The 57386-nt window shown below is 43.6% G+C and carries 49 protein-coding genes and 1 pseudogene; 23 read left to right on the top strand and 27 right to left on the bottom strand.

What is annotated here, in order from left to right:
* Positions 1 to 75 precede the first annotated feature (75 nt).
* The 7 genes from V7R55_RS17800 to V7R55_RS17770 all read right to left on the bottom strand — a co-directional run bounded on the left by V7R55_RS17800 (position 76) and on the right by V7R55_RS17770 (position 9735).
* On the bottom strand, positions 76 to 1755 hold the full coding sequence (locus tag V7R55_RS17800; RefSeq protein WP_334060583.1) for an AMP-binding protein: 1680 nt from the start codon (positions 1753 to 1755) through the stop codon (positions 76 to 78).
* A gap of 217 nt (positions 1756 to 1972) precedes the next feature.
* Entirely contained in the window at positions 1973 to 6145 is a 4173-nt protein-coding gene (locus V7R55_RS17795) for an EAL domain-containing protein (RefSeq protein ID WP_334060582.1), read from the bottom strand.
* A 196-nt stretch (positions 6146 to 6341) separates the two neighbouring features.
* Positions 6342 to 7736, bottom strand: a complete 1395-nt coding sequence (locus V7R55_RS17790) for a ribonuclease J (RefSeq protein WP_334060581.1) — start codon at positions 7734 to 7736, stop codon at positions 6342 to 6344.
* A gap of 65 nt (positions 7737 to 7801) precedes the next feature.
* Positions 7802 to 8035: a DUF2789 domain-containing protein gene (locus tag V7R55_RS17785; RefSeq protein WP_014949810.1), complete on the bottom strand. Its 234-nt coding sequence runs from the start codon at positions 8033 to 8035 to the stop codon at positions 7802 to 7804.
* Positions 8036 to 8200: 165 nt separating this feature from the next.
* The gene (locus V7R55_RS17780) at positions 8201 to 8551 is read right to left on the bottom strand and encodes a DUF2750 domain-containing protein (RefSeq protein WP_334060580.1); all 351 of its coding nucleotides are present in this window, start codon (positions 8549 to 8551) and stop codon (positions 8201 to 8203) included.
* Between the two features lie 72 nt (positions 8552 to 8623).
* A complete protein-coding gene (locus tag V7R55_RS17775) occupies positions 8624 to 9454 on the bottom strand; it encodes a LysR family transcriptional regulator (RefSeq protein ID WP_334060579.1) in 831 nt (276 codons plus the stop codon).
* A 113-nt stretch (positions 9455 to 9567) separates the two neighbouring features.
* A complete protein-coding gene (locus tag V7R55_RS17770; protein WP_334060578.1) occupies positions 9568 to 9735 on the bottom strand; it encodes a hypothetical protein in 168 nt (55 codons plus the stop codon).
* Positions 9736 to 10131: 396 nt separating this feature from the next.
* On the opposite strand from V7R55_RS17770, the gene maoP reads away from it, so the two are divergent.
* Complete coding sequence (gene maoP / locus V7R55_RS17765) at positions 10132 to 10488, top strand: DUF413 domain-containing protein (RefSeq protein WP_334060577.1); 357 nt, start codon at positions 10132 to 10134, stop codon at positions 10486 to 10488.
* A 191-nt stretch (positions 10489 to 10679) separates the two neighbouring features.
* Positions 10680 to 11420 (top strand): PRC-barrel domain-containing protein, encoded by a 741-nt coding sequence (locus V7R55_RS17760; protein ID WP_334060576.1) that lies wholly within the window; start codon positions 10680 to 10682, stop codon positions 11418 to 11420.
* Between the two features lie 87 nt (positions 11421 to 11507).
* Here the strand turns inward: V7R55_RS17760 and V7R55_RS17755 are convergent, their stop codons facing one another.
* On the bottom strand, positions 11508 to 11819 hold the full coding sequence (locus V7R55_RS17755) for an ArsR/SmtB family transcription factor (RefSeq protein ID WP_334060575.1): 312 nt from the start codon (positions 11817 to 11819) through the stop codon (positions 11508 to 11510).
* Between the two features lie 192 nt (positions 11820 to 12011).
* Here V7R55_RS17755 and V7R55_RS17750 point away from each other — a divergent pair, with 192 nt between their 5' ends.
* Entirely contained in the window at positions 12012 to 12362 is a 351-nt protein-coding gene (locus tag V7R55_RS17750; protein WP_334060574.1) for a rhodanese-like domain-containing protein, read from the top strand.
* A gap of 54 nt (positions 12363 to 12416) precedes the next feature.
* Positions 12417 to 13340 (top strand): LysR family transcriptional regulator, encoded by a 924-nt coding sequence (locus V7R55_RS17745; protein WP_334060573.1) that lies wholly within the window; start codon positions 12417 to 12419, stop codon positions 13338 to 13340.
* Between the two features lie 6 nt (positions 13341 to 13346).
* Here V7R55_RS17745 and V7R55_RS17740 read toward each other — a convergent pair whose 3' ends face one another.
* On the bottom strand, positions 13347 to 13952 hold the full coding sequence (locus tag V7R55_RS17740; RefSeq protein WP_334060572.1) for an exopolysaccharide biosynthesis protein: 606 nt from the start codon (positions 13950 to 13952) through the stop codon (positions 13347 to 13349).
* A gap of 476 nt (positions 13953 to 14428) precedes the next feature.
* Here V7R55_RS17740 and V7R55_RS17735 point away from each other — a divergent pair, with 476 nt between their 5' ends.
* The 13 genes from V7R55_RS17735 to V7R55_RS17675 all read left to right on the top strand — a co-directional run bounded on the left by V7R55_RS17735 (position 14429) and on the right by V7R55_RS17675 (position 24711).
* Positions 14429 to 15760: a sigma-54-dependent transcriptional regulator gene (locus V7R55_RS17735; RefSeq protein ID WP_334060571.1), complete on the top strand. Its 1332-nt coding sequence runs from the start codon at positions 14429 to 14431 to the stop codon at positions 15758 to 15760.
* A 15-nt stretch (positions 15761 to 15775) separates the two neighbouring features.
* The gene (locus V7R55_RS17730) at positions 15776 to 16015 is read left to right on the top strand and encodes a hypothetical protein (protein WP_334060570.1); all 240 of its coding nucleotides are present in this window, start codon (positions 15776 to 15778) and stop codon (positions 16013 to 16015) included.
* Entirely contained in the window at positions 16005 to 17522 is a 1518-nt protein-coding gene (locus tag V7R55_RS17725) for a sensor histidine kinase (RefSeq protein ID WP_334060569.1), read from the top strand. Before V7R55_RS17730 ends, V7R55_RS17725 begins: the two co-directional genes overlap by 11 nt.
* Positions 17512 to 17964, top strand: a complete 453-nt coding sequence (locus V7R55_RS17720) for a response regulator (RefSeq protein ID WP_025255558.1) — start codon at positions 17512 to 17514, stop codon at positions 17962 to 17964. The genes V7R55_RS17725 and V7R55_RS17720 overlap by 11 nt, the downstream gene beginning before the upstream one ends.
* Positions 17965 to 17976: 12 nt before the next feature.
* The gene (locus V7R55_RS17715; protein WP_334060568.1) at positions 17977 to 20070 is read left to right on the top strand and encodes a response regulator; all 2094 of its coding nucleotides are present in this window, start codon (positions 17977 to 17979) and stop codon (positions 20068 to 20070) included.
* A 180-nt stretch (positions 20071 to 20250) separates the two neighbouring features.
* On the top strand, positions 20251 to 20580 hold the full coding sequence (locus V7R55_RS17710; protein WP_334060567.1) for a DUF883 domain-containing protein: 330 nt from the start codon (positions 20251 to 20253) through the stop codon (positions 20578 to 20580).
* Positions 20581 to 20584: 4 nt separating this feature from the next.
* Positions 20585 to 21109, top strand: coding sequence for a hypothetical protein (locus V7R55_RS17705; RefSeq protein ID WP_334060566.1), 525 nt, complete (start codon positions 20585 to 20587; stop codon positions 21107 to 21109).
* A gap of 69 nt (positions 21110 to 21178) precedes the next feature.
* On the top strand, positions 21179 to 21436 hold the full coding sequence (locus tag V7R55_RS17700) for a hypothetical protein (RefSeq protein ID WP_334060565.1): 258 nt from the start codon (positions 21179 to 21181) through the stop codon (positions 21434 to 21436).
* A gap of 24 nt (positions 21437 to 21460) precedes the next feature.
* Positions 21461 to 22036 (top strand): CC0125/CC1285 family lipoprotein, encoded by a 576-nt coding sequence (locus V7R55_RS17695; protein WP_334060564.1) that lies wholly within the window; start codon positions 21461 to 21463, stop codon positions 22034 to 22036.
* Positions 22037 to 22602: 566 nt separating this feature from the next.
* The gene (locus V7R55_RS17690; protein WP_334060563.1) at positions 22603 to 23247 is read left to right on the top strand and encodes a phosphoribosyl-AMP cyclohydrolase; all 645 of its coding nucleotides are present in this window, start codon (positions 22603 to 22605) and stop codon (positions 23245 to 23247) included.
* Between the two features lie 120 nt (positions 23248 to 23367).
* Positions 23368 to 24063: a DUF2490 domain-containing protein gene (locus V7R55_RS17685; protein WP_334060562.1), complete on the top strand. Its 696-nt coding sequence runs from the start codon at positions 23368 to 23370 to the stop codon at positions 24061 to 24063.
* A 245-nt stretch (positions 24064 to 24308) separates the two neighbouring features.
* The gene (locus V7R55_RS17680; RefSeq protein ID WP_025255564.1) at positions 24309 to 24485 is read left to right on the top strand and encodes a DUF1328 domain-containing protein; all 177 of its coding nucleotides are present in this window, start codon (positions 24309 to 24311) and stop codon (positions 24483 to 24485) included.
* Between the two features lie 31 nt (positions 24486 to 24516).
* Positions 24517 to 24711, top strand: a complete 195-nt coding sequence (locus tag V7R55_RS17675) for a hypothetical protein (protein ID WP_012518775.1) — start codon at positions 24517 to 24519, stop codon at positions 24709 to 24711.
* A 73-nt stretch (positions 24712 to 24784) separates the two neighbouring features.
* Here V7R55_RS17675 and V7R55_RS17670 read toward each other — a convergent pair whose 3' ends face one another.
* The 7 genes from V7R55_RS17670 to V7R55_RS17640 form a co-directional block, all read right to left on the bottom strand.
* Positions 24785 to 25003: a hypothetical protein gene (locus V7R55_RS17670; protein WP_334060561.1), complete on the bottom strand. Its 219-nt coding sequence runs from the start codon at positions 25001 to 25003 to the stop codon at positions 24785 to 24787.
* A gap of 12 nt (positions 25004 to 25015) precedes the next feature.
* Positions 25016 to 27955, bottom strand: a complete 2940-nt coding sequence (locus tag V7R55_RS17665; RefSeq protein WP_334060560.1) for a DUF349 domain-containing protein — start codon at positions 27953 to 27955, stop codon at positions 25016 to 25018.
* Positions 27945 to 28238 (bottom strand): YeaC family protein, encoded by a 294-nt coding sequence (locus V7R55_RS17660; RefSeq protein WP_334060559.1) that lies wholly within the window; start codon positions 28236 to 28238, stop codon positions 27945 to 27947. Before V7R55_RS17660 ends, V7R55_RS17665 begins: the two co-directional genes overlap by 11 nt.
* Positions 28239 to 28565 carry a zinc ribbon domain-containing protein gene (locus V7R55_RS17655; RefSeq protein WP_118494035.1) on the bottom strand — a complete coding sequence of 109 codons (327 nt, stop codon included), beginning with the start codon at positions 28563 to 28565 and terminating at the stop codon, positions 28239 to 28241. It lies immediately after the preceding gene.
* 266 nt (positions 28566 to 28831) lie between these two features.
* On the bottom strand, positions 28832 to 30490 hold the full coding sequence (locus V7R55_RS17650; RefSeq protein WP_334060558.1) for an alanine/glycine:cation symporter family protein: 1659 nt from the start codon (positions 30488 to 30490) through the stop codon (positions 28832 to 28834).
* 109 nt (positions 30491 to 30599) lie between these two features.
* Positions 30600 to 31739 (bottom strand): M14 family metallopeptidase, encoded by a 1140-nt coding sequence (locus V7R55_RS17645; RefSeq protein ID WP_334060557.1) that lies wholly within the window; start codon positions 31737 to 31739, stop codon positions 30600 to 30602.
* A gap of 192 nt (positions 31740 to 31931) precedes the next feature.
* Complete coding sequence (locus V7R55_RS17640) at positions 31932 to 33377, bottom strand: glyceraldehyde-3-phosphate dehydrogenase (protein WP_334060556.1); 1446 nt, start codon at positions 33375 to 33377, stop codon at positions 31932 to 31934.
* Between the two features lie 191 nt (positions 33378 to 33568).
* Between V7R55_RS17640 and V7R55_RS17635 the strand changes: the two genes are divergently transcribed.
* Positions 33569 to 34453 carry a DUF2989 domain-containing protein gene (locus tag V7R55_RS17635; protein WP_334060555.1) on the top strand — a complete coding sequence of 295 codons (885 nt, stop codon included), beginning with the start codon at positions 33569 to 33571 and terminating at the stop codon, positions 34451 to 34453.
* A 170-nt stretch (positions 34454 to 34623) separates the two neighbouring features.
* Here V7R55_RS17635 and msrB read toward each other — a convergent pair whose 3' ends face one another.
* The 5 genes from msrB to malQ form a co-directional block, all read right to left on the bottom strand.
* On the bottom strand, positions 34624 to 35052 hold the full coding sequence (msrB, locus tag V7R55_RS17630; RefSeq protein WP_334060554.1) for a peptide-methionine (R)-S-oxide reductase MsrB: 429 nt from the start codon (positions 35050 to 35052) through the stop codon (positions 34624 to 34626).
* Between the two features lie 98 nt (positions 35053 to 35150).
* A complete protein-coding gene (gene gndA / locus V7R55_RS17625; protein ID WP_334060553.1) occupies positions 35151 to 36704 on the bottom strand; it encodes an NADP-dependent phosphogluconate dehydrogenase in 1554 nt (517 codons plus the stop codon).
* Between the two features lie 342 nt (positions 36705 to 37046).
* The gene (glgX, locus tag V7R55_RS17620) at positions 37047 to 39134 is read right to left on the bottom strand and encodes a glycogen debranching protein GlgX (protein WP_334060552.1); all 2088 of its coding nucleotides are present in this window, start codon (positions 39132 to 39134) and stop codon (positions 37047 to 37049) included.
* 47 nt (positions 39135 to 39181) lie between these two features.
* Positions 39182 to 41365, bottom strand: a complete 2184-nt coding sequence (glgB, locus tag V7R55_RS17615) for a 1,4-alpha-glucan branching protein GlgB (RefSeq protein WP_334060551.1) — start codon at positions 41363 to 41365, stop codon at positions 39182 to 39184.
* A gap of 157 nt (positions 41366 to 41522) precedes the next feature.
* A complete protein-coding gene (malQ, locus tag V7R55_RS17610; protein WP_334060550.1) occupies positions 41523 to 43721 on the bottom strand; it encodes a 4-alpha-glucanotransferase in 2199 nt (732 codons plus the stop codon).
* A gap of 236 nt (positions 43722 to 43957) precedes the next feature.
* Between malQ and gap the strand changes: the two genes are divergently transcribed.
* Entirely contained in the window at positions 43958 to 44953 is a 996-nt protein-coding gene (gene gap, locus V7R55_RS17605) for a type I glyceraldehyde-3-phosphate dehydrogenase (RefSeq protein WP_334060549.1), read from the top strand.
* A gap of 181 nt (positions 44954 to 45134) precedes the next feature.
* Positions 45135 to 45986, top strand: coding sequence for a D-hexose-6-phosphate mutarotase (locus V7R55_RS17600; RefSeq protein WP_334060548.1), 852 nt, complete (start codon positions 45135 to 45137; stop codon positions 45984 to 45986).
* A 144-nt stretch (positions 45987 to 46130) separates the two neighbouring features.
* Here the strand turns inward: V7R55_RS17600 and V7R55_RS17595 are convergent, their stop codons facing one another.
* Genes V7R55_RS17595 through zwf form a run of 5 tightly spaced genes read right to left on the bottom strand, consistent with a single transcriptional unit; the run spans position 46131 to position 51755 of the window.
* Positions 46131 to 46775 (bottom strand): bifunctional 4-hydroxy-2-oxoglutarate aldolase/2-dehydro-3-deoxy-phosphogluconate aldolase, encoded by a 645-nt coding sequence (locus V7R55_RS17595; RefSeq protein WP_334060547.1) that lies wholly within the window; start codon positions 46773 to 46775, stop codon positions 46131 to 46133.
* A 3-nt stretch (positions 46776 to 46778) separates the two neighbouring features.
* Complete coding sequence (glk, locus tag V7R55_RS17590) at positions 46779 to 47732, bottom strand: glucokinase (RefSeq protein WP_334060546.1); 954 nt, start codon at positions 47730 to 47732, stop codon at positions 46779 to 46781.
* Positions 47732 to 49558, bottom strand: coding sequence for a phosphogluconate dehydratase (gene edd / locus V7R55_RS17585; protein WP_334060545.1), 1827 nt, complete (start codon positions 49556 to 49558; stop codon positions 47732 to 47734). Before edd ends, glk begins: the two co-directional genes overlap by 1 nt.
* Positions 49559 to 49567: 9 nt before the next feature.
* Complete coding sequence (gene pgl / locus V7R55_RS17580; RefSeq protein ID WP_334060544.1) at positions 49568 to 50260, bottom strand: 6-phosphogluconolactonase; 693 nt, start codon at positions 50258 to 50260, stop codon at positions 49568 to 49570.
* A gap of 1 nt (position 50261) precedes the next feature.
* Positions 50262 to 51755, bottom strand: a complete 1494-nt coding sequence (zwf, locus tag V7R55_RS17575; protein ID WP_334060543.1) for a glucose-6-phosphate dehydrogenase — start codon at positions 51753 to 51755, stop codon at positions 50262 to 50264.
* Between the two features lie 284 nt (positions 51756 to 52039).
* On the opposite strand from zwf, the gene V7R55_RS17570 reads away from it, so the two are divergent.
* Together V7R55_RS17570 and pyk are read left to right on the top strand one after the other, a co-directional pair.
* Positions 52040 to 52891 (top strand): MurR/RpiR family transcriptional regulator, encoded by an 852-nt coding sequence (locus tag V7R55_RS17570; RefSeq protein WP_015067467.1) that lies wholly within the window; start codon positions 52040 to 52042, stop codon positions 52889 to 52891.
* Between the two features lie 238 nt (positions 52892 to 53129).
* Complete coding sequence (gene pyk / locus V7R55_RS17565) at positions 53130 to 54566, top strand: pyruvate kinase (protein WP_334060542.1); 1437 nt, start codon at positions 53130 to 53132, stop codon at positions 54564 to 54566.
* 130 nt (positions 54567 to 54696) lie between these two features.
* Here pyk and V7R55_RS17560 read toward each other — a convergent pair whose 3' ends face one another.
* Positions 54697 to 55074, bottom strand: coding sequence for a hypothetical protein (locus V7R55_RS17560; protein ID WP_334060541.1), 378 nt, complete (start codon positions 55072 to 55074; stop codon positions 54697 to 54699).
* A 655-nt stretch (positions 55075 to 55729) separates the two neighbouring features.
* Between V7R55_RS17560 and V7R55_RS17555 the strand changes: the two are divergent.
* A pseudogene (locus V7R55_RS17555) lies at positions 55730 to 56824 on the top strand (polysaccharide lyase family 7 protein); the annotation flags it as partial.
* Positions 56825 to 57386: the final 562 nt, after the last annotated feature.

Raw genomic sequence — 57386 nt, 5'->3', positions numbered from 1 at the left:
GGCTACTACAAAAAAGCTCTGTCCAAGGACAGAGCTTTTTTAATCTAACTAGATAAATATTCCGAAACAGGCGACTTACGCGTCAACCCACACCAATTTATCGCTATAGTTACCTTGTATAATGTCAACAAATCGCTCTTCTAACACATGGCGCTTAACCTTGAGCGTTGGGGTAAGTAAATCGTTCTCAATACTCCACTCGTTTTTCATTATTACTACGCGATCCATTACCTGATGGCTTTCTAATTTAGTGTTGATAGCTTCAAACGTTTTCTTGAGGCTAGCTTCAATGCTGGCTTTGTCTTTCTTCTGCGCTTCTTCACTTAACACTAACAACGCCACTGGCTGAGGCAGATTTGTACCTGTTACACACACCTGTTCTACAATAGGGTTTTCCATAAATTTAGCTTCAATGGGTGCAGGCGTCACATATTTACCCTTGGCCGTTTTAAAAATGTCCTTCAAGCGACCGGTAATTTTAACGTAGCCATCGTTATCTATGACGCCTTTGTCGCCGGTGCGCAAGTAGCCGTCTTCGGTGAACACTTCAGCGGTTTTGTCAGGTTCTAAGTAATATTCCAGCATGTTGCATGGCGACTTAACCTGAATTTCGCCTTCCTCTGATGTGCGAATATCGACACCATCATAAGGCTTACCGATACAGCCAATTTTGTCATGTCTGAAAGGTACACTACCAGTACCGTAGGCACTGTTTTCAGTCATCCCCCACCCTTCGGAAATGTAGATACCGATCTTCGCAAACCACTCAATTACTGCAGGCGCCAATGGGGCTGAACCGCTCGCCCATAAACGCGCATTATTTATGCCCAAGCCATTTCGAATCTTCTTGGCAACGATTTTGTTCAGGAAGGGTATTTTAAGTAAGGTATCTAGCTTTTTCTGTGGCATTTTCGCTAACACGCCCATTTGGAACTTCGTCCAAAGGCGAGGTACAGAAATAAAGAGTGTTGGCTGGCAGTGGCCTACGTCCCGTTGAAAGGTAGCTAAGTCTTCAACAAAATGAATTTTTCCACCACTGTAGTAGCTTGAAAGTTCTACAAGCACACGCTCTGTGATGTGCGCAAGTGGCAAATAACTCATAGTGCGATCGTTTTCATTGATACCTAGCTGGTCGAGCGAGCGACGCGCTGCCCAACAAGCCGTGTTGTAACTGTGCACCACCCCTTTAGGCTGACCGGTACTGCCAGACGTATAAATGATTGTCATCATATCGTCCATGTCTGGCACGGGTGAATCTGCTATCGGCGCTATATCCATAAATTCTTTCCACTGCTGTTTAGTCGCAATGTTTGGATAAGGGAAGGCAACAGTTAGATATTCAGAAGGAATTGAAGCTACCTGTTCGGCGGTGTTATCTAGCTTTCCTACGAACAACAGTTGTACATCAGCGTGTTTCAACACGTAATGAACCGTGTCAGGGCCAGCTGTAGAGAAAATAGGCACCGACACGTGACCTGCCATCATTATGCCCAGGTCGACAATAAACCACTCTGCACAGTTTTTAGAAAAGATACCAATACGGCTGCCTTGTGGGAAATCTAGTTCACGTAAACGTGCCGCCACCTTTCGGGCTTGCTCCGCAACTTGTTTCCAAGTGTAGTCGTGATATTCACCTTTAATAGGCTGCGTAAGAAATACATCGTTCCCACGGCTTTGTTCCCAGTGGTACAACATACTTAATGGCGATGTTATTACTTCCGTGGTATTTGCGTTTGCTGTCATGTCTAGCGGCATAAGTCACTCATATGTTGTTATAATGTAGCTCATTTTTACAATGATTTCACAGACTTCTAATAAGCCTCATTTTTTATTGAAAAACAAGCTTTTTAAACAAGCGTTTACATTATTTGCGATGAATAACAACACTTTGAGCGCTAGATTTAGTTTTTTTATATATGCGGCTTTTCACTCTTTATGATTGTTTAGCATTAAAAACCGCTACTAAATACGTTCACTCAGACCAATTTTTAAACAAAATAGGTACTATTTCATCTGCCGAGCATGGCTTTGCGTAAAAATACCCTTGATGGAAATAGCAGGCCTTTCCGATAAGTTCGTCAACCTGTGCCTGTGTTTCAACGCCTTCAGCAACACAACTCATTTTTAAATTAGTAGCGAGAGCTATGGTAGTTGTTACTAGGGCTTCGTTGGCATTACCCGGTGCCATCTCATTAACAAAGCTTTTATCGATTTTTAAAACCGATAATGGATAACGTTTCAAATAGCTTAGTGACGAATAGCCAGTTCCAAAGTCATCCAGTGCTAAAACAAAGCCTTCTTTCACAAACCGCTCAATTTGTCTTAGCGCATTATCGCTATCATCCATCAATACGCCTTCAGTTATCTCAAACCTAAAGGCCTCCTTAGGTAAACCAAACTCATTGAGAAGGCCCAATACTCCACTCAAATCAAACTCAGTCTTAAAGTGAAGGGCTGATAAGTTAATTGACACATACCCATTGAAACCTTGTTCGTACCACGATGACAAATCTTCAGCCGCCCGGCGCATGGCTTGACGGGTTACTTCAATGATGTATTTAAGCTCTTCCAAAACAGGAATAAACTGATCGGGGAATAGCGGTTCGTCGTCTAACCTCCCCCTAAGTAGCAATTCTACTCCAACCGTTTTATTAGTTCTTGCATCTACTATTGGCTGGTAATGATTAAAGAAGCAGTCATCTGAATATGCGCGCTTTACCTTGTTTTCTATCTGCAGCCGCGTTTTTGCGCGCTCATTCATATCACTTGTAAAGTAAGTAAATCCGCTCAACGCATCTTTTTTAGCGCTATACATAGCAACGTCAGCTTGCTTAATAAGCTCTGCGGGTTCAGACGCATCTTCAGGGTAGAAAGCAACGCCGATACTACAAGAAACACGCAGTACCTCATCAGCCAATGAAATTGGTGTTTCTACCGATTCGATAATTTGTGCTACAAATGAGCTTAAATCATCGTCGGCGCCCACCTCTTCAATGACAATAACAAATTCATCGCCACCAAGACGGGCAACCGTTCCCGATTCTGCCACCAGGTTTCGCATTCTATTAGCGACAATACGCAGTAGTTTGTCGCCATAATCATGACCTAAAGAATCATTGATTCCTTTGAATCTATCTAAATCTACAAACATCACCGCCACGCGATGATCGTGATGACGTGCAAGCCCTATGGCGTGCTCAAGTCGGTCTAGCAATAGTGTTCTGTTTACTAAGCCAGTCAAACTATCGTATGTGGCGATTTTAAGCAGCTTACGCTCTGCATTTTTTTGCTCGGTAATGTCGGATATTACAATCAGGTAGTGTTCAGGGTCATTAGTTTCGCCACTTACCGCTGTAATATCTATCAAAACGTCATAACGCTTACCGTCAGCACCATCAATAGCAGTCTCGTCTTTCCAAAAGTCACCGCCTTGCATTTCAGGCAACTTGCCCGAAAGATGCCGATTAAGGTTGGGATAACGCAAATATAGGCGAGCCAACTGTTTAGGCAGTGGCTCTCTGTTGTTAAATCCAAATACTTGCTCAAAGGCAGGATTAGCGGCAACCAACCGCTTATCTTTATCAAAAATTAATACCCAGTCTCGGGTTTGTCTAAACGCATCGCTAAATAAAGTAACCTGTTGCTGTGCCTTCTGAAGCCTAAATAGCTGACGCTGTCTAGACAGTAAATAAGCCACTAAAAGACCGGCAACGAGAGTGGCATATATAGAATACGCGAGAGGTGAACGAAGCGGAGCATGAGGCATAGATAGAGTAATTTCCGCCGGCAGCACGCTAAAGTCGAAGCTACCAGGCGTAGGTGCCACGGTGAAAACATAATCGCCTGGCTCAATATTGGTAAAGGTTATCTTCGCATCGTCGGTAACGCCTTCAGTAACCACGCGGTCACCATTAAGAAGCTTATAGTAATATTTTACTTTGCCTGTTCCAGACATAGTGAGCGAAGAAAAGTGGATCGTTAATCCATAGTCTTCATAGTTTAAATTAAAGTGATGGCCGCTTAAGTTTTTGAGGGGTTGGCTAAGCACACGATTGTCTACCGCTACTTCTGTGATCGCCGTCTTTTTGCTGAGCAAACTTCTGTCTGTATCCAAGCTTTCAATCTGTGAGGCCGAAAATACAACGGCACCGCTTGTTGAACCATAAGCTAGCCTTCCATCATTAAGTTTCAGTGAAGCACCCTGATTGAACTCAGAAACACTTAACTCTCGACCGTATATGAAATTTTTAATTTGTGCCGTGGAGGGATCGTATCTGTGAAGACCTTTATGGGAGCTAAACCAAATGCTCCCAAACTCATCTTTTTGAAGCCCATACACTATGTTTGATAACAAAATATTGGTGTCGTTTAAATTGTATAGCGGTTCGAACGTGTCGACATCGACGCCTATTAGACCGACTCCACTATAGGCAAGCCAAAGTACGCCCATGTCGTCAATGACCCATGATGATATTGAGCTTTCGTTTCCTCGCTGTGCCTCTGGAAAACGATAAACCAGTTCATGTTGCGACGTTGCAGGATCGACTAACCACAATCCCCCCTTGGTAGCCAAGAACAACCTATTTTTGTGATATGTAGACTGGCCGATAAAGCCGTAAGAGAAATTGATGTCGAAGACTCGTGGGTCTAACTCTAGTGGAGTAACGGTTTTTTTATAAACGTCGTACTTAAAAAAGCCCTCATATCCAATAAAGTATAAAATGCCTTCATTAGATAAGATCATACCGGGGATATAGGTGTCGAAGACAGTGTTATCTCCCCTATTTGTTACTTCAGGACGAGATATTTCTTCTGTTTTCGGATCGAATAGTCGTATACCTTCATAAGTGCTGACTAACAACTTTCCTTCCTGCAACGGAATTATTTTATCTACCGTCCCCTTACCATATACTTCGTCGTCGAAATAAAGAAACTTTTCAGAAGTGTTTGTTGTGAAGTTGTAGTGGTTGAGTCCATTTTCAGTACCTATCCAAATTTTATTGGGCTCTGTTTCCGCGAAAGTCCACACCACATGACTGGTCAGTGCGCTCTTTACTGCCGCTCGTTCATTCTGAATAGCAAAAATGTCAGCACTTTTGACTCCAAAGTATAGCGCGCCTGCGTAGACCGAGCTCATCCACAAATTGTCAGCCTCGTCTTTCGCTATTGCTGTAATTTTTTTATTAGAGATTTCTGTAAAGCCGTTATTGGGCTCTAAAATATGTTCATTCTTCCAGCCGCTCGATGTTTCAACCAGTTGATACAGGCCTTTATTAGTGCCCATCCAGAACGAATTGTCTTTGTGCTGAACCATAGTCCACACATTTCTGTCAGTGACAACTTGCTCAAACACACCTTCTTTAACCCCGTTTACTTGCGCTAAAAAGTCTTCTTTTTGTGCGACGAATACCCCAAGTACCGTTGAAATCCATACTCTGTTCTGCTCATCCAACAGCAGAAATTTTGCATTAATATTGTCAATATTCTGTGGTGTCTCGCCTAAGTAATCCAAGCTAACAAGCGGCTGCTCTGTGTCCTGTATATTTTTTACATAAACGCCTTTGGATGTCGCTACCAGCAAGGTATCATCAATAGTGATAGCAGCACGAATAATATGATTATTCTCTAAAAGCTCTGAAGGTAGCTTAGCGATGCTAGTTAGTTTGTTTTTTTCAGTATCAAATAGCTGCACTTCCTCATTGAGCGCAAGGACCAATTCATTTGGGGTGTACCAGTGAAATGTCTCGGCATGTTGAACATGCTCTTCAAATTCGTGATAACTCGCTGGCTCTATTTGAATGACTTTTTGCGTAGAAAAATCAAGGTAATAGTTGCCTTGTCCATAAATGCTAAACCAAAGCGCTTTAGAACCTTGCAGCGCTAATCTGTATACTGACGAATCGAGCAGCGTATTAGTCGAATCTGTTATCCGTTTAGTTCTTACGCCGTCCCAGCGAACTAAACCACCGTCGGTGGCAATCCAGACGAACCCATCGTCACTTATCACAATGTCGTTTACGACATCCTGAGGAAGACCATTTTTTGTCGAAAGCGATTGGAAAACTGGGTTGGTAAGTCGTGGAGAAGCCTCTGCATAATTACAAACAGTAAAAGCCAAAAGCATCAGGTAGGATAAAAACTTCATCGAAAGTTGTTCGCATAGTTTAAATTTTTATTATGTAATTAAGTGTACCAGAATGTTCGAAACATGGGCAGTTTCGAAACAAGGTTTTTACAAACCTTCGCGATAAGGCTATCACATTGATATTAGTAAACTAATTCTACTTAATTTTGCGAAATAAATAGCGCCCAAAGCACACTACCGGAAGAGTGAACTATTGTTAATCTTGTTTAACAGGGACTCGCCCTACTGGTACAACTTGACGGCGAATGCTTGGTTGCGGAGATAACCGATACAGATCGCCATTTTGACCCACATAGTGCTTAGTTACACCGCAGGCTTTCGCTATATCGGCGTGTGCTTGTAAATGCAGGTGCTCACCGTGAACCGGAATAGCGATTTTAGGTTTTACCCAGTTATACATGAGTTTTAGCTCTTCTGCGCAAGGGTGACCACTGGCATGTATAGGTAAGGCACTGTCCTCACTATGAATCACCGCTACGCCTTTCGCCGATAACGCTTTACTTAGACGCCCTACACTCTCTTCGTTGCCTGGAATAACGATGGATGAAAATATGACGGTATCACCTTTGTCCAAACTTAAGTGTGGATGATTGTCCCGAGCCAGCCGGGCTAACGCTGTATTTTTCTCGCCTTGACTTCCGGTAGCCACTGCTAAAACTTCGTGTGGGGGTAAATAACCCAGGTGCTGAGGGTCGGTTATCGGTAAATCATCGGGCCAAATTCCTTGTTGCTTTGCAATGCCGTACATGTTTAACAAGGAACGTCCGTATAGCGCCATGTATCGCTTCGTTTTTTTAGCAACTCTAGCCAATGAAACAAGCCTTGCAATGTTGCTGCCAAAGCAACCCACAATCACCCTACCTTTAAGCGGGGAAATAGTACTGAGTAAACCGTCATAACAGTTTCTTTCCGAAATCGAAAATCCAGGCTTAGGAGCATTAGTAGAATCACCGACTAACGCAAGAATGTTTTCATTAGCCAGCTGTTTGTAGAGGTTTACATCAAAAGGCGAACCCGTAATGGGATTGGCGTCAATTTTCCAGTCAGCAGTGTGTAAAACAGTACCTGCGAGAGTTTCAATTTTAAGGGCAAAGGGCTCAGGCAAGGAGTGTGTAATAGCCAACCAGCTCACGCTGAAAGAGCCAATGTGCCGAGTGTCGCCAGCATCCACTTCAACAATGGGGATACGATTCGCAAGCTTGCTCCGAGCTAGCTTGCGTCGTAAGACTTCGGCAGTAAATGATGTAGTATAAATGGGCGCCTGGAATCGCTCCCAAAGGTAAGGAATAGCCCCAACATGATCCTCATGAGCGTGAGTGATCACAATCCCCGCTAACGCATCTTTTTGCTTAGCGATAAAAGACGGATCAGGCGCCACTACCCGGTGCGTGGTGCCCTTTTTCGAAGCACTTCCTTCTTCTTCTTCGCCATCACCACTTTTGTACCTCGGAACGAGGGGCTCATCGAATGACACTCCACAATCCACCATCAACCATTGACCATTGTGTCCGTATAAATTCAAATTCATACCAATTTCGCCGGTCCCGCCTAGGGGGACAAACCACAAGTCATCAATGTTTGGGTACAACAAGGTGTTTACTGCCTTCTTAAAAAGTTATATTCAACCAACGAAAACTGAAGATAAAAGCTTAAAAGTTATTCGTGCAATTCTGCGTTAAGCTGGTCGATAACTTCAGCCCACGCAGCATCTTCAACAATAGCATCTTTTAAAAATGCGGACTGACTTTCATTCCAATAAGGTGCTTCATGTAAATGCTGGCTTTTATTCAGCCCTCGATGTGTTTCAAAAAATTCAGCGATTTCTTCGTCAGAACTTCCTAGGCCGAGTTGACTAAATAAGCTGTTCATTGTTGGCTGTTCAGTAAACATAACGCCTCCTTGAGTTTTAGGGTAACGAGAAGGATACATATAACGTGCTACGTATCTAGTAGATAAGTACTTGAACTCACTATATCTACTTATTGAATAGTTACCCTCCTATATAAGCTTGAGATCACCCAGCACCCTCAAAACAAAAGTCCGCCTGATAGCTGATTAAAGATACTCAGCAAAGTCTTGTGGTGAAATTACCTCACCTTCTTCTGCTGGAACAGGACAAACAATAACCATAAGCTCGTCTTGCGTCATACCGGGAACCCACTTAGCTAAAAACTCTTCAGTTGTAAGTTCCATCGCTTCACAGTGCGCCCAATCTTCTGTAGCCCACAAGAGCGCGAGCTCAGCGTCAGGCCAAACCGGTACTCCGTCTTCTTCATCGGTAGTTAGCATTACGCAGCCATGCTCGTCTTTGAGGATAAACAGTTTTTGATCGGCTTTAATGGTCGCAAGGCTAGCTTCTAAGCGTTGAAAAGCGTTTTTTTCTAATAAAGGATGTATTTGAGACATAGGACTCTCTTTTAAATTCTGTCAATTTTGCGCCGTACATGACGGCACTCACGCAAAAGCTATTAGTCGCATTCAACTTATTGTAGACACACTGTCTATTATCTGTGAAAGACCAACGCGTCGTATTTGCTTCATACTGTGTATGTATAATTTTAATGTTACGTTTTCAAGGGTTCTTATTTTAGTTACATTGACATTGGCTGGTATCTGCTTTTCGATATTAGTGGGCAGCACGGCTACTCCCCCTTCGCTGAGTAAGTTATTCAATGCAAGGCTTAACGAGTTTGTCCTTAACTTTGCATCTCGCAGCTGAGGATAATCGGTGAGAAGCCAGTCTCTCGCCTTAGCACCCCAGTCAATTGCTACGAAATCAGCTGCATCAACAACATCGGAAATCTCACCTACACGATATAGTGCTAATTCATGCTCCATTACTACCTCGCTATTCACCTCTTCAGACTTTAGCGGCTCAGTGGAAAAAGCAAGGTCTGTTACTCTCTCGTGTAGTTGACGTGACAGCGAGTCGAGCGTTAAAACTTCAGCTTTTACAGACCAATCTGGAAATGAGTTATGAAGGTGACTTAGCATTGTGGGCAGCAGTAATTCGCTGGCAAGCTGTGTTGCTCCACAAACCACGTACTCAGACGATTGAATTTGCAGTTCTTGTTTTGCTTCGTTAAGCGTAACACACAATTGCTTGGCATAGGGAAGCAGCTTCTCTCCCGACTGGGTGAGTTGGATACTGTTTCGCTGCCTTATAAATAGCGTAGTGTGGAAGTATTCCTCTAGAAGTTTTATTCTCGCGCTAACGGCAGATTGAGTAAGGTAGAGATTTTCAGCGGCTTTGCCGAAATGGCGGGTTTTCGCCACCTCTATAAAGGTGGTAAGAAAGCGTATATCCATGCTAGATGTATAACCGAATTAATGTGGGTCTAAACTGACACAGATGATACGGCAAGTAAATACAAATGCACAGAGCACACCGTTTAAAACGGTGTGCTTAACTAAAAATCCAATTAATACTCTTCTTGATGCAAACGTCGCTGCTTTTCGCGTCGTTGCAAGTCTCGCTTCTGTTTTACCTTCACGGCACTTTGACGTTTAGAGTTTGGTTTTTTAGCGTGAAGATCTTCCTCTTCTACCGAGTCCCATTCATCACGCTGGTAACGATAGTCTTTACTCATCGACTTCTCAGGGTTATTAACAACCCCTCAATTATTATCCCAAGCGGCTAAATAGAAAACGAATTTTAATCATCGTAGCGACAAGAATTTTTGATGGCATTTTTACTGTAGTTTCACAGACGTATTTGGCAAGCATGTGTGTCATTTTTGTGACAATGCGCCTATAGAGAAAGCAGAAGAGGAATTCAAAAATACGTATATATTTCAGAACATTATGAATTAATGAAGATGCATTCCACCTTATTCAACTAAGCGCAGATTTAATAAAAATTTCCTCACGTTCCATTTTTTTACTCTGTTGAAAATTTTTTATTGATAAGAAAAAAATCTTTTGTTTTATCTTTGCTTTTATTTAACTTAAAAGTGCGCTGAACAAAACATTACGTTGGGTACAACATGAAAAGTTTAGCTATTCGACTATCTGCAAAACCGTTTATTGACCGTCAAAAGTTTCCCTATGGATTTCGCAAATCTGGGGATTTTAGTATTACTGAAGCTGATATTTTAACCAACTACGGCAAGACCTTATTAGGTCTTGAAAGTGGTGTTCTATCACCAGAAAGCGAAGACGAGCAACACTTCGTGAAGTTCATTAGTGGCGAAGTTGAAGCAGCAAATAACCTCGAAAAAGCGTGGGCAAAATACGTCAAGCTGGCACGAGGCAAAAAGCATTTCTATACCCTGCACAGCAGTGCTAGCAATCAATCAGATTACGACGACGATTATTCTGAAGAAGAGTTCGATGTAGCCTAATTTTGACATGCACGTTAAAAGCTCGCTCTGGCGAGCTTTTTTGTTTTTACAGATAAATGATCTCAATCAACTCTAAGCAAGAAGAAAATGAAGAAAGGTTAAGGACTGTCTACACTTAGAGTTATAAAGAGTGACGTTAACCAATGAAAACTGTTGCTCTATACAAAGAGCCCTAGCAAAGGAGACGCGCGATGATCATTAGTTCAAAACAGCTTACCCACTTTTCCATCCATGCCGTTGATGACAAAGTAGGAGGCGTACGCGATATTCTTTTTGACGATGAGACGTTTACCGTACGTTATCTGGTCGCGGATACAAATACGTGGCTTCCGCTTAGCAGAAAAGTAGTTATATCTCCCATCGCCGTGACAGAACTTGTGTACGATGATGACACTGTCCATATAAATATGACTGTTGAAAAGCTAAAGAACAGCCCATCAATCGACGAGCATAAGCCCGTCTCTCGTGAGTACGAGGAAAACCTCTTTAAATATTTTGGCTACGGTTACTACTGGATTGGTCCAGGAGCGTGGGGTGAGTTTGCACACCCCAATGAACTTGTTGAATTACAACAAGCGGAAGAGTCTGAAACACTTCACCCCCAAAAAGCCAGTAATCATTTAAGGGCTGTTGGAGAAGTGGGAGGCTATGAAGTTGCTACTACCACCGATAACGTTGGGCACATTAGTAACTTTATAATAGACACCCGAAGTTGGAAAATTGTAATGCTGGTTGTTGATACCAATAACTGGCTTCCTGGTGGCAAACATCTAGCGTTATTGCCGAATGATATTAAAAATATCGATTGGGCTGCGCACAGTGTTGAAGTGAAACTCAGTCATGACGAGTTAGTTAATAGACCAGAGGTTGATAGCGATAGAATTTCAGAAGACGATTATATTGATATGTTGTGCAAACAGCTTGATAGATAAGCTTAGATAAAACGCTAAAGACGTGCTAAATCATACAATGTCCGTCATTCCGCGGACATTGTAGTTTAAACTGCCAACACGAATAGGCTATTCGCAGAAAAATTCGTCCATCAGCGCTATAAGGCGTTTTACGCGTTCATCAACAATGCGATAGTAAATTGTTTGGCCTTCCCTTCTAGTCGCTACCATTTTTGATTCTCGCAGCAATGCAAGATGCTGAGAAATCACAGGCTGAGAAACATCGATTATTTCTAGTAGTTCGGTAACCGACTTTTCCTCTTTCAGTAACGAACAAAGCACCAAAAGACGTGTTTTATTCGCAAATTGCTTTAGGAAAATCTCAGCTTCCGCTGCGTGTTCCATAATGTCTTCTGAACCTATTACCATATCTTCAGACATAAACGCTCCGTATCTATAAAGTATTCTGACAACAATTTAGCCTTTTATTATACTAAAGTATAAACTATTCTGCCGACTTGCCATTATATGCGATGAAATTCGGCAATATATATTGTCTTATCGTTTTTCAATCAATATATTAGATTAACCTTATTTTTTAGTCGCAAGACGCAGTTAGATAATGGAAGCGCCATGCTAATAGATATCCAAACTCGAATTAAAAATATTGACTTCGACATTCGTTGTATAACTGCTGAACAAGCCTTTGAAGAGTTATCTAGCAACAATGGAGCACTCATTGATGTAAGGGAGAGCAAAGAAGCAGAAAGCCAACCGGTACCTTCTGCTCTCAATATTCCTAGGGGCGTGTTAGAAATGAAAGCGCTAGAGCAATTCAAAGAGGCATCGGTACCACTTTACATACATTGTGCATCTGGTGTTCGTGCGAAATTAGCAGCTGAGCAACTAATGCGTATGGGATACGACGATGTATCAGTTGTAACCTGCCCTGTACCTACCATCAACCAAGCACTCGAAAAATGACTTGTACTATAGGACTATGCTATAACTCTCTCAACACATAAGTAGAGGGCGCGTATGCTTAAATCCACATTAGAACAATGGCGAATGTTTAAAGCCGTGGTTGATGCAGGTGGCTTCAATCAAGCAGCTGCAGAAGTACATAAAAGTCAATCTAGTGTGCATCACGCGGTTCAAAAACTAGAGAGTGCTATCGGTGTAGCACTGTTTGAAAATATTGGCCGTAAAGTTAAGCTTTCTCCACAAGGCGAGCTTATGTATCGTCGCGCCTCGTTTTTGCTTAACGAAGCTCACAAGCTTGAAGAAGTAGCGAGTAGTTTAAAAGTGGGGACCGAAACAACGCTGCGCATAGCTGTGGATATTATTTTTCCTTCTGAATTGCTCTATAACGTGCTTGCTAAAGTCTCTGCTGAGTTTCCCCTACTGCGTATAGAAATAGAAGAGACCGTACTTAGTGGTGCAAATGCATTGTTAAGCAGCGGAAAAGTAGATTTGGGCATCTCTCCCTTTGTCTTTCCGAGTGGGTTTAGTGAAGATTTGTGTGAAATTGAGTTCGCCGCTGTTGCTCATTCCGAGCACCCCTTACATCAATTGAATAGAACCCTTACTTTAGAAGACCTAAAAAGTCATCGCCAGATTGTCGTCCGCGACTCTTCCGCAGAGCGCAAAGCAGATGTTGGTTGGTTAGGAGCAGAACAACGCTGGACAGTGAGTCACGTAAGAACATCGTTAGATATCATTGCTCAGGGCTTAGGCTTTGCGTGGCTACCTATTGCAATAATAAAAGACGAATTAGAAAATGGAACTTTGGTTCCACTTCCCATAGATAACAATGCTGCGTTAAGAAAAGCACTTCTTTATCTTTCCTTTGAAGATGGAGATACATTAGGTCCAGCAGCTCGAGCATTTATGGGGGAATTGAGGTACCAAACAATGAACTTGCCCAATTCGGAATTCATGTTGGACTCTTGCACTGAATAACTTGTGTTAGCTAACCGCCGCCGGTAAATGTTGAAAACCTAGTACAAAGCCAAATAGTGAGATCGACACACCTACCAAAGCCACTGCGCCGTCGTCTGTTGCCATTCCTACGGACATAATGAATACTGCTAATGCTGGAATTAACCCCATAAATGGAATTAGTTCGAGGGGTATCATCACTAAGCCACACCCTACACAATTTAATGCAATCAGTGAGCGAAACACAGGCTGCCTCATAAAGAAACAACGTGGAACGAGAAAGCGGTCAACCCGTGCTGCATAGGGCTTTACTTTTTTAAGCATATCGCGTAGTCGATGAGCCTCACATTGTATATCCATTACTTTTCGAGGCAACCAAGGGTGCCTACTACCGAGTAAAATTTGCAATGCAATAAGTAAAATCGTTACACCTGTTAAAGATGGAATTCCAGGAATGGCGCCGACAGGGGTGCAAGCAATAAAAGAAGGGAGCGCTAACATGGGACCAAAGCCGCGCTTTTCCATGACTTCCCAAAAATCTCCGAAATAAAATATGTTTTGCTTTGACCGCGGCTGCATTTTCGTCAGCAGCTCAGTCAATGTCATTGATCTTTCAGCTGTTTTTGCCCACATTTTCAGTTCCTTTGATACAATTTATCTTGTATTCCACTAATTTTAGGGGCGAGATACGGACGAAAAGAGCGCAAATACTCGCCAAATGACATCCACACCCTTATTTTCAGAAAAGTAGATCGTATTCAGATTTGTGCGAAAAATGTGCCAGCGCCTCTCCACAGTAGAATTTGCAAATTATTGGGAATACTTTTTGCAGCAGTGTGTAAATTGGTAACACTCATTATTAAATTAACAAATTAAATTTCTAGTGCGAATTGCGATAGTAAAATCGTAACAATGAATTCAAGGGAATGTGTTTCTATGAGCAACGCGCTTAAATTGAATGTGGTATTACCGTTAAACGAAAACACAATGCATAGAAATGTGTGACTACAAAGAGCTATCCAGTTACCTTTTCTCTCTCATTGTGGTAAAAATATAACATTGATTTTATTCCATATTTTTGATGGAAAGTAATAGAGAAGGACATCCGTGTGCTAACCGTACTTTTAGTTGATGACGACGCCGAGTTTACAGAAGTAGCTTGTACTATCATTGAATTTTTAGGTCATGACGTATTGACCGCTGCTACGTTAGCAGAAGCCCGTGACTGGCTTGAGAAAGAAACATTCGATCATGTGCTGTTAGATTTTATGCTGCCCGATGGAAGCGGTGCTCACCTATTCAACGAACTTGATGCGCTGCCTAAGCGACCCCGTGTAACTCTCATTACAGGCCATCCTTCAGTAAAGAGTGTAATAAAAGGGTTGTGTGGACCCACCGTAGACTATCTTGTAAAACCAATTCAACGTGAAGAAATTGAGGCGGTACTAAGTAAGAAACCAAAAGCAAAAGCGCCAGCAGAAGAAAAGATTGAAAAACACTTCGACTTGCTTATTGGCGAATCACCCGTGATGAAAGAGTTATACAAACTCATTTCAAGAGTCAGCAAAACCAGCGCTAACGTAATGTTGTTAGGCGAAAGTGGTGTGGGTAAGGAAGTTGTTGCTGCTGCAATTCACCGAGCCTCAGAAAGTGAGGGCCCTTACATTGCCACAAACTGTGGTGCATTTTCTAAAGAATTGATTGGTAGTGAACTGTTCGGTCATGAAAAAGGCGCTTTCACAGGTGCGGTAGGTCGTAAAGAAGGCGTTTTTGAACAGGCAGAGGGTGGTACCCTTTTCTTGGATGAAATCACAGAAATGCCTATCGATATGCAGCCTAACCTTTTGCGCGTACTCGAAAACAAAGTAGTGCTTCGCGTAGGTGGCACAAAGTCAATTCCGGTAAATTGCCGTGTGGTTTCTGCAACAAATAGAACAATGGAAGAGATCGCACAGAGCAAAGTGTTGCGTGAAGACATTTATTTCAGACTGGCTGTTTTCCCAATTACCATTCCTCCCTTGCGTGAAAGAAAAGAAGACATTCCTCTTTTGGCAAAAACTTTTATTGCAGAGTTTAACAAAGACAACGGCTCTAATTTTAAGTGGGAAGATAATCAGCTAGAGACCCTTCAAGCCTACGATTGGCCAGGTAACGTTCGTGAGTTAAGACACTTTGTTCACCGTGCAGCTATCATGAGCGACCCAGAAAAGAGTGAGATTGAATTACCTAAAACTATTGAATCTCCTTTTGCACAAAAGCAAAGTACGACACCTGCCCTTCAAGCGGGAAGAACCATTGAAGATGTAGAAAAAGAGCTCATCTACGCCACCTTAGAGAAAGTAAGTGGCAATAAGACTACTGCAGCAGAAATGTTAGGAATAAGTACTAAAACCCTATACAACCGTCTTCATGCTTACGGCGACCTAAGCAAAGATGAATAATAAGAGGTATTAAACATGACTAGCGAAGAGTTTTCACGACTGGGTGTTTTTGTACATGATGCTCGGAAGCCGTTAAATAGAATATCTATGCAGGCAGAGCTAGTAAAAATGGCCTTGAACGGAGACGTTGCTCCTGAGAAAGCACTGGCTGCGTTGGATAAAATAATAAGCAGTGCAAAAGACTGCAGCGAAACCCTATCTGAAATGACATCAGAATTAGGCAAAAATGATCCGGAACAAATAAATGATCTCTAAAGTTCTGTCTTCCATCTACAGCTGGATAATTTTGGTTGTTGTCATCATTGTCGTTATGACAGCAAACTCTTTTTACGTGGTAAGCACACTCAACGACCTCTCGGCACTTGAAGCCAGATTATTTACAACTAATCGAGTAATTAATGCGGTAAACAGGCTTCACGTTGCTGTGCTCCGAGTGGAGTCAGGCCAGCGAGGCTACATGCTTACAGATGACGAAGAATATCTCACTGACTACACTGAATCGCTTGGCGTTATCGGCGAGTTAATGGACGAAGTGGAGGTGAGCTCTTTTTCGTCTGATATCGATGAGCAAACTGTAAGAATTGAGGAATTGCTTAAGCTAACCAAGGCCAAGGTCAACGAGGTTATTCAAGCAGTAGAACTCGTTAAGGAAGGGAGTAAGCAAGAGGCTGTTAACCTGGTTAAAAGCGATAAAGGTATTCTGCTTTATAAACGTTTTGAAGTACTTTTTCGCGAAATCGATGAGTCTGAACGTGATATGCAAGGTACGCATTTAGCAAATTTGATGAGCTTGCGAAGAGACTCAGTAAATACCTTAATCATCTCATCGGCTACTACCCTACTACTCGTTATTGCGGTTTTCCTGCTATTAAAAATAAATTCGCGAGAGCACGAAAAGTATCAGGCTGATCTTGAGAGTGTAAATGAGGATTTAGAGAGTCGCATAGAAGAACGAACACAGGAACTTAGCCTTTATTCTGATGAGCTAGCCCGAAGTAACCGGGAATTGGAAGATTTTGCATTCGTTGCTTCGCATGATTTGCAGGAACCACTTCGCAAAATTAGGGCGTTCGGCAACCGGCTAGAGTCTGGATACAACGAGGTTATTGATGAAAGAGGTAAAGATTATCTAGCGCGAATGCTAAACGCAGCTGAGCGCATGTCGATGCTTATATCTGACCTCCTTGCGTTTTCTCGTGTATCAACCCGTGGCAAAGATTTTAATGAAGTAGATTTAAACAAGGTTGTGCAAAGCGTATTAAGCGATTTAGAAATCGCCATTGATGAAAAATCAGCGCGGGTAGACGTTAGCGAGAATATGCCTACCGTTCGTGGTGACAAGACACAGCTCGAGCAACTGTTTTTAAACTTAGTCTCTAATGCGCTTAAATTTCAAAGTGAAGGCGTTACGCCCGTTGTCAAAATCAATTTACAAGAAGCAAGCGAAGAAGATACTCGAGATATCATAATGTCTGAGGAATACGATTGGATAAAAATTACGGTTACTGACAATGGTATTGGTTTTGACCAGTCATTCGCAGAGAAAATATTTGCTCCTTTCCAGCGCCTTCACGGTAGGAGTGAATATAAGGGCACGGGCATAGGGCTTGCCGTATGTCGAAGAATAGTAGAAAGACATAATGGTCAGATCACTGCAACGAGCGCGCAAGGTCACGGGGCCACATTCACTATAATTATCCCAGTGGATAGCGAGCCGTTTGGTTCTAACAATAATAATGGAGAGATACACAATGACGCGTAAACAAACCCAACCAATAAATATATTGATGGCCGACGATGATGAGGATGATCGTTTACTGACCGTTGACGCGCTGCAAGAGAGTCGCGTACTAAACAACTTATTTTGTGTTGAAGACGGTGTGGAATTATTGGAGTTTCTCCGTCATGAGGGGAAATACACGGATCCTGCGTCAGCGCCTCGCCCTAGCCTCATCTTGCTTGATTTAAATATGCCGAGAAAAGATGGTCGCGAAGCACTCCAGGAACTTAAAAACGACCCTAAACTACGCAGTATTCCCGTTGTTATCTTAACAACATCAAAAGAAGAGGAGGACATGCTTCGTGGTTACGACCTTGGTTGCGCCTCTTATATTACTAAACCAGTTAATTTTGAGGGCTTGGTTGAACTAATGCGTGCGCTAGGGCGCTATTGGATCGAGTTTGTAGAGTTACCACACGAGTAAAAGAGGTACTAGATGTCAGAGGTTATTAAAATTCTATTGGTAGAAGATGACGAAGATGATTACTTCTTAACTTCTGACTATCTAGAACAGTGTGAGTCACCTAAGTTCGAGCTGACTTGGGTGACAAACAGTCTTGATGCCGTTGAGGCGCTGAAGACCCAAGATTTTGATTTGTGCTTGCTCGACTATTTATTAGGCGCTGAGAATGCTATAGATGTTTTAGGCGTTTTGAAGTCGAATCAATTTAGTCTTCCAGTCGTTATTTTAACGGGTCAGTCAGACGTTACAGTAGATGAAATGGTAATGCGCGCAGGCGCCGCTGACTATCTACAGAAGTCCGAAATAGAAACACCACGCTTTATGCGCACCATACGCTACGCTATGGTTCGTCGGGACATAGAGAACGAGCGGATTGAACGCAACAAGGTTGAGCAAAAGAACAAAGCTAAAGACAAGTTCCTTGCTCATCTTGGTCATGAACTGCGCACCCCACTCACCTCTATTCTAGGCTACACAGAACTTCTCATAGATGACGCGAGAAACAGCCCGTTCCAACAAGAGCTATCGATAATTCACTCAAACGGCAAACATTTATTGAGCTTGCTCAACGATTTACTCGACATGTCTCGGATAATGGCAGATAAATTAGAACTAAACATTAAAGATGTGAACTTATCTGCTTTTCTTACTGATATTCACTCATTAATGCGCTTGAACGCCAAGGATAAGGGGCTGAGTTTAAATGTGGTTTCTAATACCAAAATCCCTGAATTTGTTCAGACAGATCCCACTAGACTTCGTCAGGTCCTGCTTAACCTGATTTCTAATGCGGTTAAGTTCACTGACAAGGGCAGCATCACGCTCACTATTACTCTTGAGGGAAACTCAACAGATTCCGACAAACCTCAGCGACTTAGATTTTCCGTAGACGATACTGGCATTGGAATGCCTCCAGACAAACTAATTAATATCTTCCAACCTTTCGAACAAATTGAAGATGTGATGCGCGCCAATCACGGTGGTGCAGGTCTAGGGCTCGCCATTTGTAAAGAACTTGTCACTAAGCTTGGCGGCGATATAGATGTGTCATCTCGACTAGGGCAAGGCAGTACATTCACATTTGATATTAATCCAGGTGACGTATCTACACAGCCCCTCATTGACATGGAGCTCGGTCAGATACAAAACGTTGAATCTAGCAGTATCGATCTAAATGTTACAGGTAGAGTACTGATTGTTGATGACTTAAGAGAAATTCGACGACTTACCGGCCACCTTGTAAGCCAGTCTCAGGCAGACATTAGTTATGCTGAAAATGGCGTTAAAGCACTCGAAGCAGTGTTACAGGCTGATGAGCACAATCAACCTTTTGATTTAGTTCTTATGGATATCCACATGCCTGTGATGAACGGCATTGAAGCACTACATGCTATACGTCGTCATGGCAAAGATATTCCCGTCATTGCAGTTACCGCGGCCAGTCGCAAAGGTCTCAGAGAATCTCTAATACGTGAAGGTTTTAACGATATCATAGGCAAACCAATAGACCGCTTTGCATTAGCTCAGCTTCTATCACAATATCTCCCTCCTGGCGATCACATCACTTTCACGAATGTAGAAGCACAAGTTGCTGACATGCCCTTACATAAACCTTTTGCGCCGGAAGAGAACATGCCCACAAGCGACGGACTTAAATCCTATATGAATACAGGCTCAGTGGCGGAAAATACTTCTCAGATAAAAAATGATAGTACTCCAGCAAACAAGCGTATTTTAGTGGTTGAAGATGATGAAGATGCTGCAGAGCTATTGCAGCTTTTTTTAGTGCACTTGGGACATGAAGTTACCACAGAGCATTGCGGTGCAGATGCACTTACCACCGCACAAAGCGGCGACTTTGATCATATTTTAATGGATTTAACGCTACCCGATTACAGTGGTTACGATTTAGCTGGTGAACTTAAAGATAAGTTGCCAAATGCGACGCTTACCATTGTTAGCGGGCATGAAGCGGATCAAGACATGATGGGGTCAATAGGTATAGATAGCGCTCTACTCAAACCCGTTTCAAAAGATGACCTCGCATCCGTTGTGGGTGGAGGTTAGTTTTTCACTTCCTAAGTAGGAAAATATTACAGGGGTTTGCAAGGATAACGCGTTTCTATTGCAAACCTTTCCCCCCCCCTCAAACGAAAAATTAATCTATCCAGCTGTAAATAAAGGACTTTTTAGTTGGTACACCCGTTGCAACAGTTATTGTGAACCCAAAATATTAAGGAGAGTATTATGGCTACACAAACTTCAGCAAAACCACAAAACGTTAAGACAACTAGCACTAACGGTGTGGCTGAACCAAGTCACCCGGTAACGGATCAACTAAAAGACACCCTTCATGCATCAGTAGATAAGTTAGCGGATAGTGCGGGCGTGGCGGAAGAAAACATTCGTCGCACAGCTTCATCGTCTGCAGAAAACATGTCGGAAAGAAAACGTTTAGCAGAGCAAAAGTGGCAGGCATCAAAAGTACGCCAGTACGCAATTGAAAACCCTATTCAAACTGCAGGTATTGCTTTTGCAGCAGGCATGCTAGTTACATCACTTCTACGTAAGAAGTAAAGTTATGAAAGTACCAGATTTTCACAAAGCACGTTATACAACGTGCCATGAAAATCCATTTCGCCTGACGCCGCCTTCGGCGCAGGCGATATTTCGTGTAAATAATGGAAAAGAAGGTAACCAGGCTTCGTCACAAAATGGCGAACAATCAACGCAACAACAATATCCCGACCCGTCATTCTCTGACGTATTTAACGCACTCAAGGAAGCATTTTCTCAGAGAAAAGAGCAAGGCTTTGCATTTCTTGAACTCACCAACAGTGAACTCATGCTGGTTAAGAAGAGTTTTTTCGTCACTGTCTTTGCGTGTCTTGCAGCATTTGCCGTTGGTACGGTTTGTTGGCTTATCTTAAATATCGCTGTAGGCGCTATACTTCACAATGCTGGCGTGCATTACGTTGTAGTACCACTTGTGTTATTGATACTAAATAGTCTTGCGGCATTTGGATTCTTCAAGCTTGCTCAGAACGCATTTGGTTATCTGAGTTTAAGCAGATTGATTCAGACATGGCGTAGAGTTCTCGGATAATACACACGGCAAATGTATACACCGCGCATTGGCGATTTAATCCACTGTTAAGCAAGTGAGGTAATTATTATGAACATCTTTTTAAAAGCGAATATACGAGATATTGCGCAAAAAGAACATGCTTATTTTGCCCAGAAACATCATGCAGATATTGCACTTACACAAGCAAAAAGGCAATGTAGATTAATGATGGGAAAGCCTGAGACTTTAATTGCTATCAGCTCTGCTGGAGCATACAAAGGAGCAGTAGACGCTAAACCTAAAGCAAAACGCAATCAAGCGTTAACAGCGATAGGCAGAACTGCGTTATTTTCATTGTTTCAGTGATCACAGTACTAAGGAGTTTGTGAGATGAACACGAAAAGAAAAATAAGAAATAGCCGTATACTTGTTGCCGCTATCAGCACAACACTAAGCCTTGCGATAGTTGGTTGTTCGTCGACACCAGTCGCAGCCCCTACCCCCTATAAGTCAGCCAATTCCAAAACTGCTTATGGTTATTCAAGCGAAAAAGTATCTGAAAACGAGTACAAAATTCTTTTTAAGGCGACTGATAAGACGCCGGCTGACAAGGTTCAGCAATTCGCTTTGTACCGCGCTGCAGAGATTGCGCAAGAACAGGGGTATAGTTATTTAACGGTATTGAAAACAAACGTTGATAAAAAACCTGTCATAGCTAGGGAAGTAATGGCTGGAAAAGAAAAGCCGGCTGTATTTCAAACTGACAGACAATGCACCATGTCCGGCTGTAATGAAGTAGCTCAGCCAATGGAAACGCCTAACTCTAGTGACGTCGTAAAGACGCGAATTAATGACATTTACTTCACTATCAATGTAAGAGTCTCAAAAGATAAAGCAAGCTTGGGTAAAAGCGCGTTTTCAGTACAAGAGGTGCTTGCAGAGCCTTTAAAACCTAATAAGGGATAAGCCAAATGCCTTTCTCACTTTCGACTAAGCAAGCTGCTCAGCATGTAATGCCCATAGGTTCGAGTTGCGGGTGAACCATAAAAGGCTGCTCTACTAGTGAAATGCTTTTCAGAATTTGAACGATGGTTACTGAAAAGCTTCTCCCCATTTTTATCAACATACACTTATTTTTCGCAACAATTTAACTAGCTACTTTTATTACAAAGCCGTATTGCGGTGATGCAATTCACCTTAAGTCACTGCCTTCTGATCACTTTGTTCTAATACTTTACTAGATTTATAAAATAACTACGTGATGCCGAAGAGGCTATGCCGTCAAATACAAATTTGGGCTTTTTCACACTCCAATCGTCAATTTTCATTCAACATCAACAATTTTAATGGCCCGTTAATCTTCTATTAATGTTGTACAAAAGTCTCCGTCATTATAGCTAGCTATCATTGAAATCATGAACTGCAAAGCAGATTTCAAGGCCTGAATTATTTATCAGATGCAGGCCATTAATCAACATAACCGAGCCAAGCAGTAACATGTATTTATTTTGCAAATGACTAAGGAGTCAGGCATGAAAAAGCTAAGCACATTAATGACAAAAACTACCCTTGTAGCAACCACTGTTATGTTAGTAACAGGCTGTAGCGCAGTGGCAAAACCTCAGATGGGAGAGTCATACAGCCAAAATTCACCTGTTTTAAAAGCGCGAGCGTTAGACAATGCATTGCTGTACTCAGATGAGTGCATTACAGAACGTGAAGTCGTAGCAGCGCAAAAAATGTGGGGCGAAGGTATTGTAAGAATTGGCGCGGTGTTTAGTAATGACGGAGATTACTCTGGTGAAGCCGCTGATTTTATACAGGACATGTACGGATATGATTTAAGTAGTGTACTGTTTAAACCCACGCTTGCATCGAATGACCAGTTTCGCTCAAGCTTTGATGCAGCACTTTCTTACTTTGTTGGTGGAAATGACGCTTACAAAGAAGATAAGGGTTTTGCTATTAAGCCTTATACAAACGTGAAGTTCGATAATGTTGGAATCATCAACAACAGTTGTCGTATGGCCGTGGCTATGGGCAACTACTTTTTTACTGACACAAAAGGTGGGGAAACAAAAGTAGAGTATACCTTTGCCTATGTTAAAGACAGTGACGGAGATCTGCGTATCGTTGCTCACCAGTCCTCTTTACCTTACAACCCAAATACTAACTAGATAACGCTCCGCCCCTCAACTGTTGAAGATTACGAGGGGCAAAACACTCTCCCTTTTATAGACAAAGCGGTTTTTTTCCCTTTCGCTTTGCCTCTTTTATCACATTTAATGAGAAAAACTATGAGCGAGAAAAAAATCGCGAACCGCTTTGTACTAATTCTTTTGCTCGCGATAGGTATAAACGTGGAATCATATGCCGAATCGGATTTTCAATCTTGGAATGCACTTGCTCTTACAGGAGATGTTGACGATAAAGGGCAATGGCAATTCTGGTTTGACGGCCATCTGCGCTTCAAAGAAGACGCATCCCGCCTTGGAGTCTCTATTGTTCGGCCTGGTATTGGCTATAAACTATCAAATGACACAACGTTGTGGCTGGGCGCAGCAAGGGTTACCATCGAAACCGACGACCGCTCAATCGATGAAGATAGGTTGTGGCAACAAGCTACATATTCACTCGGCAGATTTATGGGTGGTACTGTGTCAGCACGAAGTCGCTTAGAGCAGCGTTACAGAAGCGAGGAAAGTGATGAAGTTGGCCACAGATTCAGACAATTTGTTAGGTGGTCAAAAGCGTTAAATGAAAATTGGTCGATGGTCGTTTGGGACGAGTTATTTTTTGGTTTGAATAATACTGATTGGGGTCAAGACAGCGGATTAGACCAAAATCGGCTATACGTAGGACCAGCGTATCAAATGAATGAAAAGTGGCGCGTTGAGTTCGGGTATTTAAACAATTATATAGATTTGCCTGGACGCAATACCAATGCCATTACAAATCACAACCTATCTCTAACCTTTTTCGGAAGTTGGTAATAAGCAAAAAGGAACTCGTACCATGAGCCTTTGCTCTTTGTTATTAAAATAGTGAGACAAAGGCTTTTCTTAGTCATGTAAAAAATGCATTCATTTGTGTAATCGTGACCTTCATCGTCACCAACTTTTCTTTAAAAACCCTACCTAAATAATATTTAACCTATAATTTTCATACACTTGCATATTAGGCATGAAGATAGCATTAGTCATTGTGAAAGTAACGGAAGCAATACGAGGATCAAGTTATGTTAGGTTGGGCAATCACATTTTTTATCATCGCCATTATTGCAGCAGTTTTTGGTTTTGGAGGCATCGCAGGTGCAGCAACAGGTATCGCACAATTTCTTTTCTTTGTGTTTATCGCGTTGTTGGTAATTTCACTTATCGCTAATGCGTTACGTGGAAAAGCACCAAGGGCCTAGGAATATTTTAACAGGAAAAAGGAGTAAGGATATGTTTTCATTTAAGAATTTATCAAAGGTACTAGTAGCATCAGCATTTGCACTATCACTAGCAGCATGTGGTGACGGTGAAGCAGAAGACGCAGGCGAAGAATTAGACGAAATGGTTACCGATGCAGGTAACGCCGTTGAAGACGCTTGTGAAGATGTGAAAGAAGGTGTAGAAGCCGAAGATAAAGATTGTTAATCACGTCTTTATGACAGAAGGGCCAGACTATAGTCTGGCCCTTTTTTGTATAGATATTCTTAACTTATTCTTTTTAAGAGACTTCTTCACCACCTAGCTCTCGAGCAAGATCATCCAGTGTAGATAGCGTAGAATCAAACTCACCTACCCCATAACGATATTGCACGCTCACATGGTGATCGGTACGCCCAAACTTCACTCTTAACCCTTCAGCATCAATATGCTTAACGGTATTCAAAAACCGATACGCAGACATTTCGGTTTCAAATTGAAACTCAACACTGTTTTCCATTCATTTTTCCGGTTACGCCACTATTTCAGGGTGAGCACTGATTACTGCCACGACACGTTGAAGCAGATCATTGTCCGCTTTATTTATCGATTCATAAGATAACCAGTCAGCAAGAATGTCGGAAGCAGTCGCCGCCTCCCCTTGTTCCAACTTTGATGTCATCATTTGTAGCTGTACGCTAGAGCGTATTGAGGCATCAGCGTCTGGGCTAGGCATACCCGTCGCTACCTCTAATGCAACCGTCAACCACTGTCTATCGTGGTGACCCGCTGCACTGCCAGTAGACTGAACAAGTAAACTTGACCAACGCTTACCTAACGTTTCTGCTAACGATTGTTCATCGCCACTGCCCTCGCCAACGCTCAGTTGAAGTAATGAGACAAGCGCTTGAGCCCGCGCTAAGCGAGCTTGCAACTGCGCATTATTCGCTAGTATCTCTCGCTTGTTTTCAATCGTGTCTAACTTTCGTTCAACTTTGCTGCGCTGCCCTTTAGACAGCTCGCTTAGTTGAGCTTGAACGGCATTAACAGCTAGTGCAAAACCAGCGTCATCACTGTTAATGTCGATAGCCTCAATTTGGTTTAACAAGGAATCTACTAACGCATTCGATGCATTGGCCTGCAGCTTACGCTGCGCTTTTAAACGCTCAAAAACTGTGTCGTTTGCAGCTTTAAACTCTGCCCACAACTTGCTCTCTTCGCGTTTACCAGCGTGACCTACTTGTTTCCATTGCTTTTGCAACTGCTGACCCTTGTCGGCAGCGTCTGTTATATCCTCGTTTGTCGAAAGCTGCTGAGCCTCAGTAACCAGAGCACGCTTTTGTGCTTGGTTCTCAATTTGCCATTGACTCACTTTAGCTTGTATAGGTGAAGAAACTGCCTTCCATTCTCGCTTTAACTGCTCGTATACATCGCGCTCAACCTGACCTGCGCTGTGCCACTTTTTAGATGCTCTATCAAACACCTTTACCAACTGAGCTTCGGGCATATTAATATCCATTGCCTTAACGGTATTGATGATTGATTCACGCTGTTCCCGCGCGGCTGCACGTTGCTCATCTAGCTTAGCGTAATGCACTCTACAAGGCTCGAACGCCTTCTCAAGGGCAGCATCGAATTGGAGCTGCAATTGGTCCTCACTACTTTCGTCGTTATTTGACGATGACGGTGTTAGCGATAACCATTGCTTGCGCAGATATTTAATGGCGTCACTTCTTTGCTTAATGTTGTCAGGAGTCGCATCTGCCAACGCTTTGGCCTCCGCCACCAGAGCTGGCTTACGCGGTGCTGCAAGGTAATCCTGCCAGCCTTCTAATCGTGATACATCATCCGCAGTCTTCACAAAGCGCTTCTCCACGCTCTTTTTTGCAGAACTTGTCAATGCAGAGTAAGTTTCCTGAAGCTTAGCAAACCTTGAAATTGCAACGCGAAACTTACCTTGAGAAATTAAGTTATCAATAACGCTTATGTGTTTACGTACATGTTTTACTTGCTCGTTCTCTTTGTTTCTTAGCGCTCGCTCTTTGGCATTAACACTGTTTTTCGCCGTGTTGAAGCGCTTAGACAAATCTTTAGGTACGGCGTCGATTTCACTACTGAGTGCGTTATACGCTTGCTTTGCTTCGTCAAATTGAGTTTTAAGGCTCTGCAAACTCCGCTCTGAGGCCAGTGCGTCGTTTGCTACGCTTTCATCACTAGACGCAGAAGCAACCTCTTTTTCCCCGCCTAAGTTGCGGTCAATTTCTACTTTATCGCTATCATTTTCAAAAGCAATTTTGCCGGCGATATCTTCAAGAAACTGAAGCTTAATTAACAGCTTTTGCCCGTATTGCTGCTGCATAGAGAAGCGATCAAGCTGTTCATTTAACGCATCAACCTCACGCTTAATTTCTGCGATACGCTTTTCAGCGGTAAGATCACTACCTAAACGAGTAAGCTGTTCCAAAGTAGCTTCTACACCGCGCACACTTTCATTAACGGTAGCCACGTCTGCAAGCGTCGCTTCACATAAGCGATTTTTGTATAACCAGGAAACTTGTTCCTTTGCATGAGTTAATTGCTGTTCGCATAATGCTTTTGTATTGGCACGTTGCGAAGCTTGTTGCTTTTCTTCCCATGCAGGCCGGATACGACTTAAATATCGTTCTACTTGTTCAGTTATGCGACTACGCTTTTCTTCGTAATCCGCGCGTTCTTCCTCAACCAGCAAATCAATTTGTGCAAATAGCCCAGTTAGCTCGCCTTCTAAATCGTTGCGCTTCTCATCAATAGTTTCAACGTCAGACTTATCAAGTAATGCTTGGTATTTAGATAACACCAAGGTTAACTGCTTTTTAAGCTCCACTGGGCGTTTTGCAGCCTCTTTGATTGCGTCGATCCGCCCATTTATTTGGTCAGTAAGCGCATCATCTGACACTTTCTTCGCAAGCTTCTGCAAGTCCGCCACGTCTGAATGTGCGTTGATTAATTGAGCCTGCAGTTGGGGACTTGCCCCCTCTAAAAAGACAAACTGGGTAAACGAAGGTTTCGCCACCTTTTCAATCAGTGCGTTAGCTAGACCATCATCCTTTAAGAGCATGGGCTTATTTTTCAACATTTGCGGTACTAACTGCGCTACTAAATCAGCGTTGGCCGTCTCAGTTAAAAAAGAGAATATCTCTTGGCGGGAAAGTGTAACTTCTCCTTCACCTAATAAAGCGGCTTTTACCTTTCTATCAGCTGTTTTTCTAACGCGAGACTGCTTTGCAATTTGCGACATTTTAAGCCACAGCACAAAGCTGTTAAGCTTTTCAAGTGCTGCAAGACAGACATTGGCATCTTCATCATTAAATGCCAGTTCGTGAAGAATTGTTTTTTCCTGTGCCTTATCGGGAGAAAGATTCTCTATTGCCTGCATCCGTTTCTCAGGCTTTGGGCTTTGGTGTGAAGGCGCAAATATACGACTAAATATCATCCTGTTTAAACCGCGCTATTGTATTTTTATCTTCCTGCTCATCGCGTAACGAGCGTTTAAAGTCGGCTTTGCTTTTATGCACAATTTCGCCGCTTTCGCCTACAGTCATGTGTTCAGAGGACCTTTCTATTTTAGATTGGTACAGCATAACAGCCTGCATGCTGCTTGCTTTCTGCTCGTCATTTAGAGGTGTGCCATCTGGCCACTTACCGGTTTCAACAGCCTGACGCAGACGCTCGTAAATCTCCGGCGTCATGCTGGCTACAAGTGCTTCTATATTCATTTAGGAAAAACGCTTTATGTAAACAATTCGCGCGCGATTTACTAAGTACCATACAAAGCCAACCACAGCGCCCAAAATAGCTAAATTGTGTTGCAAGTCGCCCGGGCGGGTTCCGCCCCAATACATGAAGCCAAAACTCGCAACAAATATGAGCATAGCAATAAGCGACTGGTTCTGGATACTCGCTAATTTTTTAAATCTTTGTAAGCTTTGTTTACGCTCTATATCTTCCGAGGTCGCGTCCCCGATTTTAAAATCGCAGTGAGGGCACGTCTTCGCTTTATCAGATGTTTTCTTATTACATGAAGGACAGTCAACTAATGCCATATGTTGCTCCTGTTTACTTGGTGCGAATTAGAAATGCTTGAGCGTACTTAAGTGCGCCAGCATTTTACGCGGACGGGTATCATACTGAAGTTCATCACAACAATGAAGTCGATTCTGTGGATTAGCCTCCTCGTTACAAAACAAAAATGCGCAGGGTGTTAACTTTTGTACAAAGTTCACCACTGCGCATTTTTACCTGCTGCCTTTTCGGTTCGCTTATTCGCCTAAAGACTTAAACAGAGGCAGTACCAAAGATAGTTTTAATGCTATTTTTTGTGTCGAGACCAGTAGTCGTTGACTGTTTCTTTCATTTCCTTACACAGCAGCATGATGCCAAACAAGTTGGGAAGCGTCATTACAACAATTGCCACGGCAGAAAGCGCCCAAACAAGTGTGGTATCGGAGAATGCTGCCCAAACAAAGCCTGCCACGTAGATTACGCGATACGGCATCACCGAGCGTGGACCAAGCAAGTAGGTCATAGCGCGATCGCCATAATAAGACCATGCGATAGCGGTCGAGAAAGCGAATAACATTAGGCCGATGGATACAATGTACTGCCCTGCGTCTCCAAAGAAACCACGAGTAAAAGCAATAGTGGTTAGCGCTGCTGAGTGAACTAGCGACTTGCCGCTTACTTCAAGATTATCTTTAACCGGTTTTCCATCGACAATCTTTAATGTGCCGGTAAATAAATCTTCACTACCTACTGCGTACTTCACGTCTTCTGCTATTGAACGTGCATTAAGTAGGGTAAACCCGTCGCTTACGGCAGTGCCGTTAACAACGGTAATTGAACCGGTGTAAGGTTCAACACTGTTTCCTTCAATTTCGTTCAAATAACCATAAAGCTTGTTTACGTCTGCTTGATTTGTATCGTCGTATTGGCCTGCTACGAAGTACATGTCTGAACGGTCGAATACGTTTTCGTGTTTTTCTTTCCAAACCCCTGACGACAGAATAACTAAACCAGTAACGGTACAAATTAAAATAGTGTCGATGAAAGGTTCAAGCAGTGAAACCATACCTTCTGACGCAGGCTCTTTTGTTTTTGCAGCTGCGTGAGCGATAGGGGCAGAGCCTTGACCCGCTTCGTTTGAAAACAGACCACGGTTAACACCACGGTTGAATGCGTAAGCTAGCGAAGCCCCTAAAAAGCCACCTGCGGCAGCTGAACCAGTGAATGCATCACCAATAACGGCGGCGAAGGAAGGCCCAATGTTCTCTAGGTTTGCAAAAATCACGGCAAGTGCACCAATAAGGTAGATCACGGCCATAACTGGAACAACCCGCGCTGTAAACGCAGCAATACGTTGAATACCGCCAAGAATTACAAGGGCTAGAAGAATACCTAATACGCTTCCTACCACCCATGGCTCGAAGCCAAAGGTAGCCTCAATACTTTGTGCTATACCATTACTTTGTGGAAGGTTACCCGTACCAAATGAACTCACCACTGTGGCAATGGCAAAGGCTACTGCCAACCACTTCATGTTAAGGCGACGGTCCATATAGTACATGGGGCCACCGGCCATGGTGCCGTCTTCTGTCTTAACTCGGTATTTATGTGACAAAGTAACTTCTACAAATTTGGTTGTCATACCCAAAAAAGCGGTTACCCACATCCAAAATAGTGCTGCGGGACCACCAAGGAAAATAGCGAAAGCAACACCTGAAATGTTACCTGTACCTACGGTACCAGACAATGCAGTAGTTAGTGCACGAAAGTGCGTTGTATCACCTGGATCGCTCTCTTTATCAAACTTACCAGTCACAACCTGCCAAGCGTGTTTAAAAAAACGAATTTGCGGAAACTTAAGATAAACCGTAAAGAAAAGACCTACGCCTAATAGAACATAAGGAAACCAGAACGCGCCCCCTAAGAATCCATCGAGCATAGTTAGAAAACCATATAACCCTTCCAACGTTATTCCCCTTTTTTATTATGTGTAATTGTTGTTTTATTTTAGTAATTAAAAGGCCTCTTTTTGTCGAGGCCTTTTTTGCAGAAGCTTTTGCTTCCTTATTTTTATTTTATTGCTCTGATGCTTTTAGCTTTTTAACAACCGCATTCACACCAATAAGTAAATCTTCACCTAATTGACGGCTACGCTGTACCGACCAACCGTAGATTTCATCTGGCACATCTGCGTTGTCTTTAAATGGCATCTCTACCGTATATGCCATGCATTTGAATTTCTCGCCCACCGCATTTGAAGCCACGGTTAAATTAGCTTTACCAGGCTCATCTTTATCGTAGCCAAATTCATCTTGAAACTCTGGCGTAGCGTTCAACAGCGCATCTTTAAACGTATTTTCAAGCATTTTGATGGTGTCATTGTAGCTAGGGTTACCTTCGCTTCCTGCTACAAAGTTGTACGGCAATGCTTCATCACCGTGCAAATCAAGATACATATCTACACCACTTTCACTCATTGCGTTGAGTACATAAAGCACTTCTGGGCTTTTTTCCTGCGTAGGTGTCGCCCACTCGCGATTAAGATTGGTTCCTACAGCGTTGGTACGCAGGTGACCGCGTGCGCTTCCGTCTGGGTTCATATTTGGCACTATGTAGAACACAGCGTTATCAAGCAAATGTCGAGCCAAGCCATCTTGCTCGTCTAACAAACGGTAGATAATACCTTCAGCACACCACTCGGCCATAGTTTCACCAGGGTGCTGACGTGCAGTGATCCAGACTTTTTTCTTTTCTGGCGTTTCTTCACCGATAACCAGCATAGACATATCGCGGCCATCTAGGGTAAGGCCTAAAAACTTATGCTCGCACAATAATGACATTTGCGCGTCGTGCACAAGATCAAGGTGGCGTTCGTAGCTATACGGAATGAAATACGCAAAGTAAACGCTCGGCTGTTCTAGCGTTAGTGAGAACGTAAGGTTATCGCCGTCAAATTCGCTAGGAATTCTAAACCAAGTTTGACGGTCATAAGATGCAAGAACGTTATAACCCTTCCAACCTTCTGGATACGCTGATTTTGCCAAGTTACCTATGGTCATTGTGTGAGTAACAAAGGTTTCGCCGACTAAACGAAAATGGAACCACTGTGCAAATTCAGATTGGTTATCATTAGGGATGGTGAGACGAATATCGTCTGGTGATTGTGCGCTAACTACTTCAATGTTACCGCTGTCGAATTGACTGGAAATATGCATAGACTGTCGTTTTCCTCATTATTTGGGCGCTAATTTAGCATAGACGTAAACACAAATTCCACGCACACAGCGGGTTTTGTACTATCAAGAGTATACAAAATGTTTACACCATCAAAAAACCGACCACTTGGGTCGGTTTTTTGTACAGTTAAAAGTTCGACTTTTTAAAGGCTCACTTTCAATGCTTTCAATTTAAAGTGGTAATGTAGGGAAGCTTAGCCCTGCCATATCACGAACCACGCGCAATACCTGACAGCTATAACCAAACTCGTTGTCATACCACACATATAGTGTCAGGCGGTTATCTGCAGCGATAGTTGCCTGAGAGTCAACCACAGACGCAGCGCGAGAGCCGACTAAGTCTGTTGATACAATCTCTTTACTTGCCGTGTAATCAATTTGGTGTTGAAGCTTTGAGAACAACGCGGTATCGCGCAAGAACTCGTTTACTGCAATGCGATCCACCGGCGTTTTAAGGTTTAGGTTCAAGATCGCTAGCGATACGTTTGGCGTAGGTACGCGAATAGCATTGCCGGTAAGTTTGCCTGCCAGTTTCGGATAGGCTTTTGCTACGGCTTTTGCTGCGCCTGTTTCGGTAATAACCATGTTAAGTGGCGCGCTACGTCCGCGACGGTCGCCCTTGTGGTAGTTATCGATAAGGTTTTGGTCGTTAGTGTAAGAGTGAACGGTTTCAACGTGACCGTTTTCAATGCCATATTCTTCGTCTAGCGCTTTTAGTACCGGCGTAATGGCGTTAGTCGTACAGCTAGCAGCAGATACAATTGTATCTTCTGGTGTGACTTCTTCGTCATTTACACCATGTACGATGTTCTTGATGTCACCTTTACCAGGGGCAGTAAGGATAGCTTTCGCTGCGCCTTTCGCTTTAAGGTGAAGACCAAGGCCATCGCGGTCGCGCCAAATACCTGTGTTGTCTACGATGATAGCGTTATCGATACCATATTGCGTGTAATCCACTTCATCTGGGCTGTTGGCATAAATGACTTGAATGTATGAACCGTTCGCTTTTAATGCATTGCGTTCGTGATCGACCGTGATGCTCCCATTGAATGGCCCATGTACGGAATCGCGACGAAGTAAGCTCGCACGTTTTTCTAGGTCGCCATCGCGTCCGCCTCTAACCACAATGGCACGTAGGCGAAGCTTGTTGTTTTTACCCTGACGCTCAATAAGCAAGCGAGCAAGTAAACGACCTATACGGCCAAAACCATATAGTACAACGTCCTGAGGTTTCTGATCGTCCTCTTTGTCGGCAACGTCGTTTAGTTTTTCGTTAAGGTAGGCCGTAAGGTCGTTGTTGTCGACCGCAGAACCGTAGTGAAAATCAAAAGCCAATTTACCAATATCAATTTGTGCAGGAGCAAGCTTCATGGTGCTCAAAGCTTCTAAAATAGGGTAGCTTTCGCGTAGGCGTAGCTTGATACCTTCGTGCAGACGCACTTTGCGGTGCGCTTTAATAACATCAATAGCACTGGCGTTCAGTAGCGAGCGTCCATAAACTGAAATTTCAACTGCCTTATTGCGGTACAGTTTACCAATAAGGGGCAACATCATTTCTGCGTATTCCTGACGCTCTTGCCAGCTGCTTTGTAATTCCTGCTCAAACTGTTGATTCATGCTTCTGCCTTCATCGATATTAATTTAACGGTGTTGTCATTGTTGAATGCGCGGCTTTTTTTAGTTGGCACAAACGCTCTCAACTATTCCTAATTACGCGTCAGCTTTTTATTATTTTTAGGGTACACTAGGTGAGTTTTCGCCTGACGGTGACGAGCAGTATCTTAAATAAACAAGCAAGGAAGACCAAATTGTTGATAAGTTTCAAAACCTCTATGAAAACTCGTACAACAACGAATTTATTTAGTAAGTTTCCAACAAAAGGCCGTGCAGCTACACTTTTGTTAGCAGCAGCGTTTAGCGTTGCGGGCTGTGGCGATCTTTTTGAACCTACTATCAGCGAAATATGTGAATCTCATAGCGAGATTTGCTTAGATTTGAGTTTAGATGCGCGCTGTCGCGCAGAGCGTGCTGAGATTATTCGGCTTCGTTACTACAACCAAGATTCGAAAGACGAGGCTTATAAATACCCACTTCTTTTAAACTTCGAGGAATACCTAGAGTGCGTCGAAGAAGCACAACATATCGAACACGTGAAACGAAAAGGCAAAGAGGCAACGAGACTCAAGGGCGTTATCACTGCTCAGCGTGAAATTAAACGCCTTAGCCGAGAAACGAAAAACTCGTTCGACCCTTATCTCTCTTATTATCATTGGACACGATATAACAACAAAGATGCATATCATCGCTTCGAGCGCTACGCAGCTAGCAATCAGGTGACCGATCCAAAATTATTAGTTGAACTCGCTTCTGTGCAAATAAAAACAGACCAGGAGCGAACCATCAAGACTCTCTACCGCGCGCTAAGTTTGTATACGGATAGCAGTGATATTGATGTCAGTATCTTCTACTCTCTCGCGTCGGTGGGGATGGACAGAGAGAATTATCGCCTTGCTTATGTGTGGTATGGAGTCGCTGAAAACTACGACGAACGACTAAATGAAACTCAACGTATACAGCTCGGTCAGAAGTACGCACTGCCTGTTGAGATATTGGACAATATTGTCGATGAAATCGTCAGTAATCTGGATAGTGCCACCTTCGATGCAGGTTCGTTAAAGCTCGATAATCTTTGATTTTTTGAAATTCAATTACACAATTTCATTAGTAAATAATTAAAAAAACCGCCGTTTATGGGCGGTTTTTTTGATGTTGATTTTAAAGCGCTCAACGTAAGGTTAAAATTTAACCAGATGTTTACCTTATACCAGTCGCATAGGATTGATGTGCCTTCCAGCTTGGCCATTTAGCCTTTCACTTTTATATCGTCTTCACCCTTGAATGTCATTGATAGCGAGTTTACGCAATAACGCTGACCGGTTGGTGCTGGTCCGTCGGGAAAAACGTGGCCTAAATGTGAACCGCACTGTTTACAGAATATCTCTACTCTGCGCATTCCGTGAGTCAAGTCTTCTCTATAATCTACGTTGCCGTCATCAAGCTGTTTGTAAAATGAGGGCCAGCCACATCCGGCGTCAAATTTGGTATCTGAAGGAAAAAGTGGTGCTTCACAGCACTTGCAGACGTACAAACCATCCCGCTGTTCGTCTAGCAACACACCGGTAAAAGGCCGTTCAGTGCCGGCTTCGCGACAAACGTAATATTCCTCGTCGCTAAGCTCAGTTTTCCAGTCTTTTTCAGTTAGTGATGCGTTTAGGTTCTTATCTGTCGACATAAATTACCTCTTAAACAAAAAAGGTGTATTTGAGAACAAATACACCTTTCCATAGTTTACGCTCAAATATGAACGTTTGTACCACTATTTATTTAACACTATCTCTTGATAGCAGTTTGTGGACGCGCCGGATCACTCCACTCAATGTGATACTTCTTGCCCGCAGGCTTATCTACACGCTGGTAGGTATGCGCGCCAAAGTAATCGCGCTGGCCTTGTAACAAGTTAGCTGGCAGCACTGCAGTGCGATATGAGTCGTAGTAGCTAAGCGCAGACATCATTGCTGGGCACGGAACACCAGCAAGCGTTGCCTGAGCTATAGACTCCCGCCAGTCAGCTTGATACTGCGTAATTTGCTCTGCAAAGAACGGATCCATTAGCAAGTTTGCTAAATCTTCATTCTTTTCGTATGCCTGAGAAATAGACTGAAGAAATACGGCGCGAATAATACAGCCTGCACGCCAAATTTTAGCTATTTCACCAAATTCTAATGTCCAGCCGTGTTCTTTGCCTGCCATTGCCATTAACTGGAAGCCCTGTGCGTACGCACAGATTTTAGAGCAATAAAGCGCTTGTTCTAGCTTGTTGATGATCGACATTTTCTCATCATCGCTGAATGATGGCGCATCAGGGCCTGCAAGGACCTTGCTCGCAGCTACACGCTCGTCTTTCAAACTAGAGATACTGCGAGCGAATACTGCTGAAGTAATAGTCTGTGCAGGACTACCAACTTGTAGCGCACTGACAGCAGTCCAAAGCCCAGTACCTTTTTGGCCCGCTCTGTCTAATATAACGTCAACCAGTGGCTGTTGCGTTTCAGGGTCCATTTGTTCAAGGACTTCTGCGCTGATTTCCATCAAGTAACTGTTAAGCTTGCCTTCGTTCCATTTTCGAAATACTTCTGCAATTTCTGCAGGCGCCATATGAAGCGCTTCGCGCATAACATGGTAGGTTTCGCAGATCAGCTGCATATCGGCGTATTCAATGCCGTTATGCACCATTTTCACGTAGTGCCCTGCCCCAACGGGACCGATGTAGGTAGCGCATGGTTCGCCTTCTAACACTGGCTGACCAGGAGTATGGCTTTCTAATGGTTTACCTGTTTCTGGGTCAACCTTTGCTGCGATGGCTTTAAGCACTGGTTCAATACGAGTCCACGCATAAGGGTTACCGGATGGCATCAAAGATGGTCCGAAACGAGCGCCAACTTCACCACCTGACACCGCGGTAGAGAAGAAGATGAACTTGCCTTTGTACTGTTCTTCACGGGCTACTGAGTCGGTCCACAAGCTGTTGCCAGTATCAACCACGATATCGTCAGCGTGAATTCCCGCGTCAATAAGGTGATTACATACGTGGTCTACAGGATCGCCAGCAGGCACAGAAATAATAATAAGGTGCGGGGCTTTTAACTTACTTAAAAGCTCGGTGTAAGAACTGCAGCCTTCAACACGAGGCTCAGTATTTTCGGCTCTTTCGCTCGCGTCTTTGGCAAGAATAGATTCAACTTTATTTTGGTCTAAATCGAAACACGCTACACGATAGCCATGGTCCACTAGGTTCATGGTAAGGTTACTGCCCATAACCCCTAAACCGATAAAACCAATATCACACGACTTGTCTTCGTGCGAATTACCACCTTTCTTTTGCATAGGAACACCCTCACATTTCAGATGGCTGCGCATGATACCACCAGAAAGAATAAAGAACAGCTTAAGCCAACAATTTAGCGCGCACTGGTGTAATTGTCACCAGCGGTAAACATTAACAGGTTTTGTAAGCTAGTTTAGCCAAGATATTGGCACGCATTCAGCACCTAGGTTACGCGCCTTCACCCATGCTGTATGAAATTCATACAAAGGTAAAGACTCTGTTTCTTATTCAGCTAAAGTGCACCGGGTTTAGTGCACTGGGTTTAGTGCCGTTTAACGGTACTCTAGAATTCTTTAAAGTCACTCTTAACCAAGTATAAGGTCGTATTGTGAGCCATTATGCTATCCAGAGAACTGAGAGAAACTGAACAAGGTTAGCGATTTGCTGGCCTGTAGAAACACCTTCTGAATGCAAATTGAAGGCTGTTCTTCAAGCGAGCTGTAGCGCGTATCCAGGTGCATGGTCCACCCTCCCCTGGGTATGACAGAAGGTAGGTGAAAACGCACGTCGCTTTCACTTGCATTCACACACAAGAACCAGTGTTCGGGTTTTTGCTCGCCCATGGCACACCCTTTTATTTCAACGCCAAATGCTTTGTTGTGGTGTGCATTCCAATCTTCTGACGCTTTGTCCGAACCATCGGGCTTATACCAATTAATTTCTTTAACGTTTCTTGATAGCGTAAAAGTATCATCGTGCAGCTTTAGTTCGCTTAACAGTGACGACGACTGACGCAAGCGCAATACGTACCGGCAGAAGCTAAGAAAATCTTGCTTACGCTTGTTTAATTCCCAATTCATCCAGCTAATAGGGTTGTCCTGACAATAGGCATTATTATTGCCATTTTGCGTGCGGCTTAATTCATCGCCACCAAGAATATGCGGTGTACCTTGCGAGAAGATCAGAGTTGCAAAGAGATTACGCTTTTGACGCTCACGCATAGCGAGAATTCGCTCGTCATTCGTTTCCCCCTCAACACCATAATTGGCAGACAGGTTGTGCCCATGGCCATCTCGGTTTTCTTCTAAATTATCAAGATTGTGGCGCTCTGCGTAGGTGACCATATCATGCAGCGTGAAGCCATCGTGATAAGTCACATTATTAACTGACGTGCTAATATGTCGCCGACCTTTGTGGAAAATATCTCGTGAGCCCATTAAGCGGGTAGCGAAGTCCGCAGTAACGCCATCGTCTCCACGCCAGAAGGCGCGCACCGTATCGCGGTATTTATCATTCACCTCTAACCATGGAGAAGGAAAGTTACCCACTTGGTAGCCGCCAGGCCCAATATCCCAAGGTTCAGCGAGAAGCACCTTATCTTTTAAAACAGGGTCGCTACTAATGGCTCTTAATAGCCCAGATTTTTTGTTGTATTCTTGTGGCTCTCTTCCCAGGCATACTGCTAAATCAAAACGAAAGCCGTCAACGCCAATTACAGATACCCAATGACGCATAGCATCTAAAATAAGCCCCATCATAAATGGCTGCGCGGTATTTACCGTGTTACCACAGCCAGAGTGGTTGGAATAAACTAACTCTCCGTTTTTAGCTTGTTCTAGCAAATAAGCTTGGTAAGGGCAAAACCCCTTATAAGAAAGAATAGGGCCGCCATTGCCTGCCTCTGCTGTATGGTTAAACACCACATCAACAATGACCTCCAGTCCGGCTGTATGATAAGCATCTACCATAGATTTCAGTTCAGCAAGGGCGTCTGACACACCGTAGCGTGGTTCAGGCGCAAAGAAGTTAACCGGGTTATATCCCCAATAATTGGTTAAGCCCTTCTCTGTAATAAATGGTTCAGGCATGAAGGAACACAACGGCATAAATTGCACCGTGGTTATGCCTAATGCTTTGAGATGCTTGATGACACTCGGATGGGCAGCACCGATAAATTTGCCACGATGTTCTTTAGGTACATCGGGATGGAGTTTTGTAAGCCCTTTAATATGTGCTTCGTAAACTACTCGCTTGTGTTTCGGGATAACAGGCGCGCTAACATGACTGGGCGCATAGTCATTTTGTTCAATGACTATACATTTGGGGATCATAAACTGAGAGTCGTGTTTGTATTGCCTTGCGTCCCATTTAATTGCGCGACTAATTTTCTTGGCATAAGGGTCGATCAGCAGTTTGTCGGTGGGTACTGCATGTAACCCTCCCTCACCGCGTTCTACGCGATAACCATAATATTGTCCTGCGCTAACGCCGCTGTAACGACCGTGCCAAACATCGCCAGTTTTCTCTGGCAAAGGATGCTCACTCACCGCCTCTTCTGTGTCACTATTGAAAAAACACAGCACGACCGCCTTCGCATCGGGCGCGTATACGGCAAAATTACAACCATCTTGTGTAACTGTTGCGCCAAGTGGATATGCCTTCCCCATTCCACTTTCTACAATTAGTGCGGTGTCTCGAATTTCGTTCACTTCGTTCTCAATTTATCTCTTCACTAGGGCGTGCCGCCCTAGTCGGATTAATCCACATTGGCAACATAAAATACCGTGGCTAGCGGCGGTAACGTGATTTCTGCAGAGTGACTACGCTCGTTCCAAGGTATGGTTTGCGTATTTACAGTAGAAGCAACGTCGTAGTCACTCCCCCAATATGCACCATCATCAGTGTTTAGTGCCAGCGTTAGCGTGCATGCATCATCTACGCCTATTCTGAAGTTCTGACGCGGCACAGGCGTAAAATTAGATACCACATATACTTTTTGCTTCGCATTTTTTGACATACGAACAAATGAAACTACGCTCTGGTCTGCATTATTGTGGTCCAACCAAGCAAATCCTCCAGGTTCGTGGTCTTGCTCGTAAAGCGCTGGCGTAGACGTATAGAGGTGGTTGAGCGCCTTATAAAGCGATTGAATGCCTTTGTGTTTTTCGTAATCGAGCAAGTACCAGTCTAAACTACTGTCATGGTTCCATTCACGTGCCTGCGCAAGCTCGTTCCCCATAAAGTTAAGTTTCTTACCGGGGTGACCATACATAAAGCCTGCGTAACAACGCAGGTTAGCGGCTTGCTGCCATTCATCGCCAGGCATTTTGTGCAGCATACTGCCTTTGCCGTGTACCACTTCATCGTGCGAGATAGGCAGCACAAAGTTTTCGTCAAACGCGTAAACCATGCTAAAGGTAATATCGCCATGGTGATAGTTGCGATAGGCGGGGTCTTTAGCGATGTAGTGTAATGAGTCGTGCATCCACCCCATGTTCCACTTAAAGCCAAAGCCCAAACCACCATCAAATACTGGACGAGACACCTTGGGAAACGACGTTGATTCTTCGGCAATGGTCATGGCGTCAGGGAAGTGCTTGTACACTTCTTCATTCATCCATTTCAGTAAGCTGATGGCTTCGTAGTTTTCGTTGCCACCATCCACATTCGGGATCCACTCTCCGTCATTGCGTGAATAGTCGAGATAAAGCATGGATGCCACTGCATCAACCCTGAGTCCGTCAACGTGAAATTTGTCTAGCCAAAACAATGCGTTTGCAACTAAAAATTGACGAACTGTGTCTTTGCCGAAATCGTAAATGCAAGAATTCCAATCCGGATGCCAGCCTTTTCTCGGATCTTCATATTCATAAACACAAGAACCATCAAACCTAGCTAAACCGTGGCCGTCTTCAGGAAAGTGCGCTGGTACCCAGTCGATAATTACGCCAATACCTGCTTGGTGAGCCTTATCAACAAAGTATTTAAATTCATCTGGGTTTCCGAATCTGCTGGTTGGTGCGAACATTCCCACGGGCTGATAGCCCCACGAACCGTCGAAAGGAAACTCGGAAATAGGCAACAATTCAACGTGAGTGTAACCCATATCGCTGACGTAACTTATTAAGTCATCGGCCAGCGCTTTATAAGTAAGGTAGCGCGCATCAGTTTCAATACCCGGGCGCTTCCAAGAGCCAAGGTGCACTTCATAAATGCTCATTGGGCTGTTGTATTTGTTCCCCTTTCGCTTTTCCATCCATGCGCTATCATTCCACTCATAGTTATTGTGGTTGTAAATTTTCGAAGCATGAGAAGGATACTGCTCTGCACTAAAGCCAAGTGGGTCAGCCTTGTGCGGAAGGTCGTGGCCGTGTGCATCTTTAATGTGATACTTGTAGCGCTCTCCCTCTGCGAGTTCTGGCACAAACAGTACCCAGTATCCCATAGAGGTCTTTTCCATAGGATGCGTGCGGCCATCCCACTGATTGAAATCGCCAATGAGCGACACCGTGCTTGCATTGGGCGCGAAAACGCAGAACCTGACACCTTTTATCGCATCGCCTTGTGTTGAAGTGAGTGTTAAAAGTTGCGCGCCCGCTTGCTCGTACAAGTTTGAAGGCTTGCTATCGATGTAGTGTACCGCATGATACGCCTGCTCGGAGAATTGATAAGGATCGATATAGCCCTTATCGTTGTCCAAGCCTGCGGCGATAACACGATAAACTTCACCCTGATATTCTTTAGGTAGAGGTGTTTCAAAAAGACCATTGTTGGAGGTTACGGTTAGATTTGCTAGCGCTGTATTCTCCCATTTAATCGTTATTTCACTGGCATTGGGGTGCCAAACGCGAAGTATCGATTCTTGTTTATTGGTAATTACACCTAAATGGGAAAACGGCTGTGAACATAATACCTGTTCAAACTGCTGCGCTAATTGCATTCGCTACTCCTAGTAAAAACCCGCATGGCAGCGGGTTGAATTGTGAGCTTAAATGCGTTGACCACATTTAAGCTCTGTCTAGTACCGTACTGATACTCTATCTTACTCGTTTAAGTTACCCAGGCAACATACTATTACCTTTATTTGATAATAGTAATTAACCTTGACTTGCTTGCTTTCTGGCGTGAGTAAGTTTAGTCGCTAACTCATTTATATCATGTCTATCAAACATCGACTCGATATTCTCCGTTAGTTTTCTACGCCAATTTGGGTACTCATCAAATGTACCGGGGATGTTCACCGGCTTATCCATTTCTAACCAGTCTTCTAACTGAAGGCTTAACAGCGCACTGGAACCACCTGCCATATGCACCTGCATACCGTTATTTAAATCGCGATTCATTCCCGTGTGATTCACATCGCGACCTACATTGTCGCCAATTGAGCCGTGTCCGTGCAAAGTATTAAGAATCGCTTGTTTATTTTCATGACGATCCGCATAAAGCGTTTGAAGAATTTCTTCTGTTGGATATAACCCTATTTCTTTACCCAACTCTAAATCTAAACAGTGCCAGTAACCAATCAGCGTTGGCATATCGTGAGTAGTCAAGGTCGACATCGATTGAACAGGATAATGGCTAGGTGAGAAGAAACCGCCGTCTTCTGCTTGTTCGAAGAAAAATACGCGGTATGAGTACACGCCATTGTCGGCGAGCTTGCTTCGAATTTCTTCAGGTACGGTGCCTAAGTCTTCACCAATAACCAAACTTTCATTACGATGACTTTCTAGCGCTAGGATACCGAGCAAGTCATCGACTGGGTAATAAACATAGCCCCCCTCTTTCGCGTGGTCGCCTTTTACTACCCACCACAGGCGGAGTAACGCCATAACGTGGTCGATACGCAGAGAACCAGAAGAGGCCATGTTCGAAGCAAACAAATCAATAATTGGCTGATAGGCCTGTTCGTAAAGCTTGCGAGGGTCCATAGGCGGTAGGCCCCAGTTTTGGCCAAGTGGGCCCAAAATATCTGGTGGAGCACCTACACTTGCCCCTGTGCAGTACAGGTCTTTGTTACCCCAAATCTCGGCACTGCCTTCACTCACGCCAACAGCAAGGTCGCGATAAAGACCAATAGTCATGCCGGCATCGGTTGCTTTATTACTTGCTGCTTCAAGCTGTTGGGCGGCAATCCACTGTAAGAACAAGTAAAATTTAACGTCTTGTTCGTTTGCACTCTTAAACTTGGCAACGGCTGGGTTGTGATAGTCTTTGTATTCTTGAGGGAATACCGGCCATCCCCAGCTCTCTTTGCCTTCAGCTTTTAGGTGCGATTGCAAGGCGTCGTACACCGCTAGCATATCTAAGCTTTCACCGCCCGCTTCTATAAAAGCTTTAAACGCTTTGTTTTGCTTGGTGTTTTTACGAAGATATTGAGCATCATAAACATCAAATACCGCTTTAAGCGCGGCCAATTTCACATGGGCTACAGCTTCGTAGTCTACATGCTCAACGTTACGAGCATGTTCAAGCGTAGCTTTAAACTCATCACTGTTAACTACCGCTTGCACTGATGCATCGTCGTAGCCGTCGATAGCAGTTACATCGATATATAAATAGTTTAACCAGCGACGAGAGCTTGGTCCGTAAGGCGAGCACGCGTTAGGATTTGCAGGGTAAAGCGCATGAATAGGATTCAGTCCGATAAAGTCTGCACCAACGCCAGCGGCTTTTTCAATAAGCAGTGCTAAATCAGAAAAATCACCAATCCCCCAGTTCTTTTCGCTGCGAACGCAGTAAAGTTGAACGCTTAAGCCCCATATTTTTTTGCCTTCTTTAATTTCGTTTGGCGTGTAGCACGCTTCTGGTGCCACAATTAAGCGAGAACGCGCAAACTCATCGTCATCAGCGCTTAAGGCTACATCGTGATAACCGAGTGGCAAATCCAAAGGCAGTGTTACTACGTACTCATGAAACTCTACATCATCGATATGCGCCATTGTCGTCATTTCTTGATCTACTGGCGTAAACTGATGGGTGAGTACGTCACCATTTTCACATGTTACGGTAAGCGTGTGGTCATCGTTAACCAACTCGATAGGTAAACGAACAGCTAAATTAATTTCTTGGGTATTTCGTACAACCTGAACAGGATTTAAAGGCGACAACCATACCGATTTAATGTCTTGCGTTATTTGTGACTGAATTTTTTCATCACTGCTGGTGTCATAGCCAAGCGTGTTTAGCAGTTTCGCTTTGCTTGATTCTGCGATGGTTGCTGGTTTTCCCCATGCGTCGACGTATTGGGTTTCAATTCCCCGCATTTCAACCAGTTGTTGCAGAAGTTGTTGTGTCATGGTGTGTCGTTCCTGTTATTCGGTGAAAGACGCATAGGCCAAAGGTGCAAAGTGCGTCTGCAAACAAATTTTTAACATTATTCTAGAAACAAGGGCTTCGCGATATGTGAATACGATTGCAATAGCACTTATTCGTAATTTTGCAACACTTTAGCTTTTTATTTTGCTAATTATGGCATTTTGATCCATACTTTACGTAATTTATTTTCATTTTATTTGAACAATCGGGGTACGTTATGACAATTCGCATCGGTATCAATGGTTTTGGCCGTATTGGTCGCCTAGTAATGCGTGCAGCTGCAGAACGCAACGACATTGAAGTTGTGGCTATTAACGACTTGCTAGACACAGACTACATTGCTTATCTTTTGAAATACGACTCTACACACGGTCTTTTCGACGGTGAAGTTACAGTAGATAACGATAGTCTAGTTGTAAACGGCAAAACTATCCGTATTACTTCAGAAAGAGACCCAGCTGCGCTTAAGTGGGATGAAGTAAATGTTGACGTTGTTGTTGAATCAACAGGTCTATTCTTAACTAAAGAAACTGCGGCGAAGCACATTGAAGCAGGTGCGAAGAAAGTCGTTATGTCTGCGCCATCAAAAGACGACACGCCAATGTTCGTAATGGGCGTAAACCAAGAAAGCTACGCTGGTGAAACTATCGTTTCTAACGCGTCTTGTACTACTAACTGTCTTGCTCCACTTGCAAAAGTGCTAAACGACAAGTTTGGTATTGTAGACGGTCTAATGACAACCGTTCACGCTACTACAGCAACGCAAAAAACCGTAGACGGTCCTTCAATGAAAGACTGGCGTGGTGGCCGTGGCGCGGGCCAAAACATCATCCCATCGTCAACCGGTGCTGCCAAAGCAGTAGGTAAAGTAATTCCTGAACTTAACGGTAAACTAACAGGTATGGCTTTCCGTGTACCTACACCTAACGTTTCAGTTGTTGATCTTACGGTTAATCTAGCAAAGGCTGCTAGCTACGATGAAATCTGTGCTGCAATGAAAGAAGCTTCAGAAGGCGAACTGAAAGGTATCATGGGTTACACTGAAGATGCAGTTGTATCAAATGATTTCTTAGGCGACGCTCGCACTTCTGTATTCGACGCGACTGCAGGTATCGCGCTTACTGACACATTCGTTAAGCTTGTATCTTGGTACGACAACGAATGGGGTTACTCAAACAAGGTTCTGGACCTAGTTGCTCATATTTCTAAGTGATAAACAAAATTTAAAACAAATAGTTAAACTATTTGTTATAAAGTTGAGTTAATCTAAAGGTGCGAACATTATGTTTGCACCTTTTTTGTTTTTAGTCGTTTTATATAAAAGCGGTTTTCCAGCGATAAATGCTTTCACGTCGCTTTTCTTGCAATATTTGTATTCGGTCCAAGGAGGACTTATGCCACCTGTTAGCTCCGTTACCGTTAGCGAGTCTAATGGTCTTACCTTTTTAGACGTGGATAACGCTTTCGCCACTGCGCGTATAAGCTTATTTGGCGGCCATATTTTGTCTTTTGCCCCTAAAAGTGACAACAAAGAACGCCTTTGGGTAAGTCCACATGCTTATTTAAACGGCGAGCGTCCAATTCGCGGGGGGATTCCAGTGTGTTGGCCTTGGTTTAGCGATGACCACGGTCGCGAGAAAGGCGCACTGCCCTCTCATGGCTTTTTAAGAAACCAAGTATGGAAGCTGATAAGCTCAGAAGAAACGGAAAACGGAACAACTGTAACTCTTTCACCAAGCTTTACTCGTGCTGAAGGTTTTGAGAACGACTGCTCTGTAACTATGGTTATTGCTATAGGCGAAACCATGGACGTATCTCTAATTACTGAAAATACAGGAGTTGCGGCATTTGACTTTAACTGTGCTTTGCACACTTATTTTCATGTCGATAATATCCAGCAGACAGTGATAAAGGGAATTGAGGGCGAATACAAAGACAAGCTTGACGATTGGGCGGTAAAGCCTACGCCATCTCCCTACACCATTACCGGTGAAACAGACCGCATCCATCTATCGCCAATTAAAACAGCTGTAGTTGAGGTAAACGGTAGCGGATATACTGAGGTTATTTCACAGGGCAACGACTCACTTGTAGTGTGGAACCCATGGCAAGGTGCAGCGTCAATTTCAGACATGGATCCATTTGGTTACAAACACATGCTGTGTGTAGAGACGTCGTTAACACAGGGCAAAACGTTAGCGCCTGGCGATTGTCACATCCTTAGACAAACTATCGTACCTGTATAAACTATAAACGCACACTTAGATGAACCCGCATCCATATCAGCGGGTTCTCGAAAGCGTTAAACATGCTAGCAATATCAAATAGTCACAGCGTGTTAAAAAAAACCTGCCAATTGGCAGGTTTTTTACTATGGCGTTAAACAATTATTACTGCTTAGCGCCTGCAACGGCTTCTTTAGCCAATTGTGTAATGCGCGCCCAGTCGCCAGATTCAATAGCGTCATCCGGTGCTAACCAAGAACCACCTACGCACTTAACATTCTTTAGTGCTAGATAGTCATTGTAGTTATTTGGACCAATACCGCCTGTTGGGCAGAAAGTTACATCAGGGAAAGGACCGCTGATAGATTTAATAGCCTTAACGCCACCTGACGCTTCTGCAGGGAAGAATTTCATGTGGGTGTAACCCGCATCTTTACCCTTCATTAGGTCAGACGTTGACGAAATACCTGGAATAAGTGGAATATCGGAATCCATACCCGCTTTTAGTAGGTCTGCCGTCATGCCTGGGCTGATAGCAAACTTAGCGCCCGCTTCTACAACTGCTTTTAGTTGTTGTGCGTTGGTTACTGTTCCCGCACCAATTAACGAGTCTGGTACTTCGTCAGCAATTCGCTTAATTACGTCAATTGCTGCAGGTGTACGTAAAGTTACTTCTAAAACTTTAATTCCACCTTCCATTAGCGCTTTTGCCAGAGGTACCGCTTTTTCTACGTCGTTGATAACCAATACAGGTACAACTGGGCCGGCCGCAAAAATTTCCTCTGGTGAGGTTTTCCATTTCGATGTCATAATTTAGCTCGCTGTATTTTGATTCAGATATGCAGCCGCACCTAATAAACCGTGATCAGGCTCTGCAATGAGATAGGTGGGAATGTCTTTTACGTAATGCTTCATTTGCCCTTTCGCTTCAAAACGAGCTCTGAAATCGCTGTTTTGAATAAACTCAGGGAAACGGTTTGCAATACCGCCACCAATAAAGATACCGCCAGTAGTGGCCATGTTCAGCGCAAGATTACCTGCAAAGCTACCCATAATTCGACAGAACTGAGTCAATGTTGCTTCGGCCAACTCACAAGTTCTGTTTAACGCCGCTTCAGTAATTTGTGCAGGCTCAGTAAAAGCTACAGGGGCAGATGCTTCTTTCGCTAGCGCAGTGTAGATATTGTGCAAGCCACGTCCAGACATGACTTCTTCAGCAGAAGCACGCCCTAATGTCGTTTGCAAATGACGCCAAACCACAACATCTGTTTCATCAACGGGAGCGAAGTCTACATGACCACCCTCACCGTCTAATGTTTGCCAACCTGTTGAGGTCATTGTGATATGTTCAACACCAAGGCCTGTGCCTGGGCCAAACACCGCAATATTGCCGTTTTCTTTGGCCGTACCTTCACCGATTTGGACTACTTGGTCTTTACCTAACACAGGCAATGAATGTGCTACAGCAGTAAAGTCGTTGATAACGAACAATGCGTCTAGTTTAAGCTGAGCCTGCAAAGCGTTTTGAGAAAACGCCCAGCTGTGATTGGTCATTACAACCTGGTCACCAAGAACTGGGCAAGCAATTGCAATGCAACCTTGGGTAAAGTTGTGCTCTGGCATATCCGCAAAATACTGAGTAATCGCTAGATCGATGCTAGCAAAGTCATTACAAATGTATTTTTTGATGTCAGTAACGCCTGACTCGGTTACTCTCGCAACACGAATATTGGTACCACCGACATCAGCCACAAACTTCTGGCTCATTATGCTTGCTCCTGCGTGTAAAACAGCGAACACGCCCCTTCTTCTGCACCAGTAAGTATGGCACGCATACCCGCGAACATTTCACGCCCCATACCAACATGATGCTTTGCCAAGTTTGCTGGCGCAGGTTCACGAGCGGCAAGTGTTGCTTCATCAACATGCAAGGTAAGCGCACCAGTTTCGGTATTAAGTTCAACAATGTCGCCTTCTTGCACTTTAGCAAGTAGACCGCCCTTATAGGCTTCTGGTGTCACGTGGATAGCAGCAGGAACTTTACCTGATGCACCCGACATACGGCCGTCAGTGACAAGCGCTACTTTAAAACCTCGGTCTTGGAGCACCCCTAGTGGCGGCGTTAAGCGGTGAAGCTCTGGCATACCAATGGCCGATGGACCTTGGAAGCGAACAACAACAATACAGTCTTTATCTAGCTTGCCAGATTTGAACGCGTCATCCAGTTCAAACTGATCTTCAAACACCACCGCTGGCGCTTTGATAGTGCAGTGCGGCGTACGAAGGGCAGACGTTTTGATTACGCCGCGGCCTAAGTTACCGTCAAGCACGCTCAAACCACCGTCAGGTTTAAATGGCGCTTCAACGGTTGCCAGTACCTCTTTATCCAGAGATTCAGTTGGACCATCACGCCACTCTAGCTGGCCGTCTTTTAACACTGGTTCTTTGGTGTATAGTTCTAGACCGTCACCAACGATTGTTTTCACATCGTTGTGAAGCAGACCCGCGTCAAGCAGCTGCTTGATAAGCAGCGACATACCGCCTGCGGCAACAAAGTGGTTAATGTCGGCTGAGCCATTAGGATAAATGCGAGTAAGTAGAGGTACAGCATTAGAAATGTCTGAAAAGTCATCCCAATTTACGATGTAACCGGCAGCGCGCGCAACGGCGATAAGGTGCATCGTATGGTTGGTCGAACCACCCGTTGCAAGCAGACCTACAAGACCGTTCACTATGGCTTTAGCATCTACAATGTGAGCAATTGGCGTGTAGTTGTCGCCAAGGTCAGTGAGGCGAGTTGCTTGAATCGCAGCGGCTTTTGTGAGCGCATCACGCAGTGGCGTACCAGGGTTAACAAACGAAGAGCCCGGCAAGTGTAAGCCCATCATTTCAACCACAAGCTGATTTGAATTAGCTGTACCGTAGAAAGTACAAGTACCAGCAGAGTGATAAGACTGAGATTCGGCTTCAAGCAATGCGTCGCGACCAACTTTGCCTTCAGCAAATTCTTGGCGTACACGGGCTTTTTCTTTGTTTGGTAAGCCTGATGGCATCGGACCGGCTGGAACGAATACCGTTGGCAAGTGACCAAACGTAAGGGCGCCCATCAGAAGTCCAGGTACGATTTTATCGCAAATACCCAGCATCAGGGTGCTATCAAACATGTTATGTGACAGAGCAATAGCTGCGCCCTGAGCGATGTTGTCACGGCTCATCAGGCTTAAGTCCATACCAGACTGGCCTTGCGTCACACCATCACACATTGCAGGTACACCACCAGCAAACTGCGCTACACTTCCCACTTCTTTTACCGCTTCGCGGATTAGCGCTGGGTAAGTTTCATAAGGCTGGTGAGCAGAAAGCATATCGTTGTATGCTGACACGATAGCAACGTTGGCTTTCGTCATGGAACGAAGGTCAGCCTTTTCACTTGTACCACATGCGGCAAAGCCGTGAGCCAAGTTACCGCACGACAAAACACCACGGTGTGGCCCTTGACGACGTGCAGCTTCAACCTTTTCTAAATACGCTTTACGCGTTTCTTTACTACGCTCGATAATTCTTTGCGTAACTTCAGCAATTTTTGGATTCATTGGTGTCTCCTATGGCGCCCACATCAGAGTGACCGGTGCTCTATTCACAACGGCAGTGATGGGCTTTTGCGCTTCGGTAGCATTTTCAATAGCGTCTAAGAGCACTTGCTTTTTCTTTTCACCCGTTAGGTGTAAAAAGATATTTCGGCTATTGAGTAACGCAGGTAGCGTTAATGAAATACGTTGATGAGGTGCTGTTGTAGGTTGAACAGCAATGCAGGTTCTGCCGCTGCTCATATCTAAGCCGTCAAGTACTTGCTCAGAACAAGGGAAAAGCGATGCAGTGTGCCCGTCTTCCCCCATGCCAAGAATCAATGCGTCAAAAGGCTGTGACATGCTAGCCAAATTAGACTCGGCTGCATTTACCCCTTCGTTTGCATCGTCAACATCGCTTTTAAGTTCGATAAAACGAGCTGCTGCGGCTTTATTTTGAATTAGATTATTTTTAACTAGGCTGGTATTACTCGCCTCATGGCTCTCTTCAACCCAGCGCTCGTCAGCAAGGGTAATATCAACCTTATCCCACTCAAGGTCGGTCTCGCTTAACTGCTTGAAAAGCGCTAGCGGTGTACGCCCACCACTAACTACAAGAGATGCGCGGCCACGGGTCTTGATACCTGTTTTAAGAATGCTTACCAAATCTTGTGCAAATGCATCGGTAAGCGCGTCAGGTGTTTCAAATGATAGAGTCGTTAACGCCATATTACTTTTTCTTCCCTGTTTTGCTTTCGTACCAACTGCGATTTTCGCGGGCTAGAAGACCGATAGAGTCTACCGGCCCCCACGTACCTGCTTGATACGGCTCAGGTGGCTCGCTTGATTGCTTCCACGCTTCGAGAATTGAATCTACCCAAGTCCAAGCTTGTTCAATTTCGTCTCGACGAACAAATAGCGCCTGGTTTCCAAGCATTACCTCAAGCAGTAGTTTTTCGTAAGCATCAGGTATACGCTCGTCAGCAAACGCTTCCGAGAAGCTTAAGTTAAGCTTAGATTTTTGTAGGTCCATTGAACCTGAGCTAGTTAAACCTGGTACTTTGTTCATTACGGTGATTTCTACGCCTTCGTCGGGCTGTAGACGAATAACCAATTTGTTCGGTGGAAGATTTTTAAAGCTATCACCGAATAGGTTGTGCGGTTGGCGCTTGAAGTAAATAACAACTTCACTCACTTTAGTTGGCATGCGTTTACCTGTGCGTAGGTAGAATGGCACGCCAGCCCAACGCCAGTTATCAATTTCCGCTTTAATAGCGATAAAGGTCTCAGTTTTACTCTGCGTATTCGCACCTTCTTCTTCAAGGTACCCAGGCACTTCTTCACCTTTAACAAAACCAGACGTGTACTGACCGCGTACCGTGCTTTCGTTAATATTAAACGAGTTGATAGGGCGAAGCGCTTTTAGCACTTTAAGCTTTTCATCACGAATACTATCGGCATCTAGGGTTGTTGGTGGTTCCATCGCGACCAAGCTTAGAATTTGTAGCAGGTGGTTTTGCACCATGTCACGCATTTGTCCCGCGTCGTCAAAATAACCCCAACGCCCTTCAATACCTACTGACTCAGCAACTGAAATTTGAACGTGGTCAATACAGTTGTGATCCCAGTTTGTAGCAAAAATAGAGTTGGCAAAACGAAGCGACACTAAGTTAAGAACGGTCTCTTTACCTAGGTAATGGTCAATACGATATATTTGTTTTTCGTCGAAGTATTCAGCAACTTGTTCGTTGATAACTTTTGACGATTCCAAATCATGACCGATTGGCTTTTCAAGCACTACGCGAACGCTTGAATCGATAATTTTGCAGCTATGTAAGCCACGACAAATGTCGCCATAGATAGCAGGTGGTGTAGCTAAGTAGCACACCATAGTACGAGTTGGGTCAACGTGGTCGTCTAATACGCAATAGCTTTCGACATCTTTCATGTCTACGCACGCGTAATGCAAACGCGCTTTCATTTTTTCCCATGTAGCTTCACATAAGTCCTTTTCACCAAACTTAACAAGATTAGCGTGAACTTCTTCTATATAAGTGTCTAGTTCCATTTCCTGACGCGCCACACCAACAATAGTAGTTTCAGGGTGCATCAAGTTAGCTTTTTCTAACTGATATAAAGAAGGCAATAACTTGCGTCGTGAAAGATCTCCCAGCGTACCAAAAAGTACAAAATCACAGGGCTCGTAGGAATTATCCAATACCATATTCGTCGACCTTTTAAATGTATGTGTGCGCGGCGTATTGTACAGTTGTTTACAACACTAACGACTATTTTTACCGTATAGTTAACACCAAATGTAGTAAAATTACAACTTGAACCAACTATAGGATCTAAATCTTTACTATTTCCCTCAGTTTACCCTGACTTCACCTGTTGGAGACAACAAATTTTGTCAAAAAATTACATTTTTCTTGTCACAGACGTCACATTGGGTACTATTACAGATGTACCTTACAATAATTTATGCTAAGTAATTGCTATATCTGTATGAACATTTTAGAAAAAATCACACAAAACCAAGCGGCGTTCAGTAAATCTGAAAAAAAGGTAGCTGAAGTAATTTTAGCTAATCCACAAACAGCCATTCATTCGAGTATAGCAACCCTCGCTAAAATGTCGGATGTTAGTGAGCCCACTGTTAATCGATTCTGTCGTAGGCTTGATACAAAAGGATTTCCAGACTTTAAACTCCATTTAGCGCAAAGCTTAGCCAACGGCACGCCATATGTTAATCGTCACGTAGATGAAAACGACAGTCCAGACGAGTATACGAATAAGATTTTTGAATCTACTATGGCATCGCTTGAAGTTGCCCGTCAGTCGGTCAACGTCAATGTAGTTAATCGCGTAGTTGACCTACTCACCCAGGCTCAGAAAATTTCATTTTTCGGTTTAGGTGCCTCTGCATCTGTTGCTCACGATGCACTCAACAAGTTTTTCCGATTCAATGTGCCTGTGGTCTACTTTGAAGACATACTTATGCAGCGCATGAGCTGCATGAATTGTTCAGCCGGTGATGTAGTGGTTTTGATAAGCCACACTGGTCGTACCAAAAGTTTGGTTGAGATAGCTCAAATCGCTCGGATGAATGACGCAACGGTTGTGGGCATAACGTCAGCGGATAGCCCTCTCGCTCAAGAGTGCAGCTATGTATTGTCGTTAGAAGTGCCGGAAGATACCGACATGTATATGCCTATGGCCTCTCGAATAGCACAGCTAACGCTTATCGACGTCCTTGCTACCGGGTTCACACTGCGCCGCGGTAATAAGTTCAGAGAAAACCTCAAGCGTGTTAAAGACACGCTGCGTGGTTCACGATACGAAAAACGTGGCGATTAAGTTACCGCTACTTTGATCACAGTAAGAATTGTTGCCGTAGCAATTATCGGCGAATGAATCCAGAAGAGCGCCTAACTGGTCGAGCCAGTTAGGCGTTTTTGTTTATTTCATTCACATTATTGTCAAATTCAACTATTATTCTGTAATAAAATTACGTAAAGCGATTACAGGCGTTGAAATACTATTCAGCGCCTAACACTCTTTGTCTTTTCTAACTTAGAAACAGCGACGGAATCACATGACCAGAAGAACTAAAATTCTTGCCACCCTAGGACCTTCAACAGACTCACTTGAGAAAATTCAGGCGCTAATAGCAGCGGGCGCGAATACAGTGCGAATGAACTTTTCACACGGGCAGGCTGAAGACCACATCGAACGTGCTAAGCGCGTTCGTCAGGCTGCAAAGAACTTAGGTAAATACGTAGCTATTTTAGGTGATCTTCAAGGCCCTAAAATTCGTGTTGCCCGTTTCGCTGAGGGAGCAGTTCAATTAGAAGTCGGCGCTAAATTTATCTTAGACGCTGAGCTAGGTCGCGACGAAGGCGATATCGATCAGGTAGGCATTGATTACAAAGCGCTTCCTGACGACGTATCTGCTGGGGATATTCTTCTTCTTGACGACGGTCGCATTCAGCTTCGCGTGACGGGTGTTGAAGGGCGTAAAGTGGTTACTGAAGTAACCGTTGGTGGTAAACTTTCAAACAACAAAGGCATTAACCGTCAAGGCGGTGGTCTTTCGGCAGATGCGCTTACTGACAAAGATAAAGAAGACATTAAAACTGCGGCAAAAATCGGCGTTGATTACCTTGCAGTGTCATTTCCACGAAGCGGTGCAGATCTAAACTATGCACGAGAACTTGCCGAAGCAGCTGGCTGTTACGCAAAAATTTGCGCAAAGGTTGAACGTGCTGAAACCGTAGCTTCTGACGAAGCCATGGACGATATTATCGTAGCCTCTGATGCTGTAATGGTAGCTCGCGGTGATTTAGGTGTAGAAATTGGAGACGCCGAACTTGTTGGCGTTCAGAAAAAGCTTATCGCTCGTTCTCGCCAATTAAACAAGGTTGTTATTACTGCGACTCAAATGATGGAGTCGATGATTGATAGCCCTATGCCGACACGTGCTGAAGTTATGGACGTGGCGAACGCTGTACTTGATGGAACCGATGCAGTTATGCTTTCAGCTGAAACCGCTGCGGGTAACTTCCCTATCGAGACAGTTGCAGCCATGGCCCGTGTTTGTGAAGGTGCTGAAACCCATCCAAGCGTCAAAATTTCTAAGCACCGCATGGATCAGAAGTTTTCATCAACGAGCGAGTCAATTGCACTCTCTGCTGTGTATGCAGCGAATCACCTGCCAAGCGTTAAAGCGATTGTCGGCTTAACAGAGAGTGGTACTACGCCAACATTGATGTCTCGTATTACTACATCACTTCCAATAATTGCTATGTCTCGTCACGAGTCTACGCTTAATACAATGGCATTGTGTCGTGGTGTGAAGCCCGTTTACTTTGACTCGTCTGACAGCGAACCGGGCAAATTAAAGTACGATGTTATTGCTTCACTAAAAGACAAAGGTCTAGTGAAAAGCGGTGACAGCATCATCCTCACCTATGGCGATGAAATGGAAAAGGTAGGCGCAACTAACACTTTGAAAATTGTAGAAGTTGAATAGCCTAAAACGAATAATGAAAGCGAAGCTTAAGCTTCGCTTTTTTTTGCCCGAAATTTGAATGGGTTTGGAAACCAAAAACGCCCCTTACACCTTTATGATGTAAGGGGCGTTTTCGTTAATACTGTTTAGACTAGATTGCCTGTGCAGTGTAGGTCTCTGTCTCTTGAGCAATATCGTTCGCATATTGCGTAAGATGGTGGCTTATGATGTTTTCAGCCCGTTCAACGAACTCGTCACGTTTAAACTTCCAACCTCTTAAATCGGCTTGTTTTGCCTGCTTAACATAGAAATCTAAGCGTGTTTTTCTAAGCAAATGCGCCTTTTTGGATAAATCAAACTCTACAAGTGATAAGGTCTGTTCAACCTTAACAATATCGGCGTGCACAATACGTTCTGCGTCATCGGCCGTTGCTTGGCTAACTGAAAGCTTACCCTGCCCGAACATACCCACTAGAACAATTATTACTGATACAACAATTCCTGAAAAAACCCACTTTAAAACGTTCATGTCTCACTCCTTGAGCATTGTAGAACTGCTCATAATTCTGATAACGAAATAAATCTTGAAAAAAGATTTCATCGGCTGTTGGTTATTTGGGCCACATTGACGCCCCCGGCGTTGACCTAACAGCTAAAAGCTCGCTGAAAAAACCTGTATTTACTGTTAATGGAAGCAGTTTCTATACCAACAACTTTTTACTTTTAAAATCAGAAGGATATAAATGAAACGTACTACATCAGAGCGCATGGTTGGAATTTTCTACACACTCTAAAAGAAAATTTTCACTGTGTTCCTTGTCACCCAAGAATTGAAACCTGCTGCATTACTCAGCTTCGCGTGACTCGATAAGTTTAGGGTTTGAGAATATATTGCCCTTCGAATATTTGGTATTACCAAAAAGGTTGTTTCTTGCACAGCAAGCTAAAGCCAACACTGACGCTAGTATAAAAAACAATCATTTTTTTATAAGGAAGAAGATTCACATAATCATTGAAGCCTCTATACCTATGTAAATTAACGACTTGATAACATTTTGCAATTGGTTTACAAGAATGATAAATTGGCATTACATTAAAAGTTACCAATTGAAAATCGGACTTACCAATAGCATTAACCTAAGCATTACTTATATTGGTAAGCGATTGTCTACCTAGAGGTTTAAATGTCTAAAACAAAAACGAGGCCTACCACCTTTTCCACGTTTAACGTTTCTATAATCGATTGGGCAAAACCCACCTTCGCGACTCTGCCATTTATTTTCGCTTGTGGTCTTGCAAATGCTGAGACACTTCCAGCAGAAAAGTTTGATTTAAGCGAATGGAAAATTACAATCCCTACAGATAAAGACAATAATGGGAAAGTTGACGAAATATCCGTAAAAGATATTCAGAGCTTTGAGCACCAAGACTTTTTCTATGTTGACGATGAAGGCGATATGGTATTTGCTGCGCCCAATAAAGCGCTAACCACTCAAAATTCATCTAATACCCGTAGCGAACTTCGACACATGCTTCGCGGTTCTAACACTCGTATAAAAACTCACTCCCCCAAGAATAACTTTACTGTCGCGAGCAACCCTATTTCAGATCGCTTTGCGCAAGTAGGCGGAAAATTAAACGCCACGCTTAAAGTGCAGCACGTTGCTACCAGAGCAAAATATCCCGACAAAGCGCCGGCTTTTTCTGTGGTAGTGGGTCAAATACACGCCAGTAAATGGAAGAAAAAGGTCAAAGGGTTTGGTTGGGGGAATGAACCACTCAAGATTTATTATAAAAAGTGGCCACAGCATGAAACAGGGTCTGTATTCTGGACTTACGAGCGTAACTTGCCCAAGAATGATAAAAACCGTACTGATATTGCTTATCCAGTTTGGGGAAATTTATGGACCGACCCAGAAAACCCGGGTAGCGAGGGTATTAAACTAAACGAGAGCTTTAGTTATGAAGTGAACGTTCACGGTGATGTGATGTACCTAAGCTTCAAATCAGACAAACACAAAACCGTGAATTATGCAATCAATCTTGCCAACGGACTCAATGCCTATGATGAGTTGGACCAGCACGATCATCCTTACGGCTATACGCTTGATTGGAATTATTTTAAAGCAGGCGCCTACAACCAATGCAGTACTAAAGATGATGACGGCTTTTGGTACGCCGCATGTATGGGTACAGGAAACTGGGAAGAAGATAAGAAAAATGGTGACTATGTACAAGTCGCGTTTTCCAAATTAACGGTAGGGAAAAGTAGCGAACCTACTGAAACCTTCAAAGCTAACCTCGTCACACAAAGACCTGCGGTGAACAGTGACAATGGCAAGATAGGCGCAACGCTAAACAAAAAAGAAGCGATATCCATCGATGCTGTTCCTACTTCCGCGTTAACGGCAATAAAGAGTATTGCTCCTAACTTTGCATTACAAGAAGTTGAGAAAAAATACAAATACGATCATGTATATCTTGATGTAGAAGGTAAAGACGAAAAGGGAAATGAAATAGAATTTGATATGCTGCAAGATGGCGAGCAGTGGAAAATTGTTGAAGTGCAGCGGGATATGACTATGGAAGATTTACCTTCCGGTGTAAAAATGCTTATCAAGAAGCAGGAAAACTCAGATCAAGTTAGGCGTATCATTGAAAGCAAGCAATACGGAACTGATATCACGATTTATGAATTTTATCTTGTTGCAGAAAATGGCACTGAGTCCCGTAAAGAAATTAAATCTGAAAACGATGAAGTTGTCTTATTAGATCATGAGTGGAAACATTAGTTATGTAGATATGCTAACCATTCTACCGCATTTACTTTAAGCAAGAAAA

The organism is Alteromonas sp. S005, assembly GCF_036864475.1.
Lineage (GTDB): Bacteria > Pseudomonadota > Gammaproteobacteria > Enterobacterales > Alteromonadaceae > Alteromonas.
The sequence above is the reverse complement of the archived record's forward strand: the minus strand, read 5'-3'. Positions and strand labels throughout refer to the sequence as shown.

Coding starts and splice junctions, on each gene's coding strand:
- V7R55_RS17710 (WP_334060567.1), top strand. CDS start 20,251: ATGGCTACACAAACTTCAGCAAAACCACAAAACGTTAAGACAACTAGC.
- V7R55_RS17725 (WP_334060569.1), top strand. CDS start 16,005: ATGATCTCTAAAGTTCTGTCTTCCATCTACAGCTGGATAATTTTGGTT.
- V7R55_RS17705 (WP_334060566.1), top strand. CDS start 20,585: ATGAAAGTACCAGATTTTCACAAAGCACGTTATACAACGTGCCATGAA.
- pgl (WP_334060544.1), bottom strand. CDS start 50,260: ATGGCGTTAACGACTCTATCATTTGAAACACCTGACGCGCTTACCGAT.
- V7R55_RS17690 (WP_334060563.1), top strand. CDS start 22,603: ATGAAAAAGCTAAGCACATTAATGACAAAAACTACCCTTGTAGCAACC.
- V7R55_RS17685 (WP_334060562.1), top strand. CDS start 23,368: ATGAGCGAGAAAAAAATCGCGAACCGCTTTGTACTAATTCTTTTGCTC.
- V7R55_RS17665 (WP_334060560.1), bottom strand. CDS start 27,955: ATGATATTTAGTCGTATATTTGCGCCTTCACACCAAAGCCCAAAGCCT.
- V7R55_RS17645 (WP_334060557.1), bottom strand. CDS start 31,739: ATGCATATTTCCAGTCAATTCGACAGCGGTAACATTGAAGTAGTTAGC.
- V7R55_RS17600 (WP_334060548.1), top strand. CDS start 45,135: ATGCCACCTGTTAGCTCCGTTACCGTTAGCGAGTCTAATGGTCTTACC.
- V7R55_RS17560 (WP_334060541.1), bottom strand. CDS start 55,074: ATGAACGTTTTAAAGTGGGTTTTTTCAGGAATTGTTGTATCAGTAATA.
- gap (WP_334060549.1), top strand. CDS start 43,958: ATGACAATTCGCATCGGTATCAATGGTTTTGGCCGTATTGGTCGCCTA.
- glk (WP_334060546.1), bottom strand. CDS start 47,732: ATGAGCCAGAAGTTTGTGGCTGATGTCGGTGGTACCAATATTCGTGTT.
- V7R55_RS17720 (WP_025255558.1), top strand. CDS start 17,512: ATGACGCGTAAACAAACCCAACCAATAAATATATTGATGGCCGACGAT.
- V7R55_RS17715 (WP_334060568.1), top strand. CDS start 17,977: ATGTCAGAGGTTATTAAAATTCTATTGGTAGAAGATGACGAAGATGAT.
- V7R55_RS17675 (WP_012518775.1), top strand. CDS start 24,517: ATGTTTTCATTTAAGAATTTATCAAAGGTACTAGTAGCATCAGCATTT.
- edd (WP_334060545.1), bottom strand. CDS start 49,558: ATGAATCCAAAAATTGCTGAAGTTACGCAAAGAATTATCGAGCGTAGT.
- V7R55_RS17700 (WP_334060565.1), top strand. CDS start 21,179: ATGAACATCTTTTTAAAAGCGAATATACGAGATATTGCGCAAAAAGAA.
- V7R55_RS17770 (WP_334060578.1), bottom strand. CDS start 9,735: ATGAGTAAAGACTATCGTTACCAGCGTGATGAATGGGACTCGGTAGAA.
- V7R55_RS17780 (WP_334060580.1), bottom strand. CDS start 8,551: ATGTCTCAAATACATCCTTTATTAGAAAAAAACGCTTTTCAACGCTTA.
- V7R55_RS17570 (WP_015067467.1), top strand. CDS start 52,040: ATGAACATTTTAGAAAAAATCACACAAAACCAAGCGGCGTTCAGTAAA.
- V7R55_RS17595 (WP_334060547.1), bottom strand. CDS start 46,775: ATGACATCGAAATGGAAAACCTCACCAGAGGAAATTTTTGCGGCCGGC.
- V7R55_RS17795 (WP_334060582.1), bottom strand. CDS start 6,145: ATGAAGTTTTTATCCTACCTGATGCTTTTGGCTTTTACTGTTTGTAAT.
- V7R55_RS17655 (WP_118494035.1), bottom strand. CDS start 28,565: ATGGCATTAGTTGACTGTCCTTCATGTAATAAGAAAACATCTGATAAA.
- V7R55_RS17785 (WP_014949810.1), bottom strand. CDS start 8,035: ATGTTTACTGAACAGCCAACAATGAACAGCTTATTTAGTCAACTCGGC.
- V7R55_RS17775 (WP_334060579.1), bottom strand. CDS start 9,454: ATGGATATACGCTTTCTTACCACCTTTATAGAGGTGGCGAAAACCCGC.
- V7R55_RS17800 (WP_334060583.1), bottom strand. CDS start 1,755: ATGCCGCTAGACATGACAGCAAACGCAAATACCACGGAAGTAATAACA.
- V7R55_RS17760 (WP_334060576.1), top strand. CDS start 10,680: ATGATCATTAGTTCAAAACAGCTTACCCACTTTTCCATCCATGCCGTT.
- glgB (WP_334060551.1), bottom strand. CDS start 41,365: ATGCAATTAGCGCAGCAGTTTGAACAGGTATTATGTTCACAGCCGTTT.
- V7R55_RS17730 (WP_334060570.1), top strand. CDS start 15,776: ATGACTAGCGAAGAGTTTTCACGACTGGGTGTTTTTGTACATGATGCT.
- V7R55_RS17695 (WP_334060564.1), top strand. CDS start 21,461: ATGAACACGAAAAGAAAAATAAGAAATAGCCGTATACTTGTTGCCGCT.
- V7R55_RS17670 (WP_334060561.1), bottom strand. CDS start 25,003: ATGGAAAACAGTGTTGAGTTTCAATTTGAAACCGAAATGTCTGCGTAT.
- zwf (WP_334060543.1), bottom strand. CDS start 51,755: ATGGTATTGGATAATTCCTACGAGCCCTGTGATTTTGTACTTTTTGGT.
- V7R55_RS17680 (WP_025255564.1), top strand. CDS start 24,309: ATGTTAGGTTGGGCAATCACATTTTTTATCATCGCCATTATTGCAGCA.
- V7R55_RS17640 (WP_334060556.1), bottom strand. CDS start 33,377: ATGAATCAACAGTTTGAGCAGGAATTACAAAGCAGCTGGCAAGAGCGT.
- gndA (WP_334060553.1), bottom strand. CDS start 36,704: ATGCAAAAGAAAGGTGGTAATTCGCACGAAGACAAGTCGTGTGATATT.
- msrB (WP_334060554.1), bottom strand. CDS start 35,052: ATGTCGACAGATAAGAACCTAAACGCATCACTAACTGAAAAAGACTGG.
- V7R55_RS17750 (WP_334060574.1), top strand. CDS start 12,012: ATGCTAATAGATATCCAAACTCGAATTAAAAATATTGACTTCGACATT.
- pyk (WP_334060542.1), top strand. CDS start 53,130: ATGACCAGAAGAACTAAAATTCTTGCCACCCTAGGACCTTCAACAGAC.
- V7R55_RS17740 (WP_334060572.1), bottom strand. CDS start 13,952: ATGTGGGCAAAAACAGCTGAAAGATCAATGACATTGACTGAGCTGCTG.
- V7R55_RS17755 (WP_334060575.1), bottom strand. CDS start 11,819: ATGTCTGAAGATATGGTAATAGGTTCAGAAGACATTATGGAACACGCA.
- maoP (WP_334060577.1), top strand. CDS start 10,132: ATGAAAAGTTTAGCTATTCGACTATCTGCAAAACCGTTTATTGACCGT.
- malQ (WP_334060550.1), bottom strand. CDS start 43,721: ATGACACAACAACTTCTGCAACAACTGGTTGAAATGCGGGGAATTGAA.
- V7R55_RS17745 (WP_334060573.1), top strand. CDS start 12,417: ATGCTTAAATCCACATTAGAACAATGGCGAATGTTTAAAGCCGTGGTT.
- V7R55_RS17660 (WP_334060559.1), bottom strand. CDS start 28,238: ATGAATATAGAAGCACTTGTAGCCAGCATGACGCCGGAGATTTACGAG.